The organism is Gimesia sp. (genome assembly GCF_048262075.1).
Classification (GTDB): domain Bacteria; phylum Planctomycetota; class Planctomycetia; order Planctomycetales; family Planctomycetaceae; genus Gimesia.
In genome coordinates this window covers 115,343-173,013 of record NZ_JBLXFK010000013.1, presented here as the reverse complement: position 1 = coordinate 173,013, position 57,671 = coordinate 115,343, and the positions used below count along the sequence as shown (strand labels likewise).

The 57,671-nt window shown below is 48.7% G+C and carries 48 protein-coding genes, 1 tRNA gene and 1 pseudogene (2 of these 50 running past the window's edge); 28 read left to right on the top strand and 22 right to left on the bottom strand.

Going from position 1 to position 57,671, the window contains the following annotated elements; genetic code table 11:
* Nucleotides 1–578, bottom strand: the 5' portion of a protein-coding gene (locus tag ACN0YH_RS22195) for a sulfatase (RefSeq protein ID WP_417381786.1). The gene continues 805 nt to the left of window position 1, outside the view; 578 of the gene's 1,383 nt are visible here — the first part of the coding sequence; its start codon is at nucleotides 576–578; its stop codon lies off the left edge, out of view.
* A 118-nt stretch (nucleotides 579–696) separates the two neighbouring features.
* Here ACN0YH_RS22195 and ACN0YH_RS22190 point away from each other — a divergent pair, with 118 nt between their 5' ends.
* The 8 genes and pseudogenes from ACN0YH_RS22190 to ACN0YH_RS22155 form a co-directional block, all read left to right on the top strand.
* On the top strand, nucleotides 697–834 hold the full coding sequence (locus tag ACN0YH_RS22190) for a hypothetical protein (protein WP_417381785.1): 138 nt from the start codon (nucleotides 697–699) through the stop codon (nucleotides 832–834).
* A 51-nt stretch (nucleotides 835–885) separates the two neighbouring features.
* Entirely contained in the window at nucleotides 886–1,425 is a 540-nt protein-coding gene (locus ACN0YH_RS22185; RefSeq protein WP_417381784.1) for a hypothetical protein, read from the top strand.
* A gap of 559 nt (nucleotides 1,426–1,984) precedes the next feature.
* Nucleotides 1,985–2,431, top strand: coding sequence for a hypothetical protein (locus tag ACN0YH_RS22180; protein WP_417381783.1), 447 nt, complete (start codon nucleotides 1,985–1,987; stop codon nucleotides 2,429–2,431).
* 142 nt (nucleotides 2,432–2,573) lie between these two features.
* Complete coding sequence (locus tag ACN0YH_RS22175) at nucleotides 2,574–2,741, top strand: hypothetical protein (protein WP_417381782.1); 168 nt, start codon at nucleotides 2,574–2,576, stop codon at nucleotides 2,739–2,741.
* Nucleotides 2,742–2,892: 151 nt separating this feature from the next.
* Nucleotides 2,893–4,023 (top strand): RHS repeat domain-containing protein, encoded by a 1,131-nt coding sequence (locus tag ACN0YH_RS22170; RefSeq protein ID WP_417381781.1) that lies wholly within the window; start codon nucleotides 2,893–2,895, stop codon nucleotides 4,021–4,023.
* A gap of 10 nt (nucleotides 4,024–4,033) precedes the next feature.
* Nucleotides 4,034–4,675: a HEAT repeat domain-containing protein gene (locus ACN0YH_RS22165; protein ID WP_417381780.1), complete on the top strand. Its 642-nt coding sequence runs from the start codon at nucleotides 4,034–4,036 to the stop codon at nucleotides 4,673–4,675.
* A gap of 241 nt (nucleotides 4,676–4,916) precedes the next feature.
* On the top strand, nucleotides 4,917–5,081 hold the full coding sequence (tnpA, locus tag ACN0YH_RS22160; protein WP_417381779.1) for an IS66 family insertion sequence element accessory protein TnpA: 165 nt from the start codon (nucleotides 4,917–4,919) through the stop codon (nucleotides 5,079–5,081).
* A gap of 15 nt (nucleotides 5,082–5,096) precedes the next feature.
* A pseudogene (locus ACN0YH_RS22155) lies at nucleotides 5,097–5,243 on the top strand (IS4 family transposase); the annotation flags it as partial.
* Nucleotides 5,244–5,507: 264 nt separating this feature from the next.
* On the opposite strand, the gene ACN0YH_RS22150 reads toward ACN0YH_RS22155, so the two are convergent.
* Nucleotides 5,508–5,592: transfer RNA gene (locus ACN0YH_RS22150), tRNA-Leu, on the bottom strand.
* A 274-nt stretch (nucleotides 5,593–5,866) separates the two neighbouring features.
* On the opposite strand from ACN0YH_RS22150, the gene ACN0YH_RS22145 reads away from it, so the two are divergent.
* Nucleotides 5,867–9,052 (top strand): YCF48-related protein, encoded by a 3,186-nt coding sequence (locus ACN0YH_RS22145; protein ID WP_417381778.1) that lies wholly within the window; start codon nucleotides 5,867–5,869, stop codon nucleotides 9,050–9,052.
* Nucleotides 9,053–9,202: 150 nt separating this feature from the next.
* Nucleotides 9,203–10,165 carry a hypothetical protein gene (locus ACN0YH_RS22140; RefSeq protein WP_417381777.1) on the top strand — a complete coding sequence of 321 codons (963 nt, stop codon included), beginning with the start codon at nucleotides 9,203–9,205 and terminating at the stop codon, nucleotides 10,163–10,165.
* A 9-nt stretch (nucleotides 10,166–10,174) separates the two neighbouring features.
* On the opposite strand, the gene ACN0YH_RS22135 is transcribed toward ACN0YH_RS22140, so the two are convergent.
* A complete protein-coding gene (locus ACN0YH_RS22135) occupies nucleotides 10,175–11,668 on the bottom strand; it encodes a sodium:solute symporter (protein WP_417381776.1) in 1,494 nt (497 codons plus the stop codon).
* Nucleotides 11,669–11,895: 227 nt separating this feature from the next.
* On the opposite strand from ACN0YH_RS22135, the gene murQ reads away from it, so the two are divergent.
* Together murQ and ACN0YH_RS22125 are read left to right on the top strand one after the other, a co-directional pair.
* Nucleotides 11,896–12,792 carry an N-acetylmuramic acid 6-phosphate etherase gene (gene murQ / locus ACN0YH_RS22130; RefSeq protein WP_417381775.1) on the top strand — a complete coding sequence of 299 codons (897 nt, stop codon included), beginning with the start codon at nucleotides 11,896–11,898 and terminating at the stop codon, nucleotides 12,790–12,792.
* A 1-nt stretch (nucleotide 12,793) separates the two neighbouring features.
* A complete protein-coding gene (locus ACN0YH_RS22125; RefSeq protein WP_417381774.1) occupies nucleotides 12,794–13,747 on the top strand; it encodes an N-acetylglucosamine kinase in 954 nt (317 codons plus the stop codon).
* An 11-nt stretch (nucleotides 13,748–13,758) separates the two neighbouring features.
* Here ACN0YH_RS22125 and ACN0YH_RS22120 read toward each other — a convergent pair whose 3' ends face one another.
* Genes ACN0YH_RS22120 through ACN0YH_RS22110 form a run of 3 tightly spaced genes read right to left on the bottom strand, consistent with a single transcriptional unit; the run spans nucleotide 13,759 to nucleotide 16,535 of the window.
* The gene (locus tag ACN0YH_RS22120) at nucleotides 13,759–14,577 is read right to left on the bottom strand and encodes an SDR family NAD(P)-dependent oxidoreductase (RefSeq protein ID WP_417381773.1); all 819 of its coding nucleotides are present in this window, start codon (nucleotides 14,575–14,577) and stop codon (nucleotides 13,759–13,761) included.
* 59 nt (nucleotides 14,578–14,636) lie between these two features.
* Nucleotides 14,637–15,545 carry a succinylglutamate desuccinylase/aspartoacylase family protein gene (locus ACN0YH_RS22115; RefSeq protein WP_417381772.1) on the bottom strand — a complete coding sequence of 303 codons (909 nt, stop codon included), beginning with the start codon at nucleotides 15,543–15,545 and terminating at the stop codon, nucleotides 14,637–14,639.
* Between the two features lie 36 nt (nucleotides 15,546–15,581).
* The gene (locus ACN0YH_RS22110) at nucleotides 15,582–16,535 is read right to left on the bottom strand and encodes a peptidylprolyl isomerase (protein ID WP_417381771.1); all 954 of its coding nucleotides are present in this window, start codon (nucleotides 16,533–16,535) and stop codon (nucleotides 15,582–15,584) included.
* Nucleotides 16,536–16,799: 264 nt separating this feature from the next.
* Here ACN0YH_RS22110 and ACN0YH_RS22105 point away from each other — a divergent pair, with 264 nt between their 5' ends.
* The 5 genes from ACN0YH_RS22105 (at nucleotide 16,800) to ACN0YH_RS22085 (ending at nucleotide 23,921) form a co-directional block, all read left to right on the top strand.
* Nucleotides 16,800–17,696, top strand: a complete 897-nt coding sequence (locus ACN0YH_RS22105; protein WP_417381770.1) for a mechanosensitive ion channel family protein — start codon at nucleotides 16,800–16,802, stop codon at nucleotides 17,694–17,696.
* Nucleotides 17,697–18,540: 844 nt separating this feature from the next.
* Nucleotides 18,541–19,704, top strand: coding sequence for an ROK family transcriptional regulator (locus tag ACN0YH_RS22100; protein WP_417381769.1), 1,164 nt, complete (start codon nucleotides 18,541–18,543; stop codon nucleotides 19,702–19,704).
* A 51-nt stretch (nucleotides 19,705–19,755) separates the two neighbouring features.
* Entirely contained in the window at nucleotides 19,756–20,280 is a 525-nt protein-coding gene (locus ACN0YH_RS22095; protein ID WP_417381768.1) for a DUF1572 family protein, read from the top strand.
* Between the two features lie 278 nt (nucleotides 20,281–20,558).
* Nucleotides 20,559–22,346 (top strand): hypothetical protein, encoded by a 1,788-nt coding sequence (locus ACN0YH_RS22090; protein ID WP_417381767.1) that lies wholly within the window; start codon nucleotides 20,559–20,561, stop codon nucleotides 22,344–22,346.
* 180 nt (nucleotides 22,347–22,526) lie between these two features.
* Nucleotides 22,527–23,921 carry an SGNH/GDSL hydrolase family protein gene (locus ACN0YH_RS22085; RefSeq protein WP_417381766.1) on the top strand — a complete coding sequence of 465 codons (1,395 nt, stop codon included), beginning with the start codon at nucleotides 22,527–22,529 and terminating at the stop codon, nucleotides 23,919–23,921.
* A 100-nt stretch (nucleotides 23,922–24,021) separates the two neighbouring features.
* Here the strand turns inward: ACN0YH_RS22085 and ACN0YH_RS22080 are convergent, their stop codons facing one another.
* The 4 genes from ACN0YH_RS22080 to ACN0YH_RS22065 form a co-directional block, all read right to left on the bottom strand.
* On the bottom strand, nucleotides 24,022–25,458 hold the full coding sequence (locus ACN0YH_RS22080) for a sodium:proton antiporter (RefSeq protein ID WP_417381765.1): 1,437 nt from the start codon (nucleotides 25,456–25,458) through the stop codon (nucleotides 24,022–24,024).
* 180 nt (nucleotides 25,459–25,638) lie between these two features.
* A complete protein-coding gene (locus ACN0YH_RS22075; protein WP_417381764.1) occupies nucleotides 25,639–27,612 on the bottom strand; it encodes an HDOD domain-containing protein in 1,974 nt (657 codons plus the stop codon).
* Between the two features lie 138 nt (nucleotides 27,613–27,750).
* Nucleotides 27,751–28,116 carry a response regulator gene (locus ACN0YH_RS22070; RefSeq protein WP_417381763.1) on the bottom strand — a complete coding sequence of 122 codons (366 nt, stop codon included), beginning with the start codon at nucleotides 28,114–28,116 and terminating at the stop codon, nucleotides 27,751–27,753.
* A gap of 68 nt (nucleotides 28,117–28,184) precedes the next feature.
* Nucleotides 28,185–28,676, bottom strand: a complete 492-nt coding sequence (locus ACN0YH_RS22065; protein WP_417381762.1) for a chemotaxis protein CheX — start codon at nucleotides 28,674–28,676, stop codon at nucleotides 28,185–28,187.
* A gap of 1,104 nt (nucleotides 28,677–29,780) precedes the next feature.
* Between ACN0YH_RS22065 and ACN0YH_RS22060 the strand changes: the two genes are divergently transcribed.
* Nucleotides 29,781–30,446 carry a LuxR C-terminal-related transcriptional regulator gene (locus ACN0YH_RS22060; RefSeq protein ID WP_417381761.1) on the top strand — a complete coding sequence of 222 codons (666 nt, stop codon included), beginning with the start codon at nucleotides 29,781–29,783 and terminating at the stop codon, nucleotides 30,444–30,446.
* Nucleotides 30,447–30,468: 22 nt separating this feature from the next.
* Here ACN0YH_RS22060 and ACN0YH_RS22055 read toward each other — a convergent pair whose 3' ends face one another.
* The gene (locus tag ACN0YH_RS22055) at nucleotides 30,469–31,422 is read right to left on the bottom strand and encodes an aldo/keto reductase (RefSeq protein ID WP_417381760.1); all 954 of its coding nucleotides are present in this window, start codon (nucleotides 31,420–31,422) and stop codon (nucleotides 30,469–30,471) included.
* 153 nt (nucleotides 31,423–31,575) lie between these two features.
* Between ACN0YH_RS22055 and ACN0YH_RS22050 the strand changes: the two genes are divergently transcribed.
* Nucleotides 31,576–32,262: an SOS response-associated peptidase gene (locus ACN0YH_RS22050; RefSeq protein WP_417381759.1), complete on the top strand. Its 687-nt coding sequence runs from the start codon at nucleotides 31,576–31,578 to the stop codon at nucleotides 32,260–32,262.
* 28 nt (nucleotides 32,263–32,290) lie between these two features.
* Here the strand turns inward: ACN0YH_RS22050 and ACN0YH_RS22045 are convergent, their stop codons facing one another.
* Entirely contained in the window at nucleotides 32,291–32,986 is a 696-nt protein-coding gene (locus ACN0YH_RS22045) for an HAD family hydrolase (RefSeq protein ID WP_417381758.1), read from the bottom strand.
* Nucleotides 32,987–33,036: 50 nt separating this feature from the next.
* On the bottom strand, nucleotides 33,037–33,873 hold the full coding sequence (locus ACN0YH_RS22040; RefSeq protein WP_417381757.1) for an ExeA family protein: 837 nt from the start codon (nucleotides 33,871–33,873) through the stop codon (nucleotides 33,037–33,039).
* A 283-nt stretch (nucleotides 33,874–34,156) separates the two neighbouring features.
* Here ACN0YH_RS22040 and ACN0YH_RS22035 point away from each other — a divergent pair, with 283 nt between their 5' ends.
* Entirely contained in the window at nucleotides 34,157–34,885 is a 729-nt protein-coding gene (locus tag ACN0YH_RS22035) for an RsmE family RNA methyltransferase (protein ID WP_417381756.1), read from the top strand.
* 27 nt (nucleotides 34,886–34,912) lie between these two features.
* Here the strand turns inward: ACN0YH_RS22035 and ACN0YH_RS22030 are convergent, their stop codons facing one another.
* Both ACN0YH_RS22030 and ACN0YH_RS22025 read right to left on the bottom strand, forming a co-directional pair.
* Nucleotides 34,913–35,293, bottom strand: coding sequence for a DUF5658 family protein (locus tag ACN0YH_RS22030; protein ID WP_417381755.1), 381 nt, complete (start codon nucleotides 35,291–35,293; stop codon nucleotides 34,913–34,915).
* Nucleotides 35,294–35,339: 46 nt separating this feature from the next.
* On the bottom strand, nucleotides 35,340–36,305 hold the full coding sequence (locus tag ACN0YH_RS22025; RefSeq protein WP_417381754.1) for a TIM barrel protein: 966 nt from the start codon (nucleotides 36,303–36,305) through the stop codon (nucleotides 35,340–35,342).
* Nucleotides 36,306–36,606: 301 nt separating this feature from the next.
* Between ACN0YH_RS22025 and leuS the strand changes: the two genes are divergently transcribed.
* Nucleotides 36,607–39,531 carry a leucine--tRNA ligase gene (gene leuS / locus ACN0YH_RS22020; protein WP_417381753.1) on the top strand — a complete coding sequence of 975 codons (2,925 nt, stop codon included), beginning with the start codon at nucleotides 36,607–36,609 and terminating at the stop codon, nucleotides 39,529–39,531.
* Between the two features lie 60 nt (nucleotides 39,532–39,591).
* Here the strand turns inward: leuS and ACN0YH_RS22015 are convergent, their stop codons facing one another.
* Nucleotides 39,592–42,045: an ATP-binding protein gene (locus ACN0YH_RS22015; protein WP_417381752.1), complete on the bottom strand. Its 2,454-nt coding sequence runs from the start codon at nucleotides 42,043–42,045 to the stop codon at nucleotides 39,592–39,594.
* Between the two features lie 224 nt (nucleotides 42,046–42,269).
* Complete coding sequence (locus tag ACN0YH_RS22010; protein WP_417381751.1) at nucleotides 42,270–42,701, bottom strand: acyl-CoA thioesterase; 432 nt, start codon at nucleotides 42,699–42,701, stop codon at nucleotides 42,270–42,272.
* Nucleotides 42,702–42,834: 133 nt separating this feature from the next.
* Here ACN0YH_RS22010 and ACN0YH_RS22005 point away from each other — a divergent pair, with 133 nt between their 5' ends.
* Complete coding sequence (locus tag ACN0YH_RS22005; protein ID WP_417381750.1) at nucleotides 42,835–43,752, top strand: carbohydrate kinase family protein; 918 nt, start codon at nucleotides 42,835–42,837, stop codon at nucleotides 43,750–43,752.
* Nucleotides 43,753–43,806: 54 nt separating this feature from the next.
* Entirely contained in the window at nucleotides 43,807–44,604 is a 798-nt protein-coding gene (locus ACN0YH_RS22000) for a peptidylprolyl isomerase (protein ID WP_417381749.1), read from the top strand.
* Between the two features lie 9 nt (nucleotides 44,605–44,613).
* Here the strand turns inward: ACN0YH_RS22000 and ACN0YH_RS21995 are convergent, their stop codons facing one another.
* From ACN0YH_RS21995 to serA, 3 genes are all read right to left on the bottom strand, one after another.
* Nucleotides 44,614–45,927 carry a homoserine dehydrogenase gene (locus ACN0YH_RS21995; protein WP_417381748.1) on the bottom strand — a complete coding sequence of 438 codons (1,314 nt, stop codon included), beginning with the start codon at nucleotides 45,925–45,927 and terminating at the stop codon, nucleotides 44,614–44,616.
* 224 nt (nucleotides 45,928–46,151) lie between these two features.
* Nucleotides 46,152–46,802: an HNH endonuclease gene (locus ACN0YH_RS21990; protein WP_417381747.1), complete on the bottom strand. Its 651-nt coding sequence runs from the start codon at nucleotides 46,800–46,802 to the stop codon at nucleotides 46,152–46,154.
* 310 nt (nucleotides 46,803–47,112) lie between these two features.
* Nucleotides 47,113–48,738: a phosphoglycerate dehydrogenase gene (gene serA, locus ACN0YH_RS21985; RefSeq protein ID WP_417381746.1), complete on the bottom strand. Its 1,626-nt coding sequence runs from the start codon at nucleotides 48,736–48,738 to the stop codon at nucleotides 47,113–47,115.
* A 309-nt stretch (nucleotides 48,739–49,047) separates the two neighbouring features.
* Between serA and ACN0YH_RS21980 the strand changes: the two genes are divergently transcribed.
* Nucleotides 49,048–50,442, top strand: coding sequence for a TAXI family TRAP transporter solute-binding subunit (locus tag ACN0YH_RS21980; RefSeq protein ID WP_417381745.1), 1,395 nt, complete (start codon nucleotides 49,048–49,050; stop codon nucleotides 50,440–50,442).
* Nucleotides 50,443–50,489: 47 nt separating this feature from the next.
* The gene (locus tag ACN0YH_RS21975; RefSeq protein ID WP_417381744.1) at nucleotides 50,490–51,164 is read left to right on the top strand and encodes a hypothetical protein; all 675 of its coding nucleotides are present in this window, start codon (nucleotides 50,490–50,492) and stop codon (nucleotides 51,162–51,164) included.
* Between the two features lie 3 nt (nucleotides 51,165–51,167).
* Here ACN0YH_RS21975 and trmB read toward each other — a convergent pair whose 3' ends face one another.
* Nucleotides 51,168–51,809: a tRNA (guanosine(46)-N7)-methyltransferase TrmB gene (trmB, locus tag ACN0YH_RS21970; protein WP_417381743.1), complete on the bottom strand. Its 642-nt coding sequence runs from the start codon at nucleotides 51,807–51,809 to the stop codon at nucleotides 51,168–51,170.
* A gap of 122 nt (nucleotides 51,810–51,931) precedes the next feature.
* On the opposite strand from trmB, the gene ACN0YH_RS21965 reads away from it, so the two are divergent.
* On the top strand, nucleotides 51,932–52,504 hold the full coding sequence (locus ACN0YH_RS21965) for a CinA family protein (protein WP_417381742.1): 573 nt from the start codon (nucleotides 51,932–51,934) through the stop codon (nucleotides 52,502–52,504).
* A gap of 459 nt (nucleotides 52,505–52,963) precedes the next feature.
* Nucleotides 52,964–55,255 carry a HEAT repeat domain-containing protein gene (locus ACN0YH_RS21960; protein WP_417381741.1) on the top strand — a complete coding sequence of 764 codons (2,292 nt, stop codon included), beginning with the start codon at nucleotides 52,964–52,966 and terminating at the stop codon, nucleotides 55,253–55,255.
* An 84-nt stretch (nucleotides 55,256–55,339) separates the two neighbouring features.
* Here ACN0YH_RS21960 and ACN0YH_RS21955 read toward each other — a convergent pair whose 3' ends face one another.
* Nucleotides 55,340–55,729: a hypothetical protein gene (locus ACN0YH_RS21955; protein ID WP_417381740.1), complete on the bottom strand. Its 390-nt coding sequence runs from the start codon at nucleotides 55,727–55,729 to the stop codon at nucleotides 55,340–55,342.
* 270 nt (nucleotides 55,730–55,999) lie between these two features.
* On the opposite strand from ACN0YH_RS21955, the gene ACN0YH_RS21950 reads away from it, so the two are divergent.
* Nucleotides 56,000–57,671, top strand: partial view of an NAD+ synthase gene (locus ACN0YH_RS21950; protein WP_417381739.1) — the 5' portion only. The gene runs 5 nt beyond the window's last position; the window shows 1,672 of its 1,677 coding nt (coding positions 1–1,672); the start codon lies at nucleotides 56,000–56,002; its stop codon lies beyond the right edge, outside the window.

Genomic DNA, 57,671 nt, shown 5'->3' with positions numbered 1-57,671 from the left:
AAGTAGGGGGGTAGCTTCAACTGGCTGGCATCGTAGCGGCTTGGATCTCCCTGATCCCAGGGCGTGTGTGGTTCCCGGGAGCAGAAGAAGATGCAGAACGGATCTTCGCTGTCCTGGCATTCACTAAAAAAATGATCGGCTGCAGCCACCAGTCCCGCGCCTTCAGGCTTTTCAAAGGGGAAGACGGCTTTCGGACCGACATGACTTTTACCGCTAAGTGCCACGCGATAACCGAGCGGTTTCAGGTAGTGCACGATACTTTTCGTACCACGATTGGCCTGCGTGTGATTGGGGTAGGCCCCGGTCTTAACGGGATACTGGCCGGTGTAAATATTGTGCCGCGTAGGCGAGCACATGGGCGCCGCCTGAAAGCAACGCGTGAATCGCATGCCTTCGGTCGCCAGCCGATCGATGTTTGGTGTCTGTGCCTGACCGCCGTAACAGCCGATATCGCGAAACGTACAATCGTCGGCGATGATGAAGACAAAGTTGGGCTGCTTCGCTTCCGCCTGTTCGGTTACTGTCAAGCAGAGCATGGTCACAAACGCAAAGAATGGAATCCAGTGTCGAACAGGCATGATATCATTTTCCCGATGAGCGCCTCAGAGAACAGAATCGTTGATATCATGCTACCTTGCGAAGTTGTCTCTGCACAAGCAATTTCACGTAATTCACTTAGCGAGGTCGTAGTAAACGATGTGGCCAGGAACTCAAATCAGGCGAAAAGATCTGGCTCACCTGGAGGTCGCTGACTATGATGGCTACATGATCGACTATAAGAGTCTGGACGGTATTATCAATCAGCTTCAGCAGATCAAAGTTCCGGACCGATAAAAAGCATGGGACAAGGCAATCGAACCGGACAAGCTATCAAAGGAGAGATCGATGTTACACCAGATTGCATTTGTTGCTGTCATCGCGATTGCCAGTTGTACTTACGCAGCTGATGCGCTGCCTCCTTATGGAAAAATGACCGTTACCGAAGAGCTGATTCGACGAGAAATCGTTCGACTTGGCGGAGACTGGGAGTCAGGAGAGAAACCTAAGCTTGTCTCTTTTATCGGCGACAAATTCGAAAGCAGACATTTCGAAATGTTAACTCACGTTCCGACTCTCGAGTGGTTTTATGTGGATACATGTGCCATTGATGAATTTGCCCTGTCATGTCTTTCTCAAGTTCATCAGCTTGAGCGGCTGGACTTCGTAGAGTGTAAGCTGGAGTCTAAGGGCTTTTCGCTGCTCCGAAGCAATCGTGAACTCAAGGAAATCATTTTTGTTTCCGTTTTCATCTCAGATCAATTAATGACCGAGCTTGCAACATTTCAGAATCTCAAAAGCATTTCATTTGAAGAGTGTAAAGGGATAACTAAAGAGCGATTTTCGACCTTAAAAGCGGCATTACCCAACGTGATGATTGGTTATTAAAATCGTGGAAAAGAGACCTGGTCCATTTAATATTTCTAGAATCATAATAATGAGAAAGTTATGTCTACTCACAAAATTTTGTGGGGTTTTTTTCTTATTACCCCCTCGCTCATATTAATTATATTTATTTGTAGACTTCAGTTTTCTAAACGGAGTTCACATTATCAGTATCTTATATTTCCCTTTTTGTGCGGGATGTCAAACGTCTGTTATGGGTTTTATGTAAATGTGTTTTCTTACTATGGGAACGAAGTGTTATTGATATCTCTTCTTTTATTCTTCATACCGTTTATCGTGTTTTTACCAGTTTCAATGATATTCTTCTTGAAGAACAAACCACCATGGCTTGTATCAGTAGTTTTTATTACTTTAGTTTGGACCATAGTCTTGACGTTACCCAGAGTATCTTGAGCTCAGATGTGTCTAATTTTTCCAAGAGACAATCTCATGGTATGGCGCCACCAAATAATCCAAGTCATCCAGACCGACAAATGCCTATCGCTGGAGAAGGTGCAGCTGTTCCATTACTTTGCATAGGGTAAATCGAGAGGCTATTGATATGAACATAAGAAATTATCGAAGACTTAAGAAACTTTCAGGTACCTTATCAATCTTTATCATAATTGGATTCAGCATAACTGCAGTGGGGCTGTGGTGGTATACTTGGCCCTCTCGAACTTGGGAATCTTTTCTGATTGCGTTATCAAAGGATGATGCTCAAACAGCAAACAGTTATTGTGATACGGATACAATTAGAGTGAAGATTTTAAATGACTCAATCCATTTTTATATTCGACCGAATAAGCAAGGAGACTTTTTAGATTATCCGATGGATCATCTTTATGAATATAATTTCTCCCTCTTTCGTACTAAAAATGGACCTAGAGCATCAAATTTTTGGCAAATTATGACTGCAAATGTTCCCTTAACAGGTCCCAAAGAAATATGGTATGGGCATTTAAACTTCAAACGTGGTAAAATTCACTTTTCTACAGATTCCAGTTAGCTTTGGTGGTAAAAAACAGCAAGAAAACTTTGCGCTTGTGACCTTGCCTCCAACTCTGTACCTGTCATTCCAGGGTGGCATTGCCTACGGCATTCCTTCATCAGTAATCTCGCATCGCATTCGATCGACCAAAGGCTGATCGATGAAAACGATCATTGCCAACTTAAAATCAGACTCAACGACAATCAGCAGCTTCCAGTATAGTTATGATAATGCCGGCAATCGGACGCGAGTGATTGATGAGTCCGCGACGCCGACGACCTGGAGCTATGACGCGACGAACCACTTACACCTTCGATGCGAATGGTAATCAACAGGTAGTTGAAGCTCCTTCTGGAGGAAAAACTACTACGACCTGGGATTATGAAAATCAGCCGACATTAGTTCAAAAACCTGATAATAGCCGAGTCACTGCTGTGTATAATACAGATAACAGACGTATCAGAAAGGGAACATAACCGATGACAGTCACAAATTACCTTTGGGACCAAGACAGCTACTTGGAAGAATATGATGATGTTGGTACCACAACTGCGGCTTACTCCAACGAACCGACAATTTTTGGGATGGTAGTCAGTCAGCAAAGAAGCACTTCGACAAGCTTTTACCATTACGATGCGCAAGGCTCTACCCATCAATTAACCGACCAAAATGAAAATGTGACCGATACATTTTTGTATGATGCGTGGGGAAATGATATTGCTCGTACCGGAACGACAATAGCACCATTTCGTTTTATCGGTAATTTGGGGTATTATTTTGACGAGGAAGTTCTAAGTTATTATGTACGAGCACGAGTTTATCAGCCGATGATTGGAAGGTGGCTTTCAGTAGATCCGCTTGGATTCGTTGACTCAATTAATCGTTATTGTTACGTAGCCAATAGACCACGGTTCCTCTACGATCCTAGTGGAACGCAACAATGTTCATATTGTGGTCCAGAAATATTACAACGTCTTGTTGCAACTTTGAAAGAAGTCCAAAAAGTAGCTGCTTCTAACTTTAGCAAAAGTGGCGCAAAATCCGGAGTGTCAATTAATGATATGAATTGGCGGTGTGGTACAGGACAGACTCAATGGGATATATTGGATCTATATATTTCAGCAAGACTCGAAGTCGAAAATTGCCCACTACACTCGGAGTGTTGTAAACGCTGTGTTACTGTTGGTGGATTCAAGCAAGACCGATATGAAGTGAACTATGTGCTCTGGGGGCTTTTGTCACGACTTTGTAACGGTTATCTATGGACTGCAAAAGCATCTGCTAGAGCCTGGAAGTTGGGTAAAGGGAGTACCGGCAGAGAGTGTGAAGAAGGTTATACTGAATATGTAGAGAAGTGGGTAGAGGCCGGATGGAAATTCGCGAGTATACGTGCCGTTGTTGATTTTGCAGATACTTCAGGTACATGGATGAAGCTTGAGAACATTAAGTCTGAGCCAATCTCAATGAACATGCCAACTAAAGATAAACCTATTTTTAATGATTGTAAATATTGTGATGAGAAAGCCAAGGGGACTGGTTCATTTGAATTTTCTCTATGGGAGGGTATGGGGAATAATCTAGGTGGGACTATAGGAAGACCCTATGAGTAGGAAAGTAACCATGGGTATACTGCAAGATGATTCAATTCATCATTCTTTTCGTTTCCCTTTGGCGTTTACCTGTAATCGTTCTTTTATTGGGTGTTTAGCATTCTTAATTTGTATTACGATTATAATTGTGTTGGTTTGGATGCTTGCTCCTAATGAAGTGGTTCTTCGCTATGATTTAGAATCAAACCAACTCCGAAGGTCTACGACTAGAGTTCGGAAAATGGGACCATCAGCAGTGCCAATTATATCGGAGTATATGTCACACAATAATGCAATTACGAGACTTAATACCGTTATCACCTCTATGGAATTAATTAATTCGCACCCTGAAGAAAGTGACGTTTTAGTTCCTGGGCTTTGTAAACGTGCACTACATGATCCTAACAAAACTGTTAGGATCTATGCACTTCTTGCTCTTCGAAGCGTAAAGTTTGAATCTAAGGAAATTGATAATACTGCATTACAACTGATTGCCAATGCTGAAGATGATATACGGCTTGCAGCAGAAGAATTGTTGTTATCACGTATTAATGTTTCAAGTAATTTGTGCAACGTCAAAGATCAACTAAAGTCCCAACTCAGAGAATCAGAAACTAACTCTGACGAAGCAAGAGTCCTTAAAGCAATTTTAAAAAAATGTGAGAGCCCTTAAAGGTAACCGTTTCAGCAAATACACGGTCTATCAACGACTGAACTGAATCACTGCCGGTTCAGCGTCGGCGGGCTTCCGGGTGGTGCTTGAGCCATTGGTCCGGCAGCAGTTCTTCTATGCGATCAGTGGCGTGATCGGTGATCCGTGTCCTTCCGGTGAGCGTAACCGGCCCACGAAATACACCTTGACGGCTATTGTATTCTGAATGTGTTTCAACCCAACATATTCAGGAGTGAACGCGATGCCCATATCCCAGCCAACACAACGTGCCGACCAGCGGCGGAACCCGGACAGGGAAGCGTACTGGCGAACAACTATTTCCGACCGGCTGCAGTCAGGACTTTCGATCCGTGCCTTCTGTGAGCGTGAGGGACTGAGCGAACCAGCTTACCATTACTGGCTGTAAGCAACGGTTAGCAATTACATCACAGAAGTTGCCAAGTTGGGAGGTTATCTGGCGCGCGGGAAAGACCCACCCCCGGGTAACATGGTGCTCTGGCGCGGCTTATCACGACTCACTGATATCCAAATAGGATTCGAACTAAGAAAAGGGGTTGTGGGTAATTGAAAGTTTGCTGAAACGGTTACGACTACTATGCGTTGAAGAAGCGGATTTTCCTGGCGGAAGGGCAGCTAGCGGAGAACGGCTCGGCATTTGTCGAATTACCGTCCGTCCCTGCCCCGGTTCCCGCATGCGTGATCGAGTGGGAGGACCATGTCTTCAAATGTAATTCCAATCTCATTGAAATTCTGTCCGCGATTTGTCCGCGGTAATTCCATTGATAAAAAAAGGACTCAGAGCGATATTGCCCTAAGTCCTTATGTTTCAAAGTGCCCAAGAGAGGACTCGAACCTCCACGGGGATTACCCCCACTAGCCCCTCAAGCTAGCGCGTCTGCCAATTCCGCCACTTGGGCTCATTTGTGACTCAAATCAGATGACCTGTACGGATGACTGAAAATGGTCTCAATGAAGAGGATTTCCCAGTATAACAATCCGGGGAGGGCCATCAAGGGAAGTGGATGGCAATCTGGGGATGAAATGACCGGGATTTCAGGAAAATGCTCCTGCAATGCGTTTAAACTTCCTCTCCCTTAAAATCTGTATTTTTTGTAAACTGTACAGCCCCGATTTCAAGAGCAACGGAGGCCTGCTGCTCTGTGACGCGTTTTATTCGAACAAGGATGTCCGATGCTGTTTCAAACCCGAAAGAACGAAAAACTCCCCGTGCACTGTCTGCTGTGGGGATTGCTCTTCCTGTTGGGCTGCTGTTTGAATCTGCCGTCCCTGTCTGCTGACACACGATCCCCGTCTGCAGGTTCGCCTCTGCTGGACGATGCCAACCTGCATGCCGTCCAGTTTCTGGGTAAAAATACCGGCTGGGCCGTGGGTGACCGGGGGGTGATTCGCAAAACCGAGGATGGTGGCCGCACCTGGCAATTCGTCGCCAGTCCCGTGGATTGTCCATTGAAGAGCATCTGTTTTCTGACGAATCAGATTGGCTGGATTGCGGGTGGAGGCACCGCGGCTTACGGGCATCTGAATCAGGGCGTGCTGCTGTTCACAAAAGATGGCGGGCAGACGTGGCAGGAACTGGTGCAGCAACGATTGCCTCGACTGCATTACGTACGATTTTTCGGGATGGATGAAGGTGTGGTGATCGGCGACAGTTCGGTGCAGCATGCGACGGGCGTTTTTAAAACCACAGATGGCGGACAGACCTGGCAGGATGTGACCGGGTACGAATCCGCCGGCTATCGGAGTGCCTCATTTTTTGATGTTAATACGGGGCTTGTTGCCGGTTCCCAGGGACGAATGACGCTCGTCGGTGGCGGAACCGTTTTGCCTCCACGATTTCCTCCACAGGGATTACGCGGTCTGCAGGATGTCCAGGTTCCTATGACGGGGGCTGGCTGGATGGTCGGCGATGGAGCGCTGTTGAGAAAAACAGAGAACCGAGGGATCGTGTGGGAGATGCCGGAAACGGCGCTGCCCGATCAACTGAAAGATTTTACGGATTTCAAAACGGTCGAAGTTCGCGGCGAGCGGATCTGGGTCGCCGGTGATCCGGGTTCGGTGATCTGGCATTCGGACGATCGAGGCAGAACATGGCGGCAGCAGTGGACCGGTCAGAGTGCGCCGCTGGCGTCGATTGATTTTGCGGACGATCAGCATGGTTATGCCGTCGGTGCGCTGGGAACGATTCTATCGACCGATGATGGCGGACGGACTTGGCGCTCGAATCATGCGGCTCCCCGCCGCGTGGCGTTCATGTGCGTGCACGCTCAGCCGCAACAGGTTTCATTTGATCTGCTGAGTAAATATGCCGGGGACCAGGGATATCGCAGCCTGGTGGTGTTGCCGATTCGCCGTGATCTGGGTTCGGAGGGGCAAAAGAATGCAGACTTGGATTTGCGATTGAATGAAGCGGTGACCAGTGTGGGGGGCGCTGTGGGGAGTATGGACTGGCGTTTTCCAGTGCAGATTCCCGAATTGGAACAGAATGCGGATCGCCTGATTGAGGAATGGAACCGACATACGGAGGGGCGGCTGGCGTCTGTCACGTTAAGTCGTTTTGTCGCTCAGTTGCGAACATGGCGACCGGAAGTATTGATTCTGGATCAGCCGGTGGGAAAGGATGCGGCTTCGACATTGATGAAAGATGCGATGCTGCAGGCCGTGCGATACGCGGCTGATTCCACGCGCTATATTGAACATCGCGAACAGGCGGGGTTGGCTCCCTGGAAGGTCAAGAAAGTCTATTTGCGGCTGCCTGAGGGGAGTTCAGGGAACGTATCAGTGGACGCGGACGAATATCTGCCTCGACTGGGAACGACGGCTTCGACAGTGTCGGCGACCGGGAAACAGATCCTCGGAAAAGCACTGAGTTCCGATGCGTCCCGCAGCGTGTATCGCCTGATTGAGGTTGAGCAGGGCAAGCAGGCAGCGATTAGTGGGGGAAGCCTGTTTGCCGGTATTGGTCTGGCTCCGGGTTCGGATGCCCGCCGGATGCTGAATGAAATCAAGGCTGCCGATGAAGAACGCAATCGCAAGCTGGCAGAGCGTCAACGGAATATCAGAGCGATGGCAGCGAAGCTGATTAATGACCCGCTGTTTTCTGCACAATTGATGTCACATTTGAAAACGATCACCCGCGGGCTCTCCCGCAGACAGGCGGCCTTGCAACTGGAACAACTGGCGCAGCAGTATGTGGCCAGCTATGACCTGGTGAAAGCAGAAGCGACCTACCAGGAACTGGTAGAACAGTTCCCGCACGAGCCGGAGGCGGTGCGGGGGATGCTGTGGCTGTTTCAACTCTGGTCGAGTGAAGAAATCGCGTGGCAGCGCAATCGAGGTGTGCCTGTGGAACGGACGCGGTCGACGAGTAATCCCGGTCAAGCAGGAAGTCCGGTACGGAATGCATTTCAGTTTTCCGAGCAGTTGCCTTCCCCTTCTCTGCAAACGGTGAGACAGGTGGGCCAGATCAATACCGGGGCTCCCGAGAACTGGAGTGCACAGAATGCGGAGAGCTGGAAGAAGCAGGCGTTGTCCGCAGTTCGCTGGTTCCAGAAGTATGCACCGGCATTTTTTGAAACACCCGAAGTACAGATTCCACTGGCCTCGTTGTATCGGCTGATCGGTTCACACGGTAAAGCGGATGACATCTTTCATAACTTTCACAAGCCCGAGGCGAATGAATCGTGGAGGAACATTGCCAAAGCGGAGAACTGGTTACTGCATCCGGCTGATACGCCGCCTCGCCCCGTGTATCTGTGTCGCTTTACCAAAACGCGACCGGTACTGGATGGTCTGCTGTCAGACGAATGCTGGCAGGCCGCTGAGGAATTAACGCTGTTAGAGAAACCTGCTGTTGGTAGGGAGAATCAAGCGGATGCAGGTGTTAATCCCTTGGACCGCGCGTTTGTGCTGTTGTCTTATGACAATGAAAACCTTTACATCGCGGCCAGTATTCCGATCAAGGCGGGTCTGGATTATCCGGCGGCGCCGGATACCGGGCGCAGGTATGATGCGGATCTGAAACTACAGGATCGACTGTCGCTGGCATTTGACATTGACCGGGATTACACCACATTTTATCAGATGGAAATCGATCATCGGGGCTGGACCAGTGATCGCTGCTGGATTGATCGCAGTTGGAACCCGCAGTGGTATGTGGCCCGGGAAAAGGATCAGCAGAGCTGGCGGACGGAGATCGCAATTCCCCTGTCCGAGCTGGCGCCTTCGACCCGCTTGAAACGCAGTACGTGGGGACTTTCAGTCGTACGGATTCTGCCTGCGATGGGTTTGGAGGGCTGGAATCATCCGCTGACGGTGGAGCCGCGACCCGATACGTTTGGTCTGATTCGTTTTGAATAGTCGTGCGGCACTCGAGAATTGAAGACGATTTCGTTTTTGCAGGTGGGCAACATTTCGTTAGCGGAATGAATGACCTATCATGGCTCGAAGATGATTTTCAGCGGAGACGAGTACTCTGCGACGCATTCCTCGAGCAGACTGTGGTTGAAAATGGGATTTATCGTTGGTATGGATGAAGCGGGTTATGGTCCTAACCTGGGGCCACTGGTCATCACTGCCAGCTTGTGGAAAGTGCCCGATGATCCGCGGCAGTTTGATTTCTGGCCGGTTTTAGAGTCGATCGTTTCGCAAAAGAAGCCGCGCAAGAACTCTAAACATCTGCATGTGGCCGACTCCAAACAGGTACACTCCGCGAGCGCGGGGCTGGCGCCGCTGGAACGTTCGACGCTGCCGTTTCTGCAACTGCATAGTCAGACAGAGCAACTGGCTTCGCTGGGAGAACTATGGCGGTTGCTGATTGGGAGTCCCAATCATCTGGATGAAATTCATAGAGAACCCTGGAGCGGGGAACGGCGGTTTGAACTGCCTTCAGTCGTTGACGTTGAGTCGATTGAGGAGTCTCGACAGCGTCTACAGCAGGCTCTGGAGTCTGCCGGCATTGAGCTGAGGGGGATCTGCTCGGAGATTGTATTACCCGCACGGTTCAATACTTTGTGCCGGGAATATGGCAGTAAAGGGGTGCTGCTGACTCGACTGTGCATGAATCTGCTGACGCGAGTCTGGGACCGGGAGTGTTCTGAGCCGACGCTGATTATTGGCGATAAGCATGGCGGGCGGAATCGCTACGATGAATTTCTGGATGAAATTCTGGACGGGGAGATGATCTTTCGCGTGGAAGAATCGACCCAGAAGAGCGTCTACAGGATCGGCAATACAGAAGTCCGTTTTCAGACGAGGGCAGAGGAACATTTCCCGGTGGCCGTGTCTTCAATGGTCTGCAAGTACACGCGCGAAGTGATGATGGAGCAGTTTAATCAGTATTGGTGTCAGCACGTATCAGACCTGAAGCCGACGAAAGGTTATCCCGTCGATGCCCGCCGTTTCAAAAATGAGATTGCAGTAGCACAGGAGCGATTGGAAATATCGGATCAGGTTCTGTGGCGCGGACAGTGATGCGAGAAGTTATTCATCTGACAGTGGTTGAGTTTGCGGCAGAAAATAGCTGCTGAGAATGCCGACGACAAAGACAGTTGTGGCGCCGATTAAAGTATACCACGGCCAGGCGACTTCCTGTTTCATGGCGAAGGCCACGTAGAGTACAACTGCGAGTCCGATGATAAAGCCGAGCAGGGCGGACGCTTGTGATGCCTGTCTGCTGAAGGTCGCCAGAAAGAAGATGCCCAGAATCAGCCCGGTAGAAATTCCGGCAATCGCCAGGACGCTACCGACCACACTGCTGGAAATAGATTGACTGGCAATGCCCACCGCGATTTGCGCACAGCCAAACAAGGCGGTAAAAACGCGGCTGAGACTGACGAGTTCGGACTGCTGTTTATGGATTGAAGTGAGCGGCAGATAAAAGTCATTCACGAGGGCACTGGTGGTGGAACTGAGTGAACTGGAGAGTGTCGACATGGCGGCGGCGAAGACGGCGGCCAGGGTCAGTCCTTTCACTCCCACGGGCAGGTGGTCGATAATAAAGGACGCGAAGACTTCGTCTGGTTTCTCGAAGGGAGTTATGGGAGGAAACGCTGAGTAGAAAGCGGCGAGTGCGACGCCCAGCAGCAGGAATAATGCGAATTGTGCGAAAACAAGAAAACCGCTGAAGCCCAGTGCTCTGGCGGCTTCCTTCTGGTTTTTCGCACCCAGGTAACGTTGGATCATGAGCTGGTCGGCTCCGTGTGTCGCCATCGAGAGGAACAGGCCTCCTACCAGGCCGGCCCAGAAGGTGTAGCTCTTTGCGAGGTTCCAGTCGAAATCAAACATGGTGAATTTGTGATGGGTGGCAGCGAACTCCTGGTAACTGTTCCAGCCTTCGGGCAGGTCATTGATGATCACAGCGAACGCAAACACGGCACCGGCGATATAGATGACAAACTGCAGGCAGTCGTTCCAGACAACCGACTTCATCCCCCCCAGGCAGGTGTAGATAATGGTGCCAATTCCAATGACCACGACACAGAGGGGGAGTGGAATGCCGACGACTTTTTCCAGAACGAGCGCGGTCAAGTAGAGCCTGAGACCATCGGCGAGTGTCCGCATAATAATAAAGGTCAGGGAGGAGACCCGCTCGGTTGTGCCCCCAAATCGCTTTTTGAAGACTTCGTAAGCCGAATAGATTTCACCTCGAAAATACAAGGGGAGTAGAAACAGAATGACGAGAAAGCGGCCCACAATATAGCCGAGGGGGAGTTGCAGAAACTGCAGGTTGCCGCCCGGTGCAAACGCGATCCCCGGCACACTGAGGAAAGTGACGGTACTGGTTTCGGTGGCGACGATCGAACCCAGGATGGCCCACCAGGGAAGCGATTTGCCGCCAAGCAGGTAATCGGACAGATTTTTCTGACGCCCACCAATCCAGGAACCGAACAGGACCACGCCCAGCAGATACAGGACCAGGATGATCATATCTGTTGTTCCGATGGCGATATTCACTGCGACGAGACCTGGATTCATGGAAAGTCAATCGGGTTGTGGGAGACGGGCGAAATGTGAGACAGACACGAACCTGATCAGAAGCGAGTGATACTGATTCAGAAACAGGAGTTCTATCCTTTCAGGATTCGAGAACCCGGTTATCATAGTAACTGGCCGATTTTGTTTTTGACAGTCCGAGATGATTTCAAAGTATTGAACGCATCTGGATTATTTCCATTCCCTCCAGGCAGATTCCGACAAAAAACATGTTAGAGCATTTGACGACCGAGCAGCGTAATCCTGCATCAGACCAGATTGATTCGATGAGCAGCCAGGAAATTGTGCAGCTGATGAATGCAGAAGATGCCAAGATCGCGGCGGCTGTGGAGAAAGAAGCCGCGACGATCGCTGCTGCCATCGATCTGATTACCGCAGCATTTCTGCAGGGAGGTCGGTTGATCTATATGGGAGCGGGGACATCCGGTCGACTGGGTGTGCTGGATGCCAGTGAGTGTCCTCCCACGTTTAACAGTCCGCCTGAGCTGGTGGTGGGCTTGATCGCCGGGGGTGAAGCGGCACTGACGAATGCGATTGAAGGGGCAGAGGATCAAACAGAGTCAGCCGTCACCGATTTACAGAAGCTGGATTTCGGGAAAGATGACATATTGGTGGGAATCGCGACCAGTGGACGGACGCCTTATGTGATCGCTGGTTTGAAGTATGCGGGAGAGCAGGGGGGACAGACGATTGCCTTGACGTGCAATCAGGAGAACCAGTTATCGGAAGTGGCGGCATTGACAATCTGTCCGGTGGTAGGGCCGGAAGTCGTAACCGGTTCTACGCGTTTAAAAGCGGGGACTGCTACGAAAATGGTCTTGAATATGTTAACGACGGGGGCAATGGTTCGCATTGGGAAAACTTATGGTAATCTGATGGTGGATTTGCGGGCGACGAATCAGAAACTGGTCGACCGTTCGATTCGGATTCTGATGGCATTTACCGATTTGTCCCGTGAAGCAGCGGCTACAGTACTCGGTGAATGTGATGGGAAATTAAAAACGGCGATTGTGCATGTTAAACGGAATGTTTCTCCTGAATCGGCTGATGAACTGCTGACTCAGGCAGAAGGGCATCTGCGACGGGTTCTGGAAGAGCGACCGTAATATGAATTTGAAGTCAAAACAGTTGGTACTGGGAATCGACGGAGGGGGTTCCACAACGCGGGCTGCGCTGGCGGTGGTTTCGGAAACATATGATTTTCATGTTGTCGGTCGTGGAACTGCAGGGGCTTCGAACTTCAATTCCTGTGGCTGGGAGTCTGCGACGCGCCAGGTTGTGCTGGCGATCCAAAGTGCATTTGAGTCGGCGGGAACAGAGCCGCATCGTGTCTTAGCGATTTGCCTGGGGATGTCGGGAGCGGGGCGAACTGCAGAGCAGCAGGCATGGATTGGCTGGGCGGCAGAAAGCGGAATTGCAGCGCAGGTGAGTGTTGTGACGGATGCGGAAACGATCCTGGCAGCCGGATCTCCGGAAGGAACGGGAGTGGCTCTGATTGCGGGAACGGGATCATTGGCGTTTGGCAAAAACGCAACAGGTCAGATCGCCCGTGCGGGAGGCTGGGGGTATCTGCTGGGTGATGAAGGCAGCGGGTATCAGATTGCGCTGGCGGCCCTGAAGGGGATTGCCCGCGCCGTCGATGGGCGTGGGCCGGACACACGTTTGCAACCTGCGTTTCTTGAAACGCTGGGTTTGAATGATCCGCGGGCATTAATTGGTTTTCTGTATCAAGCCGAACGAGAGCGAAGTGAAATTGCAGGTTTGTCACATCTGGTATTCGAGGTGGCAGGCCAGGGAGATGCAGTGGCGCGTGATATTTTGCGACGGGCGATTTTGGAACTGACAGAGTTGGTACAGTCGGTGGTCACTCAGTTGCATTTTAATAGTGGCGACTATGCGTTAGCTTTAACGGGAGGCCTCCTGCTGCATCAGCGGGAGTTTCGTGTTTCTTTGCTGGAGCGTTTACGGGAGCAGAAATGGGAACCTGCGGTGATCGAGTGTGTGGATGATGCCAGTCTGGGGGCGGTTCGACTGGCGATCAAGGGTTTGCTGCCCGAATGACTTTGGATCAATTATTCTTCCGGAAATTCGGTGGGTAGTTGGAGGTGTTTGATCGGGTAGGGGCTGCATTGCTGTTTCCAGCCGCCATCAACGGTGATGGAGGTTCCGGTGAGGTAGCTGGCGTCATCGCTGGCCAGCATGACAATGACGCGTGCAATTTCCTCGGGTTGTGCCCAGCGTCTGAGCGGGATCATATCTTCGGAAGCCTGTCGGATTTTCTGGCCTGTTGTCTGTTGCTGGTCTGTGGCGATATCTTTGCCCATGGCGGTGTCGATGGCTCCGGGATTGACGCTGACAGCACGAATGCCGGAGGGACCATATAAAGTTGCCAGTTCGTAGGTAAGCGAGTCCAGCGCTCCTTTGGCGGCGACATAGGCCGGGCTGATGCCAGCTGCCATTTGTGACTGAATACTGGAGACATTGATAATCACGCCGCGCTGTTGGGCTTCCATATGTTCGGCACACCAGCGAGAAAGAAAGGCGGGTGCCGTCAGGCAGACACGTAGAGTTTTTTCCCAACTGGCCAGTTCAATTTTTCGCATAGTCGTAATTTCACGCCACGCCGCATTATTGACGAGGACATCTATACGACCCCAGTTTGAGATACATTGTTCAACGGCGGACTGTGCATACTCCAGATCGGAAAGATCGCCGAGACAAGTCAGGAACTGACCTCCCGCCTGTTCAATGCGGCTGGTGACAGGCTGTAAATCTTCACCGGGGAGTGCCAGCAGTACGCAGTCATAACCCTGTTTGGAAAAGCGAACCGCGGTTTCGCCGCCGATACCTCCTGCGGCGCCGGTGATGATGGCAACAGGTCGCTGATTCATGATCTGATCCTTCGATTTTCAATGCTGTTACTGGGGTGTGTCGCGAGAACTGACTAATACTAATGGTGTTCTGTTTCCAGGATGACCGCCAGCCATTCGTTTTGTTCGACATAGGGTAATGTGCGGAGTCCGAGGATGACCCCGGTCTGTTTGGCTGAGACGGTTGTGACTTGATCGCCGGTGACTGAGGTGATGGTTCCCAGTGAATCGCCGGCTTGAACATGATCCATCAGTTTTACAGCAGGTTCAAAGAAACCAGTGACTGGCGCGTTGTTTTGGAGTTGCAGATGGCCGCTCTCGTTACGGTCATCTTCGATATGGTACAGAGGTGATTTCCGTTCGATGGATATTTCCAGCATCTCCAGTTCCTCCATCACGGAGAGGCAGCCTGACGTGTAACCTGCGACGGCTTCGGGATTGCAGCCACTGCCGCCCCCCCATTCGGCATAGATGGCGGGGACACCCAGGTCACGGGCAGCGGAGAGTGAGCGACCATCCAGATGGGCCGAGGTTCCCCAGGCCACAGGCAGGTTGAGCGCGAGTGCCATCCTGCGCTGCCTATCCAGGATTTCAGGATTGGGATGCAGGGTGTAACCGGAGAAAGGGGCCAGATTGGAGATCACGCCTCCGGTATGCAGGTCGATCAGGTAGTCGGCTGACTGAATGAGTTGCGTCGCCTGGCTGGCGATCTGCTGGGTAATGGTTCCTTCGGGCGAGCCGGGAAAGGTGCGGGCCAGGTCCAGATTGTCTGGTCCAGTGCGGCTGGTTCGTTCGTAAGCAGGCTCGTTCACGACGGGAACGAGCGTGACTTTGCCGGATAATTTTGTGTTGTCGATGCTGGTGATCAGTTTGCGGACAGCGGCCATCGGTTCATATTCATCGCCGTGGATGCCTCCAAAAATCAGCAGGTGAGGACCGGGCTGAGTGCCTTCAATGATTACCGTTTGAAACAGACTCTGTTCAGGCATGGAATGATTCCAGACAGGAGGGAGGCAAATGCGGGATCAGCTGGGGCGATCAGTTTTCCATTCGATTTTAGCAGTGCTGCGTAATGACTGAATGGTTTTGTCCCAGAGGGATCGCGAGAGGCTGCGATAAATTTCGCCGCGGACATCTTCCAGGCTGAACTGTCCGGGGTGTTTCTTGTTGAGTTGGGCGATGTGAATTCCAAACGGGGTTTGAAATGGTTCGCTGATGGCACCTTCTTCGAGCGGAAAGATCTTCTGCGTTAAAACGAGGGGCATTTTGCCACGATAGGCGGAGGGTACGAGTTTGCCTCCGTCCTGTTTGCTGGGAGCAGCTGAATATTGTGCTGCTGCTTCTGCAAAAGTGAGCTTGCCTTCCAGAATCTGCTTGCGAATGTCTGCCAGTTGTGTTTTGGCTTTGTCGACGGATTCCTGATTCGATGGATCTTCCAGTTTTAATAAGATATGGCTGGCTTCGATTCGAGTGCCATCTAATTTTTCATGATGCTCTGTAAAGTAGTTCTGGATTTTGTCAGGTGTAATCTGGTTGCTGGCATAGATGCTCCATGCAAGTGGCAGTTCGATGGTTGCACGTAGTTTTTCCGGAGTGAAGCCCAGCTTAGACAGGACCTGATCCGGATCATTGCCAGTTTTCTGGATGAGTGCTCGGACACGGGACACACTTTGATCGAGGATTTCAGCGGGGACTGTGATTTTCTTGTCAGCCAGAAATTCCTGAATCAGCCGCTGATTGATCAGGCTTTCCAGCATTTGTGCAGGGGCCGGTTTCTGATCACCGGCCATTCTGCGAGTGAGTGTTGCGAAATCCAGTTCTGCCTGGGTGATCGGGCGACCGTTTACAGTGACCAGAACTTTTGTCGAGTCTTTAGCTCCTGAAACCTGGTCGGCGGCTGAAAGTGAGCCGGGTGCAGGAGAGAAGATCAGGAGAGCCAGCGAGCTGACGATAAGAACGGAGCGGAGAGAGATAAACATTCCAGATTGCTTCCTGCGATAAATCAATTCGAAATCAAAACCGGCTACGCTGGGCATGATGGCCGATTGTAGTGTGTCGGAGCTGACTTGTCAGTCTGAATTCGGTTTGCAAAATAATGAAATTCAAAGTTGGACTGAAACTGCAAACATCCTAGAATCATGCCTGTCAGTGATGTGCGTTTTCTCTGGTATCTGAAAAGATCCAGCGTACGCAGGTTTCTGGAGCCTATCCGTTTTCATTTCGATTCAGAGGGGGACCAGTCTATGTGGTCTATTATTTTCGCAAAGGAGAAGCCTGCTACAACAGCTGATCCGCTACATACAGTCACTGGGATCTGGGATACGGTCAAAGAATATCTGGCAACGCAGGGGACCCAGTTAGGCATAAATATTGTGCTGGCTTTACTGATATTCCTGGTTGGTAAGTGGATAACCAACATTCTGAGCCGATTCTGTAACCGGTTGATGAAACAGGCGAAGGTCGATGATACGCTGGCTCGTTTCCTGTCCAACATCATTTATTCTATCTTGATGGTGATGGTGATTCTGGCCGCGATTTCAAAACTGGGAATCAACACGAACTCCCTGGCTGCGGTATTGGCGGCAGCTGGTTTTGCGATTGGAATGGCGTTCCAGGGGACACTGGGAAATTTTGCTTCAGGAGTGATGCTGATTTTATTCAAGCCATTTCGTGTGGGGGACTATATTGAAGCAGGTGGGACAGCGGGGATTGTTGAAGAAATCCAGATCTTCTCCACCTATTTGCGGACTGGCGACAACATTGCCATCGTTGTTCCCAATGGCCATATCTCCGGAGGAACGATCAGGAATTATTCAAAGAAGCCAACTCGGCGAATCGACCTGGTGATTGGTTGTGGATATGACGATGATCTGAGGGCCGTTAAATCGTTTCTGGAAGAAGTTGTGCAGGGAGATGAGCGGGTACTTTCTGATCCTGCTCCCGTTGTCGCTGTCAATGAACTGGGTGACAGCAGCGTGAACTTCGTAGTGCGTCCCTGGGTCAACAATGCAGATTACTGGACAACCCGCTGGGATCTGACGGAGCGGATCAAACTGGGCTTTGATGAGCGAGGCTTTAATATTCCCTATCCAACCCGCGATTTACATGTTTATAACGAGTCTCCCGTCACTGGTGACTGACAGCTATTTTTATTCCCGTTCCATCCAAATCACAAAGTCTTGCGACAGAATTCTGTTGCGAGACTTTTTTCTTAGATACCAGAAGTACCTCAGGAATGCGGGTGGATCGATTTCAGGCGAAAGATTCAATCCTGCAGAGTGTTTTTTTCGAAATCCGGTCCCACTTACTTCCCCTTGAATTCGTATGAAAGAGAGAGACGATTTTCGGTTGCTTCTTCCCTATCAAGTCCGTCTTGGAGTGTGGTAATTATCCAACAGGTTACCTGTGTGAATAGACACTATTCGGAATAATCGGAACGCCAGTAATTTAAATCGACCTGTTTACTCAATATGCAGGGTGTTACCTCCACGTATTCAATTCAATTGTAGTTTATACTTTCTCTAGAAGTCATCGGGAAAGAGGAAGGTCTCGACTGATTTTAATCTATAAATATAGTCTATATCGCAAATAATCGCTGAATAAGTTACCCGGTTGATCAAACCTGGTAGATGCCAACTCAAGCAGGCCCGAGTTGACTTCTGTTTGGTCAATCGGGTCTTTTTACGTACTGATCTGAATGAAATGATTTAGGCGGTTTCATATCTGAAACTGAAGTGGCAAAATAGCTAAGATGAAAAAATGAATACCATTATTTTGCGGGGCGTTTGTAATTATGTGAAGATTCCGTATTATATTAAGTCACAGCGACAGGACGTTTCACTTTTCTGCAGCTTTTGCTCGCCAAGTTGCACCAGTCTAATGAGGGTCTGTTCTCGCTTTTTAATGATGTTCAAGTGATTTGTTGAATTTATCTGGCAACCTGTCGTTGTTAACTTCATTTCTTTCTATATACGTAGAGTGACTATGCAATCCCCACACCGACCGAGCTTACTACGAAAAATGAACGTTCGTAAGGTTTTGGAAGTTATCCAGAGCCAGGGAACATTAACCCGTGCTGATGTCATGCGTTGCTCAGGAATCAGTGCTCCCACAGTATCGAAAGCCGTCAGTGCTCTACTGGAAGCCGGGCTGCTCGAAGAACGGGAGACGGCTGAGTTTTCTGTAGGGCGTCCGGGCAAATTGTTACAGCTTCCCCGTTTCAGTGCACAGGTGATCGGCGTAGTTCTGGAATGGGATTATTGCTCCGTCGTGGCATCTGGTCTGGACGGTCATTTGCATGAAGACAAACTGGATCGCTTTAAAACCCCGCAGACATATTCAGAGCTGATTGAAATTATCTCGGGTAAGATCCTGAATCTGGTAGAGAAGGAAGAGATTCCTGCGCTAGGTGTCGGGATTACGGTGCCCGGTCTGGTTAACAGTAACGATGGTCGCATTTTTCTCGCTTCGAACCTGCATATCGTCGATGGACAGGCTCCCGCAATCGACATTGCCAGCCGAACCGGTCTGGAATGTGTGCTCGTACAGAAATCGACTTCGTTATGTCTGTCAGAGAAGACCTATGGCGCAGGTCAGTCCGTAGAAGATTTTATTAACCTGGATGTCACCTCGGGATTTGGGATGGGGGTCTTCACGGGAGGCCAGTTGCTAGATGGCCAACATGGTCTAGCGGGTGAGATTGCACATATCACAGTGGAACCCCAAGGGGGCCGCATGTGTGGTTGTGGTAATCTGGGATGCCTGGAAACCGTTGCCACCGATTTAGCATTAACGCATTATGTTTCGAAGCGACTTGGTAAGGACCTCGAATTCGAAGCGATTGCAGAGCTCGTGAAGCAGGGGGAGCTGGATATTACTCCCGAGTTAGACCATACGATTGAATTCCTGGCCATTGGTGTTGCTGCGGCGATCAATATTTTCAATCCGGCGAACATCTTTATTACTGCCCGATTATTCGATCTGCGTGATGATGTATTCGATAAGATGTGCTCGATTGCAAAGAGTCGCGCATTGCAGCCATCCTCAAGTTCCTGTGAAATTGAACGTTCAAAAGGAAATAAATATCTGGGGGCTGTCGCCGGTATTATCAACCACCTGGCGAATTCATTAGGACCACGTTTGACTTAGACCTGCAACAGGGAGATCCAGGGGTCTACAGCGTAGGAAGATGACTAGAAGATGGCATCTGCTGCCGATCAGATTACCAGCGAAACTATTTCAGAATCAATTCATTTACTGGAGCAGTCTGTTCGCAAAATCGAGCACTGTCTGAAGCAGCTTGATTCCGATCAAATCTGGTGGCGACCTGCACCGGAACTCAACAGCATTGGGAATCTGATCCTGCATATTTGCGGCAACTTGAACCAGTGGGCCGTCAATGGAATCCCTGATCTGCCGGATGAGCGACAGCGTGACCTGGAATTCAGAGCTGATATCAGTCTCTCCGTAGATGAGTTAACTGGATTGATGAATCAGACCGTCGCGCAGGCAGCCGCCGTCATTCATTCACTTTCGCCAGAAAATTTACTGGAAACACGTCAGATCCAGGGGTTCACGGTGACTGTCTTGGGAGCCATCTCTCATACGGTTCCCCATTTTGTCGGTCACGCACATCAGATTATTTATCTGACACGTCTGCAACTGGACAACGCATACCAGTTTGACTGGTTCCCTGGTTCGCAACAGAAACGTGTACCGATTTAGCCAAACGCTTTTTGTCTTATAGTGTTTTCAAATTCACATCGTCTGCGATCTTTAGACTGTGACCAGTTTTACTGTAGCGTCTCCAGTTCCATTTCGACTGAGTCTGTTAGATTGACAGATGCTATGGTTAAATGTGATGCGATCCAGTCAGGAAAAACTCTGTCGAGAATCTCATTTTTGAGAGGTCGAAGTTTATTTTTTAGAGACCGTATCCGCGTTACAATATTAACCCAGAGTCTCTGTCTCTTCTTGATGAGGTCCGTAAAGGCGTTAGTGTTATGTCCCGTAAAGGAAAAAAGTCTTCCAGTAAGACTGAGAAACGGGTTTCCAGAAAAACGATTGAGGCAGCGTCACCAGCTGCTGATATTTCAGTGAAAGTGGAACAACAGTCTTCCCTGTTTCCACATGTGAGCCGTCTGCCTGTAGAGCTGTTATTTTTATCGCTCTTGCTGATCTGGACGTTTCTGGTTGCCTGTTTTCCGTTACGGAATATGGATATCTGGTGGCATCTGCGGACAGGACAATTGATTCTCGAACGTGGTACGGTTCCGTATTTCGACTGGTTCACTTTTATCGACTATGATCGACCCTGGATTGATCTGCACTGGGGGTTTCAGATCCTGGTGACCTGGCTTCATCGTTGGGGCGGTGTGGACTTACTGATACTGGCCAAGTCATTCTGCCTGGCTCTGACAATTGGTGTGGCCTGGTATGCTTCGGGCAGATCATTGCCTGCCTGCTGGAAAGTTTTGTGCTGGGTCTTACCGGTGATTTGTCTTTCCGGTCGCTCTGTTGTTCGTCCCGAAATGTTATCACTGCTGTATCTTGCTATCTGGATGTACGTCATCAGTCGTCTGCCCTCGCATCCCAGGCTGATCTATCTGATTCCCCTGATCACGTTACTGTGGGTCAACAGCCACGCATTATTCGTGCTGGGACTGGTCGTCAGTGGACTGTTCGTAGTGGATTATCTGATTCGAGTCTGGGCACAGGGGCGATTTGGTATCGACGCGCCCCCCGATTCGCTGTCTGTCGTCATGCTCGTCAGAGCAGGCGTGTTGACAGTGATTGCCTGTTTTCTGAATCCCTACTTTGAGCAGGGTGTTTTATTCCCGCTGACACTGTATGAAAAGTTTTCCGTGGATCAGGCATTTTATTCCGTGAGAGTCGGTGAATTTCAACGTCCGCTTGATTTTATCAGGCAGCATGGTCTGGGAAATCTGTTTTTGTTATCACAGGTTCTGCTGGCGCTGCTGACATTTTGCAGTTTCATTCCTCTATTGATTTCCAGACGTGTGAACCCGTTTCGAATTCTTCTGTATATTGCCTTTACGCATCTGGCATTGAAGGCTTCGCGAAACACGGCAATCTTCGCCCTGATTTCGGGAATGATCCTTTCTGATAATTTATCGGATTGGGTGCAGATCGCTGCGTCACGGACCTTACCGGCTCACAAGGGAGCTGGCATCCGCGGACCTCTCCGATTTTTTGATGAATCTTTATTCAAAAATGGGAGCAGTGCGGTCATCTTGCTGTTTCTAATGATCAGTGTCTTTACCGGTTACTGGCATCGGTGGGGGGGCGAAGGGAAAGTTCTGGGGCTGGGAGAGCAGGAAGCATGGTATGCGCATGCAGCCTCGAAATTCGCAGGACAGCCGGGAATGCCGGATCGCGCCTTTGTTTCGAATAACGGGCAGGCGGCTGTTTATATATTTCATAATGGACCCGAACAAAAAGTTTTTTTCGATGGCCGACTGGAAGTCAATTCCAAAGAGACTTTTCAATTATATGAACAGTTTCAACAGCAGATGTCGTTTAATATGTCTGGCTGGGCCTATCTGCTGGAAGATGAAAACGGGCAGCTTCCCGCAATTATTCTGGATAGTCGTTTTTCGCGAAACGAGATTAATGGCCTGTTAAATAACCCGCAATGGCGACTGGTATTTGCGGATCAGGTAGCCGCCGTATTTCTCGATCAAAAGACGACAGATCGACTGAAGCTACCACTTGCAGACCCGGCTCCACTTCTCTATCCGCCAGGGATGAAGGTTCTCGAAAGAAAATGATCTATTGAATCGCTGGCTGTAAGCAAATCAATTGAATTTCAACTGACACAGAGACGTGGCGCTTGCAAATCGGATAAATTCACAGGACATTAACTGGTAGATGACGTTCATTCAATGTCAACCGGCTTACATGGATTAGCATGCAGGCCATCTTTTAATATTTGAACCAGGGGAAACAGCATGAGGATTTCAGTGATCAGAACAAAACTGATTTATACTATTACGCTAGGCATGTTCTTAATGACTGCCGGTCTGATGCAGGCTCAGGAAGCGGAGCAGCAGACATATAAGGTACCGATGTCGAAGCTGGAACTGGAGTCGGGAGATTCCATTGTATTCCTGGGGGACAGCATTACTCACCAGTGTCTGTATACACAATACGTGGAAGACTTCTTTTACACACGTTATCCCAAGATACGATTGAAATTCCACAATGCAGGTGTCGGTGGAGCCAAAGCCTGGGATGCCCTGGCACGTTTCGATCGGGATGTGGCAGCTTATAAACCCAAGTATGTCACAATTCTGCTGGGGATGAATGATGGTCAGTATCAGCCATTCAATCAAGAGATTTTTCAGACCTATTACAATGACATGAAAGAGCTGATCACAAAAATTGAAGCGATCAATGCCAAACCTATTTTAATGACCCCTACGATGTTTGACGCACGGGCTGCAAGAATGGGTACGCGGAAGCGTGATCCCAGTGCTGTCGAATTATACAACTCGGTACTGGCTTATTATGGAACCTGGTTGCGTGAGGTGGCAGCGGAATCCGGCTTTGGATTTGTGGACATGTATGGCCCCTTGAACAACATCACCATTGCCGCTCGTCAGAAAGATCCCAACTTTACCATTATCCGTGATGCTATTCACCCTAATGCCCCAGGGCAGGTTGTGATGGCATTCGCATTGCTCTCTGATATGAATGTGAAACGGCAGGTTTCGCGCATCACGATCAGTGAAAAAGCCAATGGTGAGCCAGCGGCAGTTGCACGAGGTGGAAAACTGACTGATCTGGTTTATGGTGAAGACGGAGTTTCCTTCACCTGGCTGGCAGACAGTCTGCCCTGGGTTGTGCCTCAAGAAGCTCAGTTGGGGGCTGAACTGACAAAGCTGGGACATCGTATGAGCCAGGAAGCGTTATCGATTCACGGTCTGCCTGCTGGTCGCTATGAACTGACGATTGATGATGCAGTGGTTGGACAGTATTCGAATACCACTTTAGCACAGCATATTGAATTACAGGGGAACTCAAAAACTCCCCAGTACCAGCAGGCGATGAAAGTGGCGCTGCTCAACAAAGAACGCAATGACGGTCCTGTGAAAGATAAACGGAACAGCTGGCGGGCATTTCAACAGTTCGCCCGCATCAAACGTAAGCTGGATGCAGAGGAAGGTGAAAAGAACACCCAGAAACTGGAGGGCCTGCAGAAGCAACTGGCCGGCCAGGAAAAAACGATTCAGGAGAGTGAAGCGGCTGCCCTGGCTTTGGAAGATAAGATTTACGAAGTGAATCAGCCTGTGGCGCGGAAATATGTATTGAAGAAAGTAGCCGCTGGTAAGAAGCAGAAATAAAACTGCAGTGAGCAGATGAATGTATTGAAAACAGGCAGCCCGTGGATCACTCTGCGGGCTGCCTGTTTTATTGAGAATTCAATGTATTACTATCCGTGGATTACAGGAACACAATCGTGATCAGCAGCGACAGAGGTAGTAATACAATACAGCTGTAAACCATGTAGCCAAAGAAGCTGGGCATGCGGATGTTATTCTTTTCGGCGATGGCTTTGACCATGAAGTTCGGACCATTTCCGATATAAGTCATGGCGCCCATGAAGACGGACCCCAGACTGATGCCGATGAGTGCGAGTTCATTTACCTTGGCAATTTCTGGTCCAGCAGTAGGAGCAGCTTTGGCCGTTTCAAAGAATACCACGTAGGTAGGTGCATTATCTAAAAAGCTGGAGAGCGTGCCTGTTGCCCAGTAGAACTTCCAGGGGGCATCAATCCCCAGTGAACCGCCATAAACGTTCAGGATTTGAACGGGTGCCTGCATACAGATAAAGATCCCGACAAACAATGCTGCCACTTCCAGAATGGCTTCGTAATTAAAGGAATTCTGTAGCCGGATGCTTTTAGAAGTGGTTAGCAAGGAGATGCCTGCGAGACCAAACATGCAGACTTCTCTGAAAAAGTGGGGAGCATGCCAGCCATCTGTGTAAGGAACCGGTTTGGATGGATCAAGCAAGGCGACGCAGAAGATCACCAGTAGTAACCAGAGAAAGTTTATCCCGCCTCTGAGTGCGAAGGGTTCGATGGTTTCCGGCGGTGCTTCGACCTTTTCCCGGTTTTCCTTTTTATAGCGAATGCTGTCGTAGATGAAATAAATCGCCAGCAGGCACAGGTTCATTGCCAGCCACATCGGCCACAGATTGAGTGTCCAGGTGAACGGGACGCCTCTCAGGAAACCCAGAAAGAGTGGAGGGTCGCCAATCGGCAGCAGACATCCGCCGGTATTACAGACAACAAATATGAAAAAGATTACGGTATGGGCCACATAATCACGTTTTGCGTTTGCTTTCAGCAGTGGACGAATCAGTAACATGGCTGCGCCGGTGGTTCCAATGAAACTGGAGATCGCAGCACCGATGGCAATGATGGCTGTATTCAGACCGGGACGGCCGACCAGATTTCCATTGAAGGCGATTCCCCCACTGATGACATACAGGCTGAAGAGCAGGGCAATAAACGGAATGTATTCCACCAGTAACGCATTTTTAAGAACCACGATGGCAGCGGGGAACCCGGGAGCAGACATCTCGTGAGTTCCGTGATCGATTACACCATGTCCATAGATGAATGTGTAATAGAGCAGCGTGACCAGCCCAAGGCTGACCGCAACCAGCAGGCGGTTTTTGTTATGTTCCCACCATTCTTCCGTTTTATGAATCAGGGGAAGAAAGGCGATGCACAGCAACAGTAAGGCAAACGGAATGACACTGTAGAAGGCAGGTGGCTCAGCGTGAGCGTGCTGGTCTGAGTGTGGCTGTTCTGTTGTGGATACCAGGTGTGTTGCATCCAGTTGCGTAGACGTATCAGCGATTAAGTTCATCTCAATCGCCCTCCGTAGTTTGGGGATTATTGTAAGTGGGTTAAATCAGAAAAATCCATTTTCGTTCTGTATTGGTAAACAAGAAGACTGCTTGTTCACTGGCGAAATGTAAAAACTTTGGATTATGGCATGATCCGCAATTGTGTACAATGTCCATATCGGCCTGAATTCAAATTGAATTTACGAATTTGCTAACTGATTCTGATGCTCATCGGCTGTTATTGAACAAGGCTTCATTTCAGACAGGTATTGCTTGATTAATTCAGCAGTTTGAGTGCTTTCCAGCAATTCCAGTGAAATTAGAGTTTTCCCGAGTACAATCGGTGGCTCGACCTGTAAGGCCAGCAGATAGGCTGTCTGTTCCTGTGTCAGGTAATTTTGCTGAATTGCGATTTCTCCAAATCGCAGGCCTTTGAGCTGCTGCAATTCCAGAATTTTGGAAACACAATCCTCCGAGAGCATTTTTTCGGCGATGGCGAGTTCACCGATTCGACTCCGGGTTTGCTGTTTTTGACATTTGAGCAATGCTTTGGAGATCGTGGGAATATCAAAAACGGCTTTTGTCACCAGCCAGCGACTGAAGCGGCAACGTTTGATTAATTTGTGCAGTTCCTGATCATCTTTCGTGATAATCGAACGGACATGCACCTGATTTCGTCCATTCTCTTTGGACTCATACATAGCTTCATCAGCTTCGGCAACCAGCCGTTCTGCAAATCCGGTTATATCCCGGGGAGGGATTCCTACTACCGCTCCCAGGCTGGCTGTTACCGGGACCCGGGTTCCCTCGAATTCGATGACTTCGTTCTCGATCAGCTTTCGGAGTCGTTCTGCCAGGTCACGTATTCCGTTATCAGAAGGATTATTGACCATGATGACGAACTCTTCACCGCCATAACGACAGAAGACATCAGAGCGTCGTGTCGAATCGCTGGCGACTTTGGCGACACGCTGTAAAACCAGGTCACCGAACTGATGCCCGTAAGTGTCATTTAGATTTTTGAAGCGGTCAATATCTGAAAAGATGATGCCAATCGGTTGTGCAGCACGAGAGCAGGAGTAGAGTTCCTTCTCAAAATGTTCATTGAAGTAGCTGCGATTATAGGTTTTGGTTAATGGGTCATGAATGGCTTTGCTCTGGAGCTGTTTATTTTCTGATTCCAGTTTGTTTTTTTGTTCTTCAATCACAGCCTGCCGGGCAAACGCCTGTGTTGTATCGACCTGGGCTTTCATGGTCATCTGAACCAGTTGCTCGTTTGCTTTGGCCATGATTTCAAACGGAGATTCGATATCATCCATATTGACTGCGAATATTTGAGCAGCTTCTTCAAAGCGAGTCTGTACCTGCTCCAGAAATCCATGCAGGTCATCGTGTGGCATGTTGTAAAACTCAGATGTTAAATCCTGAAGTTTCTGTAATGCCAGGCCACTGTTCGAGGAGCAGAAGTAGTCACCAATGGCTGCAGACGTAGCGATAATGATAATCAGGTTGAAGTCAGGATGTGATTCAAGTGTTTTCAGTTGTGCTACTGAGTCATGATGATGTTGGATTGCAGTCTGGAACTGTTCTGACAATTGCCAGCGTTCCATCATTTTCACACCCACCTCTGTATGATTGATTCCCAGTTCTGCTGATTCCACTTCAACGGCCTCTCGTTGCTCCTTATCTGCCTGTTCCAGGACAGATAATAAATCTGTCGGAATAGATCTGAGCATGGCAAGGTGGCCAATATCCTGCAGCAGTCCGATCAGGAAACTGTCATACTTTAAATCAAAGCCGGCTTTGGTAGCCAGCAGTTCTGCAGCAGCCGACTGGATGATGGACTGTTTCCAGTAGGAGTCAAACCGAGATTTGAGTGGGCCCTGTGTAATTGCCGATTCAGACAGTGAGAAACTCAATGCCAGTGAGGTCACGACCATCGTCCCCAGCAGTGGGACAGCCCGTTCAATTCCTTTGCATTCTGACCTTAAACCAAAAAATGAAGAATTGCTCGCTTTCAATATTTTTGCTGTAATTGCCGGGTCTGCTTTGATCGTTTCAATAACTTCTTTGATATCTGTATCAGGGTTCTTGGAAAGATCCAACAACTTTACAGCAACAGCCGGCAAAGTTGGTAATTGATCAGAAGACCAGATTTTTTCAAGAGAAATCATTATCAGTGACCTTTGTGGGAATACAAATCAATATTTGAATAGCAGTAATTTAAGAGATTGTTCTTCATTAGCTGGCTGCGGTTGGTGCATGCCGATGAAATTCCAGATGAGACAGCCTCATTGATCTGATGTCTTGATTCAAGCGTTGGATGTGACCCAGCGTTCCAGTTTGCTTTTCAAACTGTCGGGGGTAAATGGCTTGACCAGATAGTCAGAAACACCGGCCTGGATCGCTGTGACAACTCGGGCACGCTCTGCCTCTGTCGTAATCATGATGACGGGAATATCTTTATTACGCTGACGAATTTCTTTCAGCAACTGCAGACCATCCATGTTTGGCATATTCCAGTCGCTTAACACAATGTCAAAAGTCGAGGCAATAAAGATTTCTAATGCCTGAACACCGTCTTCTGCTTCTGTCACATCTTCGATCCCCAGCTTCGATAAACATCGTTTCTGGATTGTTCTCATTGTGCCTGAATCATCTACAAGTAAAATTTTCATGGGATTAGCCTTTATCTATTTTCATTCGATTGGTCGTTAATAAATTACGTTTTGGTCAAACAGGTCGTTTAGCGATCAGAAAATCCTGCTTCAATAGAAAAGGTCCCGATCTCTGAGTCAAAAGCGATACAAATGGGGGAGACATTGGATGGATAATGAACCGTGTGTCCCTTACCTGTAATAATGTTGGGAATACTGATGGATGCTTCGAGGTGTTCCAGCTGTGCCTTTGCTGATCCCGCAATCATGTTTGCTAATTCGCAGACAGCATCACAGACTTCGTCGTTGATTTCATCTGTGGAGATACCAACCAGACGGTCCAGAACGCCTATGCCGACACTTTTCGAAAGGCTTAATACGAGCGTCCCGGCTACTTTGCCAGAAATCCCAATGACAGCACTCAATTCATGCTGGGGAATGAGATCCTGTTTGAGGCTCAAGCCGGTTCGTTTTGGCGTGCAACTCAGCATCATTTCAAATACAGAGATGGTTGCACTAATGATAGGATTTACAAATTCTGCGGTGAGTTCAGACTTACCGACTGTACTGGTTGACGTCATTATCTAATTCCTGTTTCCTGAGAATCATTCAACTTCAGTGATTCAGTTATTCTGAGTGTATTGTTGAAGTCACGTTGCCGATGGCATTTCACGACTGTTGCTCGAAATGCATAACAGCAGTCGGACAACGAATAATGCTTTAAAAGTAAATGTGCACTTAGAGCATAGATCACGAAAAAATGCATGTCCTCAAATATCAACACGATATTCCAGATATTATTTCTTCAACCTGCTTGAGCTTGCTGAGTATTCCGGCTGTAAGATCTGTAGTGGAGGCGATCCCCGCCAATTTAAGGAATATCCCTCCTTAAGAAAACAGGTAGTATTTGGATCGAGAAATCAGTTCCTACCTCAAACCATGGAAATCCCTCCTGCTTATCGCCACGAGATCTAGATGGTTTATATATAAGAGTTTATGGGTATTTGTACTGATAGTGGATATGGATATCGCGTATACTGTTGTAGGAATCAGTCACAATCGAGAGTGGAAATGACGATCAAAGTAATAGGGGAGATACTTTAAAATCTGACAGATTAGAGTTGAGGAATCGATTCGATTTTGCTTACCATATAAAGTTCTGGTAAGAAATACAAAGTGAGTGCTGCTACCTGAGATTATTTCATTTCTAAAACCAACATCAGGTTGAAAACTTGCTAAACGTAAATTTTCATATCTCTGAACCAAGTCTAATAATATCGATTCAGTCTCACATTGTTGTATGCTGATATATTTAAATAGTTGCCCGTAAAAAAAGGCACAGCTTGTCAATGGGACAGATATCACATCAAGAAAGTTTTGACTTTGCTCAAGACGTTCGTACAACGTGTCACCGATTAAATAACTTTCTAACAATTTTACAGTGTCAACATGACTATCTTCACGGATTGTCATCCAGCGAAATAGAATCGGAACTAGCAGGTGTCCTCCGGGATTTAGTTCCGCCGATTGAATCCGCTACCAGCGATGTGCTTACTCTTTCAAAGAAATGTCGAGATATTCTGGAGAGGTAGAAGTACGAGTCGTAGCTGCAGAATTAAGATTGAACCATAAGTTAATTGATATCTTTAAAATCTCATAGTCATTTTATACGAGGGCCAGCAAGCATGCTTACTTCAACAGATTTGATTCGAGTTGTTTTTGTCGATGATCACATGGTTCTGGTAGACTCAATCGTCTCCAGGTTTCAGCGAGACCCTGATATCGAAGTCGTCGGTACAGCCACAAATGCCGATGACGGGCTGGCATTGATTCTGGAGACTGAACCCGATGTTGTGATACTGGATGTTGAATTACCCGGGCGTGGGTCATTTGATATTGCCGAAGAGATTTCCTCTCGTCTGAAAAATACAAAGATGATTTTTCTGACAGGCTATCTATCGGACATCTTCATTGAGCTGGCTTTGAGAGTAAATGCAAAAGGTTACTTACTTAAAGGGGAGCCGATTGAATCATTGATTCATGCCATTAAAAAGGCCTCTCGCGGAGAATACTGTTTTTCACAGTCGGTCCAGGAGCGACTGGTCTTTGACCACAAAAAAGATCGGTATTCGATTCAGTCAAAAAGCATGCTGACCTCTCTGACTTCCCGACAGATTGAAGTGCTCAGACATCTGGCCAGAGGGATGAGTGTGAAAGAAGTCGCCCGCTCCATGCATCTCTCGGAGAAATCGATCGACAGTCACAAGTATCGGATCATGCACAAGCTGGGGATTCATGATCGTGTCGAACTGGCACGGTATTCGATCCGTGAAGGTTTGACTCTGCCTTAAGTGGCAGTCCTGATGACATATCTCAAGAGAGAATCGGGCCACGCTGATCAATGGCCCGGTTGATGGATTCAAGCTGAGAAGCCGAGAGCTCAAAATTCAACGCTTCTGCATTTTCCCGGATCTGTTCCGGGCGTTTAGCCCCACAGAGGGCGCAAGTGATTCCAGGCTGTTGAATCGTCCAGCGAACCACAATTTGAGCCACTGTTCGATTCATTTCGTTTGCCAGTGTTCGCAGGACCTCAAGAAAGTCCTGATTCTTCTCCCATTCTTCTCCCTGGAACATGGGGTACTTCTGCCGCCCATCTTCCAGCGCAAACTGATGATCTCGTGCTAGCTTGCCTGCAAGTAACCCTTTCATTAAAGGCCAGTAAGCCATCACGGAGACATTATTTTTGATACACCAGGGAAGGCGGTCTTTTTCGATATCGCGCTGCAGCATATTGTAGCGGGGCTGATACGCAGATATGGGGCAGACGTTGTTAAATTCCTGAAGCTGTTCCAGAGTGAAATTGGAAACGCCGACGGACAGAATTTTTCCGGCGGCTAATAACTCCTGGAATGCCCCCGCCGATTCACTGACCGGGATTTCAGGGTCAGGACCATGCAGATAATAAAGCTCAACACGATCAGTATTGAGCCTCTGCAAACTTTCATCGCACTCCTGCCTGATCCGGGACGGTGATGCATCTCGCACCTGTTTAGTACCCTCCCAGTGAATGCCCCCCTTGGTTGCAATCACAATCTGGTCTCGTTGGCCTCCTAGCGCCTCTGCAATCAGTTGTTCACTTTCTCCCGCATAGCCATAGCAATAAGCAGTGTCAAAGAAATTGATCCCGGATTCAAATGCTGCGTTCAGTGTGGCCAGGCTGGCCTGTTCCGTGACGTCCACACTGGTGACACCCGAAATCGGCCAGCAACCCATTGCGATAGGGGTGATTTGAATCTCCGTGTTTCCGATTTTTCGTAACGGGCTCATATGCTCACTTTCTTTCTGCATTGATCAACTGGGGAACTGATGTCACAGGTAGATAGTATTTCGATTTCAGTTCATTTAAAATAAGGATCGTCTTGAGCTCTCCGCAACAGTATCATATTGTTCTTTCAAAGCAAATGAAGGTTCATTGAGATTATGTGTGCCCGGTTTTTCCTGTTTTCACCAGATGAAGAAATTATGCGGCTGTTTCAACTGGTGACATTTCCGCGGATCGCCCCACGTTATAATATTGCTCCATCACAGCCCGTCATGGCCATCGTTCAAAATCAACAGGAGCACCAGGTCCGGCATTTTCAATGGGGATTCATTCCTGGCTGGTTTAAAGCCCCAGCTTCCGGGCAGGCGATGATCAATGCACGCTCTGAGACAGCATCCTCGAAGCCAGCGTTTAAAAATGCGTTTCGCTACCGGCGTTGTCTGATACCCGCCAATGGTTTCTATGAATGGAGGAGTACCGGAAACCGTTCTCGACAGGCAATGTGTGTGCGTCTGCGGGAAGAACCCCTGTTCGCGATGGCAGGATTGTGGGAGCAATGGCAGAGCCCTGATGGCACAGAGCTCGACACGTGCACTGTCTTAACTACTGCCGCCAATCCATTGCTGGAACCGATTCATCCCCGGATGCCAGTCATCTTGCATCCCGAGCAGTATGCACGCTGGTTGAGTTCGGAAACAATACCGATTCCTCAACTGGAAAAATTACTGCAAACTGACCCATCTAAGTCCATGCAGGTTTACCCCGTGAGTTCACAGGTCAATAAAGTGTCTCATGATTCGCCGGACTGTCTCACTCCGGTTCAGGAGCAGAAGACGTTATTTTGAATCGCTATTATTTCTGGCGTATACTGTTTCAGGTCAGAGATTCAGGTGGGGCAAAGAGAGTCAAAACGGGCTGCACGTCTTCGAAATGTTCAAACAGGTAATCTGGTTCACACTCTCGAAGTTCTTCCAGAGAGTAAACACCGGTGGAAACCGCAATCACGTTGGCGCCAATTGCGCGGGCACAGGTGATGTCATTGGGTGTGTCGCCCAAAACCCAGACGGAAGTCTGTTCCAGTAGCTCAGCCGCATGCCGTTCTCGAATCTGTCTTAACGCTTCATGCGCGACATCGTCCCGATCAGCATGATGATCTCCATAGGCGCCAAAATCGAAAAAATGGTTCAACTCGTAGTGTGCCAGTTTTTGTTTCGCGCCCTGCTCAAAATTTCCAGTCAGCAGTCCAAGATCGACATTCGCCTGTCGGGAAAGAGATTCCAGGATCTCTCTGACACCAGGCAGGACCCGACCTTTATGCTCTTTCAGTTTGTCCGCAAGTAGATTGAGATAACCCTGTTCAAAACGCTGTCGGTTTTCACTGGTATTTGCAATCTTGAAGTATTCAAACAGGTCCACCATGATCGAATGATCGGTACGGCCTGCAGTGGGAATGCCTTCCACAGGTGCACTAACCTGAAATTCCTCTTCCAGCATATGCAGAATAGATCGCTGGCCGGCACCTCCGGAATCGATCAGGGTGCCATCAATATCAAACAGGCAAACATGCATTTGAGTCAACATTATACGAGGGTATGGAACGAGTGAAACATCGCTGTATTCTATACACGCTCAATGACTTCGGAAATGCGGTTTCTTGAAACGGGAGTCCCTTTTATTTCGTGGCAGGCACGTTTGATGACATCTGCATCAATCGTCGGCAGGTTCTGTTCAAAACCTGCCAGTAATGCCAGATCACAGATCTGGTTGATTTTTTCGGGAATCCCCTGACTTGCTACTTGTATCTCCTGATATGCTGCGGGAGTAAAAAGATCGGCCTGGCAACCCGACCAGCTTAAGCGTGATGTGATATAACTCTCTGTTGTTTCCCGCTCAAAGCAATCCAGTTCGATAGACAGATCGGAAAGGCGGGAGACAGTATCTACGTGTGTTGTATTCTGGTGATCCAGAGTCAGGACCAATGATAAAGCAGGGAACTGCTGGTTACCGACATGCAGCAGCCGTTCAATTGCAGAAATACATTCGGTACGAGCCTGATCAACATGATCTAACAGCAGTATCTGGCGTCCTTGAATCAGCTGTAAGCCAATCAGATAGTCAGACAGTTGTCGCCAGAGTTGCGGTAATTTTGTATCGAGAGCCGGCCCCAGACGTAAGCTGGCACATACCTGCCAGAGCAATTCCTCTTCTCCCAGACCAATCAGATCGATGAATTCGCATTGATGCGGGGTTCTTTTTAACAGCTGTTGAAAGACCTTGAGCGTAAGTGTCTTTCCTGTTCCTGCTGGTCCACTGAGGACTCCGCATTTTTTCTGTTCCTCTGCGATAAACAATAAGCGTGCTAACGCCTCTTCGTGTATTTCACTCTCGAAGAAGTATCCCTGATCCAGCCGTTGATTGAAGGGAGCCTGTGTCAAATTCCAGAAATCGCAATACATGATTCTCTTTTGACCTGTTTGAATTTAGAGTTCGAACTTGCGTGTTCCGAATCTCTACTCCTTGCAGAATGTGCCAGAAGAGAGATACCATCCATAATTGAGAGTACGATAATTCAGAAGCAGCAAGAGACGCTTCTGGTCTGAAAAACTCTCCTTATTGATAAAATCGGTCATTCGATGCTATCGGCATGACCGAACCCCGCCTGAGTTGTCTGATTTTTCTCAACTTACGTATTTTAAAGAGCTTAAAGTATTTTCGAGCTGGTCTATACCGAGAATAAAGATGCCACATCGTTTTTTTTATGACGGGTCGTTTGACGCTGATCAGCTTCTGCTGGATGGCAGCGAGGCTCATCATCTGCTGCATGTCCTTCGTATGCGAACTGGTGATAGCGTGCTGGTGTTCAATGGGAGGGGAGCAGAAGCAGAAGGGGTCATCAGTAAAACCTCCCGTAAAACAGTCGAAATACAAGTGACCACAAGACATGCAGCTCAAGCCAGTTCGCAGGTTCCCGTAATTCTGGCGACTGCCGTTCCCAAGGGTGACCGCTTTCGCTGGCTTGTTGAGAAAGCAGCAGAGCTCGGGGTAACAAAACTGGTCCCCCTCCTGACCGAACGCAGTAGTGTGGATCCCGGTGATAATCGATTGAAAAAACTACAACAGACAATCGTATCTGCAGCCAAGCAGTCCGGGCAGATTCAGCTTATGGAGCTGGCTGAGGTGCAGAAATGGGATTCATTTCTGTCAGAGGTCAGCCAGACAGAGTGCCGCCTGTTGATTGCTGATCCGGCGGGCCGTGGAATGGACCTGTTTAGATCGAATGATCATTCCGAGGCACCGGTAGTCATTCTGATCGGTCCTGAAGGGGGATTCACACCTGAGGAACTCCAGTCTGCCTTGGAGAAGGGGGCGGAATCGGTCAAGCTGAGTGAGGGAATCTTACGTATCGAGACAGCGGCAATTTTATGCGCAGGGCTGATTCGTCTGATGGAACCCAGTGGGGAAGCTTGACAGCCTGGCAGCTGGTTTTACCCGCCATTATTTAAACAGATCGCCCGAACGCATGAAAAGGGCAAAACTGTAAATGACCACTCCTGCGACAATCAGCGAACCAAAATTCAGCAGATTGCGGCCCGTTGACATTTTTTTTCGCGCTACAACCTGGGCAATCACAGTCACGACAGCGACCAGGGCAAATTTAAAATACACCATGCCTTTGATGCCCCAACCCGCGATAAAATAATTCGCCAGCTGGTTGGATTCCCGGAAATTGCCGGTTACCAGCAGCAGGTATGTCATGAAGACATCCAGTGCATTGACCAGAATAAAGATGCAGGTTTCACGTTCCAGAGGTAATTGATGGTTCCAGAACGAGCGTCCTTGTTCCTTCTCCTGAGGTTCAGTATCAGTTTCATCCATGAGAGTATCTCGTATGGTCAATGGCGGGACAGTAAAGGGCTCAATCTCAAATCAGTTTTCGCAGTTGCTTTATATACCCGGGAATCGCTTCCTTCGGTTCTTCTTTGGCTTCATATTCCAGAACAACGAAGTTTTTGTAGTGAGCATCTTTGAGGATTTTCACGATGCGTGGAATGTCCGCGGGAACCTCTTTTCCACGGACTCCCATTTCTACCTTGATCTGGGCATTGATTGCCAGCGGCGCAATTTTTTCCAGATCTTCATAGGGGTGCTCTGTACGGAAGTTACCGCTGTCGAAATTGATTCCGAAATTGGGGGCTTTATCGATTCCGTCAATGATCCGCATCATCTGCTCGGGCGTCGATGTGATTCCCCCATGGTTTTCCAGCGCGAGGCTGACTCCTTTTTTCTCAGCATATTTGAGTGATTCATTAATCCCTGCCTGGCACATGCGAATCGCTTCCGCTTCATTTCCGCCTTTGGGAACCCTGCCTGCAAAAATTCGAATCACGGGAGCACCCAGGATTGCAGAATAATCAATCCATTTGCGGGTCATTTCCAGCTGTGCATCTCGGGCGGTTCCTTTGGGCAGGCAGAAATCGTTGCCGATGGCTGTTCCTGATACAGCTAGTCCCAGTGAGCCTGCCAGGTCGCGTGTTTCTTTCAGGTAATCTTCACTGACTGGATTAGGGAAATAGTAGCTGGTCAGTTCGCAGCCATCCAGTTTCAGTTCACCACAGTAGCGGACGAAGTCCTGAATGGTCATGGTGGCCGGTGTTTTTCTCTCACGGGTTTTTGGCCAGCTCTGTTGCATGTAACGGTTGAAAGAATAGGCGGCCAGACTCAGTTTGAGGTGCTCAGAAGCCTCTTTTTTCTGAACTCCTGCGGCAAATGCAGTGTCTGAAATCAGAGTACCTGCTGTCAGGGCAGCCAATCCCCAGGCAGAAGAGGTCTTCAGAAAATCACGTCTGCTGGTTTCACCGTTGAAGGGGGAATCGGAACGGACTGCCATTATGTTTACTCCAGAGTTGAGTACTGTTAAATCAGGTATGAGTTCGAAATTGCTGTTCCAGGGAACAGGGCTTGTGTATTTTGACAAATCGATGGTCGTAAAGAAACCCTCGATATCAAAAACAGGCAGAATTGCAAAGTTTCTGCGGATGGCTAAACTAACTCTATTGCTATAGATATCACTGACAGGATTACTGTCTGTTTGTTACGATGTCGGGGCGTGCCATGCTGGCCCACTTGGACAGAAAAACCATTTTTAGCCGGGCCAACGTGCCCTTGAACGATTAGGAAGACTGGACACAATGCCTCGTTACGACGCCAAGCGGATAGAAACCAAATGGCAGACCTATTGGGATCAGCAGGAAACCTTCAAAGTTGGTGAGTTTGTTGAAGGGAAAGACAAGCTATACGTTCTTGATATGTTTCCTTATCCGTCAGGCGAAGGTTTGCATGTCGGGCATCCCGAAGGGTATACGGCAACTGACATTGTCTGTCGTCACGCCCGCATGCAGGGGAAACAGGTGTTGCATCCGATGGGCTGGGACGCGTTTGGCTTACCTGCCGAACAGCATGCCATCAAAACGGGAACCCCTCCCCGCATCACGACTCAGAAAAATATTGATACCTTTCGTCGTCAGTTGAAGATGTTAGGTTTCAGTTATGACTGGAGCCGCGAATTTTCCACGACAGACCCGGATTACTTTCGCTGGACACAATGGATCTTCCTGCAGTTATTCGATTCCTGGTTTGATTCGGAATTCGAATGGACGGGACCAGATGGAAAGCAGCGTGTTGGTCGCGCCCGTCCCATCAGCGAATTGCCGATCCCCGAAAAAGTAAAAGCGGAGGGAGAAGAAGCCACCCGTCATTATCAAAATCGCCATCGATTGGCATATCAGCATGAAGCGCCTGTCAACTGGTGTCCTGAACTGGGAACTGTTTTGGCCAATGAAGAGATCATTGATGGAAAAAGCGAGCGGGGCGGACATCCAGTGGAACGTATTCCGTTGCGGCAGTGGATGCTGCGGATTACGAAGTACGGTGATCGGTTGATTGACGGTTTGGAAGGTTTGGACTGGTCTGATTCCATCAAGTCATTACAGAAAAACTGGATTGGCCGCAGTGAAGGCGCAGAAGTAGATTTCTATGTGGGCTCGGGAGAATCAGAGACCGATTTAAGGCAAGGGTTCTCAACCTGGAAGTCATCGCGTAGTGAGACAGGATTTCCGGAAGATCCGGAAGCAGATGTATTACGGGTCTATACCACCCGCCCCGATACCTTGTATGGGGCGACCTATATGGTACTCGCTCCTGAGCACCCGTTTGTAGATCGTCTGACAACAATTGAGCAGAAGCAGGACGTTGAAACGTATCGCAAACAGGCCGCGCTCAAGAGCGATTTGGATCGAACCGACCTTGCTAAAGAGAAAACGGGAGTGTTTACCGGCAGTTTCGCTATTAATCCTGCCAACGGCGAGCAGATCCCGGTCTGGATTGCCGATTACGTTTTAATCAGTTATGGAACAGGTGCCATCATGGCGGTTCCCGCTCACGATTTACGCGACTGGGAATTTGCCATCGAGTTTGATTTACTCATCATCCCCGTTGTCGAACCACCAGAGAATTATGAGCCTTCGAAAGAGGAACAGGCTTTGGAGGCGGAGATCGATGGCGAAAAACGGACTCCTTTTTCAGGAATGGGAACGGCCATTCATTCCGGGGAATTTGATGGTATGAAAACGGCTGATTTCAAAAAAGAGATCTCGGCTCGTCTGGTCGCGCAGGGCGTTGGTAAAAACGCTGTGAATTATCGCCTTCGCGACTGGTTGTTCAGTCGACAGCATTTCTGGGGTGAACCGTTTCCCATCTGGCACGAGTTGGATGAGAATGGCAATATTACGGGCTTGATGCGACCCGATCCGGAAGAGAGTTTGCCGGTCGAACTTCCCGAATTAAAAGAGTTCAAGTCTGCTGGAACTCCCGAACCACCTTTGTCTTCTGCGCCTGACGAATGGTTGTACAAAACAGATACTGACGGCAAGCGGTTGTTGCGCGAAGTGAACAGCATGCCTCAGTGGGCAGGTTCCTGCTGGTATTATTTGAGATTCGCCGACCCCAAAAACAGTGAGCGATTTATCGATCCGGAAAGCGAGAAGAACTGGTTACCCGTCGATCTTTATATTGGCGGTGGTGAGCATGCGGTTTTGCATTTGCTTTATGCCCGTTTCTGGCATCAGGTATTATTTGACCGCGGGCATCTCACCTGTGCGGAACCGTTCCAGAAACTCGTCAATCAGGGCATGATTTTAGGTGATGTCGAATTGACTGGCTTCCAGCAGGCAGACGGCACCTGGGTATCGGCAAAGGATGTTGCCGAATCGGAGGAATCAGAAACCAAATGGATTGAAAAATCATCCGGAACACCCGTTAATATCGTTAGCCTAGAATCGGACCAGGTGCAGAAGCAGGGTGAGAATTTCGTACTTGTTGATCATCCTGATATTTCCGTCAACAGCCGTGCTTATAAGATGTCAAAGTCACGGGGAAATGTCATCAATCCCGATGTCGTTGTGGAACAGTATGGCGCTGATGCATTGCGGATGTATGAGATGTTTATGGGACCCCTGGAAGCGACCAAGCCCTGGAGTATGAGTGGCGTGGATGGCGTCGGTCGATTTTTGGGGCGCGTCTGGCGCTTGATCATCGATGAGCGACAGGAAGAGGTTACCTTAAGCGAAGCAGTCACCGATGAGATGCCCGATGAAGATCAGTTGCGCATTTTGCACAAAACCATCAAAGCCGTATCGGAGGATATCGAAAAGTTATCATTCAATACAGCCATCAGTCGAATGATGGAATTTACGAATGCGATGGGCCCGCTGAAAACCAGATCTAAATCGGTTCTGTCTGATTTCGTGTTACTGCTGTCCCCGTTTGCGCCTCATATTGCCGAGGAACTCTGGAGTGTACTGGGGCACACAGAATCTCTGGCCTATCAGCCGTGGCCGAAATTTGATGAAGCGTTGTTGCAGGAATCGGTCGTGGAAATCCCGGTACAGGTGAATGGGAAACTGCGGTCGAAAGTGTCAGTCGCAGCAGACGCCGACCAGGCCACGATGCAGCAGACTGCAGAACAGGATGAGACGATCGCCCAGTATCTGGAAGGAAAAACCATCGTGAAGGCGATTGTGATTCCCGGGCGACTGATCAACTTTGTGGTCAAATAACAGAGCAGGCAGGGGAAGGGCAGTCTTGCTTTTACCCTGCCTTGTTATTCCTTGGTTGGATTATTCTTCTTCCAGTCGATAGAGTGGCTGGCTGATCCCGGTTGTGTCGACTGACCAGGGAAGCCAGGCAAATGCAACTTCATTCACCATAAGATCGGACTTCCGCGGACGGACAGGGTAGGCATCTATTTCCAGATCTTCTGGTCGAATCGGCTCTTCCAACTCATCAATCTCCTGCTGAAACTCTTCTTCCAGTTCAGCATATTTTTGATGTTGGATTTCCAGAGCCTCTTTCGCCCGTCCAATATCACCATGTTCTTTGGCTGCTCGGCCGACACTGCGCGCTGCCGTTGATGCTTTTCTGACGTTGGTGGCACTGGCTACTTTTCTGCCCATAATGGCACCGAATATGGTTGTGCCGATTGAGATGAACGTACTCAGCTTTTTTTCACTGTATTGTGATTCTTCCCGCGCCACGCGCTCTTCGGCGGTGCGGATTCTGTTTTTAATCGTTTCAAATTTGGACGAATACTTAGACCGCAGTTTTTCAAGTTGTAGATCACGTTCTTCGCGCATCAGTTGTTTGAGACGTGCACGAAAAGCAGATTCATTTTCACCGGGATCGGAATACAGTTTAGGGTCCGCGCTAAACCACAGATTCAGCGGATGTTCCTGGTACAGGTAAGTTTTCAATTCCTTTTCCCAGGATTGGTACTGTTTCGGTTTTATAAGCAGGCTGTCGACGTCAGCAAAGACTGCCTGGGAATCAGGTTCTGAATCATAGTCCAGATTACCTGGAGGGATGAACGTGGCTGCTTCCCAGACCGACTCCGGTACCGATCCGGTGATTGTTAATAACAAGGCGACATCCTGCCAGAGATCGATCTTTGATTTGGCATCGGCGTAACGCAGTTTCGCGAGACCAATCAGACCAGGGCGGTACACGAGCCGGCTTGTGGTCGGGGCGATCGTCGCAGCGGTGAAGATTCGCTGTTTAATTTCAACGGGAATCAACGGTGGTTGTGAGAGGTCTGGTTCTGCAGTCGTGTCGATGACTGTTTCAGCGGGAGCTGGAATTGATTCGGCAATCGACTGCTTCCGCGAGTCCATCAGCGTTTTAATCTGGTTACGCGTCAATGGTCCTCGCAGGTAGGAGAGTGCCCACCTTGTCTGGAATACGACGGGGGCATCTTCATGTACGTTATGTAACAGGAAAACGCGGCTTCCCAGATCAGACAAAATGGCTTCCATCTCCTGTCGGTGGAACTGGCTGCCGGCTGTTCCCGATGCGCTTTCCAGTCCATCCAGGACGCGCGCTTTATCCCGTTCTGTCTGCAGGCGTCCAATGAACCAGGTACCTGTATTTGAGAGCCCTTTATAATCCAGGTCAACCGGGTTCTGTGTCGAAAGGACGACCCCCAGACCATATGCTCGTGCCTGTTTTAATAAAGTGAGCATCGGTGTTTTAGACGGGGGATTCGCTGTCGGAGGGAAGTATCCGTAGACCTCATCCATATACAGGATGGCCCGCAGACTCGAGGTCCCTGACTGACTGCGAACCCAGGCCAGGACTTCATTGAGCAGGACGGTGACAAAAAACATGCGTTCTGATTCAGACAGGTGGGCGATCGATAGAATAGAGATGCGGGGCTTGCCCTGTTTCGTCATTAAGAGTCGCTCGATATTTAACGCATCCCCCTGCATCCAGGATTCAAATCCTGGAGATGCCAGCAGATTGTTGAGTTGCAGGGAAAGCTGCATACGGTCTTTCGCTGGGTAAAACATATCCAGGCTGAGAAAACCGATCTTGTCAAATGGAGGGGCCTGAATTTCCTGAATCAGGCTGGCGATGGACAGATTGCGTTTTGCTTTCCAGGCATTGCTGAGTATGTTAGAAAGCAGGATGTGTTCCCGGCTGTTGATTGGATCGGCGTTGATTTTCAGCAATGCCAATAGTCCAGAGACCGCGGACATGATGCGATCCCGCAGAGCATCGCTGTTGTTTAAAATCGCTTCACTCGGGGCATCGAATGATTTCAGAACCGAAATCGGCAGGCCGGCATTACTGCCTGGTGTGTAAATCGCCATGTCGACGGCATCGCGCAGTTTCGCAATACGAGCGCCATCCTGCTGCCAGTCGGCCAATCCCTTCTTCCAGAGGTTGGCCGTCCATGCTGCGAATTCGTCAGGTGTCTTGCCTTTGCGAACTGCTTCGCTTTCCTCAACCCAAGGCCGAAAATCAGCTGGTTTTAAATCCGGAAAATTCAGCAGCAGGTTTCCCAGATCTCCCTTAGGATCAATCGCGATCACAGGAATATCGTCAATGGCGGCTTCTTCCAGGAGAGACAGGCAGAGCCCGGTTTTTCCACTTCCGGTCATTCCGACACACACTGCATGTGTTGTCAGGTCTTTACTATCGTATAATACCAGGTCTTCTTTCAACTGATCTTGAGGCAGATCATATTCGCGTCCCAGGTAGAATGCCCCCAGCTTTTCATAAACTTGATCTGTCATAGTTCACCGTGAATGGAGAGAAGAGATGCGTTTGTTTTCAGAATCATATCTGTGAGCAAGGCCATGGAGGCGAGTTTCAAAATAAGACTCTTTGGTTGAATGTGATGTGCTCTAGAGCAGCTTACAATCTGAATTGTAAATAGCGTAACATGCTGTCTGTATGAATTCACGTTTTGAGTCAGATTCTTCGTTAAAAAAACAGGATGCGAATTCATATTGGATCCTCACTGCTCGGGTTCTTCCGCTTCAGGAACAATGGCGAAGCAGGAAGAGACTTCAGGCGGGATCCGGCGGGGAGTGAGGTTTTCATAATTCACAAACGCCCAGTTTGTCTCCGCACGTACCAGCAGCTCGGAATCTGAGGGGCGGATAATCTTATATTTCCGGAGAGATTTGACTTTCTGCAGTGTTGAGATCCAGGTTTGTACAACGATTTTCTGATCTACAAATGCGGGTTGCAGATATTCAATAAAATGACTGCGCGCGACCCAGCCGATTTTCAATTCGCGATATCGACGTCCTGACCAGCCATTCGCTGTCGAGTGGGCGACTGCGGCATCCTGTAGCCATTTGAGATAGACCACATTATTGACATGTCCTAATCCGTCGATTTCGTCTTCAGTCACTAAATGATGGTATTCATAAATGCGATGCATGGAATTTATATCCCCGATTATGGTATGGTATCAGCTGTGAGACATCGTGTTTCTCATGGCAGTGGTGCTGTGTTTCTGAGCTGTGATCTTGGAACAGTGTAATTGAATCAAATCATAATTGAATCTGAGTTTCATGAATAACATAAAGTCGCTTCCACTGGTAATAGGTTTAGGTGAATTACTGTGGGATTGTTTTGAGGATCAGAGACGACCCGGTGGTGCACCGGCGAATGTTGCATTTCAGGCGAATCAGCTGGGATGTCAGGGGACTGTCGTCACCCGTGTCGGGCAAGATGAACTTGGTAATGAACTGCTGGGATTTCTGAAGCAGCAGGGACTTTCTGTGGACCATGTGCAAATTGATGAATCCTTTCCGACGGGGACTGTGACCGTACAATATTCCGATGCCAACGATCCGCAATATACTATTCATGAACATGTTGCCTGGGATCATCTGGAATATAATGACGATCTGTCTGTATTGATGCAGCAGTCACAGGCAGTCTGCTTTGGAACGCTGGCGCAGCGAGAAACCGATTCGCGTGAAACCATTCATCAATGCCTGGCAGCAACTGGTGAAAATTGTCTGGTTGTTTATGATGTGAATCTCCGCCAGCATTATTATGAGCGAAGCTGGATTGAACGTTCTCTGGCGGCTGCAAAGATGATTAAATTGAATCAGGATGAAGTGGAAAAACTGAGTGACATCCTGGAGCTATCGACGGGTAGTCTAAAACAGTTTGCGAATCAGATTCAGAAAGATTTCGAACTGGAAGCGGTCTGCATCACGCGTGGGGCTGAAGGATGTCTGATTTACGCAGAGGGGCAGGAATATAATATTCCCGGTTCTCCGGTGAAAGTCGCTGATGCCGTCGGTGCCGGTGATGCGTTTACCGCGGCTTTAATCTCCAGACGACTTCTGGGTTGGGGGTGGGAGCAGGCGGCAAGATTTGCGAACCGTGTAGGTGGTCTGGTTGCCAGTCAGGCAGGAGCGATGCCTGCGCTCAAGCAGGAATTTGAACAGATCAGTCAGGAAATACAGAATTCTTAGAAATCAGTGAAGTCAATTACTTTTAATACTTTGAATAATATAAGGATGAAAGAGATGCTACGTCTTAGTCTGCTGGCGTTGAGCCTGATCGTATTGTGTTGTGTTGGCTGCTCTGGTGAAGTTCCCACTGCTACTGACCCCGAAGTACCTGAAGCCGCTACGGCAGGTGGAAAAGAGACACCGACCGGTGCCGATGATTATCAGGTACTGCTGGAGACCACCAAAGGAAATATTAAACTGGAAGTCCATCCGGACTGGTCACCACGCGGTGCGGAACGATTCAAAGAACTGGTTAAAATGGGCTATTACAATGATACTGCTTTCTTCCGTGTGATCGATGGATTCATGGCTCAGATCGGTATCAATGGTGATCCGGAACTGCATGCCAAGTGGCGTGATAACAATATCATGGATGATCCTGTGGTAGAATCTAATAAACGCGGCTATGTTTCCTTCGCCAAAACAGGAATGCCAAACTCACGTTCCACACAGTTTTTCATTAACTTCGGCGATAACTCCAATCTGGATGGAATGGGCTTTTCCCCGTTCGCAAAAGTGATCGAAGGCATGGATGTTGTTGATTCACTTTATAAGGGATATGGAGAAGGTGCCCCTCAAGGGCGTGGTCCGTACCAGGGTAAGATTGTGGATGAGGGAAATGTTTACTTGAAAAAAGAGTTTCCCATGCTGGACTACATCAAAAAGGCAACAATCGTTGGTGAAGAACCGGCTGAAACGAAAGAGAAGCCAGAATCTGAAAAGTCAGAGTCAGAAAAACCAGCACCCAAAGAGGAAAAGAAAGATGATGCGGCTGTGAAATCTGAAACAGAAAAACCGGCTACGAAAGAGTAGTCGGCCAGATCAGTCGTTGACCGGCATGCGCACAAAGGGAGACCGGATGCAGTCCAGCTCATCCAGCTCCCTGCTGGCGGCCTGAAAACGTCCTTCTGTCGTACGATGGGTCATGATCACCAGTGGGACGATTGAAAATTCTTCGGAAGGATCAACTTCAGGGGCTTCGTGCTGAACCAGGCTGGCGATACTGATTTCGTGGTCGCCTAACACGTTGGTTATGTCGGCTAAGACATGTGGGCGATCTTCCACGTTTAAACGCAGGAAGTAGCGTCGGGAGATATCTTCACGTGGCATGATCTTGATTCCTTCACGAGGGTTCCAGAGATCAAGGCGGGGAAATGTCAAGGCGGCCCTGCCGACGGCAACATCAACCACGTTCGCGACGACAGCAGAAGCCGTCGCCATCTGACCTGCTCCCATACCAGACAGCCAGACTTTGCCGACAGCGTCACCCTCCAGGGCGATTTTATTGTAGGCATCTTCTACATGGGCGAGTGGGTTATCATTGCGGATCAGAGTCGGTTGGGCATGCATTTCCAGCTGACCATCCAGCAGCTTAGCCACTGCCAGCAGTTTAACGGTATAACCCAGCTCTGACGCATACTGTAAATCTGCCAGGGACAGACAGTCGATTCCCTGACGCAGGAACTGATCGAGGCCGACTTTGATTCCCAAGGCTAATTGAACCAGGATTCCCAGTTTCTGAGCTGCGTCTGTACCATCCACGTCCATGGCTGGATCTGCTTCAGCGTAGCCGATTTCCTGTGCGCTTTTTACAGCATCATCGTAACTTACATTGTGAGAAAACATTTCTGTGAGTATGTAATTGCTGGTTCCGTTGAGGATGGCTTCGATGGAAGTGATCTGGTTGGCTGTCATGGCCTGTGTGACGGTCTCAATGAGAGGCACCCCACCAGCGACGGCCGCTTCGAAGCAGATGCAGCGTCCCAACTCCCGGGCACGTTGAAACAGACTTTCTCCCTTTTCACAAAGGAGTGCTTTATTCGCGGTTACTACGTCTTTGCCGCTTTCGAGAGCTCGTAACATGATGTCATACGCCGGGTCGATCCCACCAATCAGCTGAATGACGACATCAATGGATTCATCGTTAAGGACAGCGTCAATACTGTCAGTCAAAACTTCGGCTGGCAGATCAACGTTTCTCGGACGGGACAGATCCCGTACCACAGCCTTTTTGAGATGAATGGGTCGTCCGGCACGCGTCGTCACTTGTTCGGAACGGTCCAGCAGTATTTTAGCAACACCACTGCCTACGGTTCCCATACCGATAATGGCTACGTTTAGCGGAGAAGACGACATTCCAGATTCCTGAGTGTTTAGTATTAGAGATTGCTGCAAGAGGCCCTGTTTCAGGGTCGTAATATAAACGGTTCACCAGGAGAGTGGAACCATGGCCTTAAAAATCAACTGATTTCATCGATATATTACCGGGGGATTTAGCGATTTTGAGGGGCATTTCCTGCCAGAGAGATTGTGGTGGAGATCAAAAAGAGGGGGCACGAAGCGAGGGGATGATGAAGTGATCAGTCACAGGTAAGAAGTTCTTTTGAGCCGACAAAGTTTTTCCAGCACTCATATTTTGCATGTTTTACCTGTTGGAGTAAAACCGGGTTACGGCTGGGCTTGGCCGGTTTCTGGAACAGTTTCATGCCAGCCTGCGAAGGAGTGCGTCCTCCCTTTTTGGTATTACATCGTCTGCAGGCACTGACGATATTTTCCCAGCTCATGCCACCGCCATGTGAGCGGGGGACCACATGATCCAGGCTAAGTTGTTTGACGCTGAATTTTTTCTGGCAGTACTGGCAGCGATAACTGTCTCGAATAAAAATATTGCGTCGGTTAAACTTAATGGTGTTTTTGGGGATCCGGTCGTAGCGAAGCAGGCGGACAACACGAGGTACCTGAATTTCAAAATTGACAGAGAGAATCCAGTCTTCCAGTTCGTTCCGCTCGTTAAATTCAGCTCTCAACTCGCTGATTTCAATCCAGGAGCTGAAATCGTAATTCATGAAACTCCCGTCTTCCACGCTAATTACTTCTGCAATATCTTTACTCAGCAGGCAGAACGCCCTTTTTGCAGAGATCACGTGAACCGGCGAGTAAGTCTTGTTCAGTGCCAATACACTCGCCTGCATGGCACTGGACTGTGCTTTCCCGGTCGTTGCTGAAATCATATGCCGCCCACCCTCCAGAACTCTTAGCAAGGTTATGGCAATATCAGGTACGTCAAATATCAAAGCGACTTAAAGAAGAAACAAAGTATAGGAATTGCCGGGAATGATACCTTAACTGTACCACCAGTCAATTCAAATTTTCAGATTCCGCACATTATTCAGGCGCGTACCTTCTGCGCAGATATTTTACTCTGATGGGATCTCCCCAGGCAACTGTTTCAGGGGAACGGTTGAAATGTATACTGAAAAAAAGAGCCGCTTCTTCTGATACCACAAATCAGAATGAAGCGGCTGTGAAACTCAATTCAGTCTACTGCAACCAGGACAGCGGTGCAGTCGCCGGGGGCATTTTAATCAGCTTGACGCAGGAAACGTCTTTGTGGCTGGAAACTTCTGCAATGGCTGCCTCGGGAACTTCACCGTCAACATTCAAGACTGCAATCGCCTCGCCGCCAGGTTGATTCTGCAGACGCCCTAATGCCATATGGGCAATATTGACATTGTGATTGCCCAGTACAGTGCCGATGTAACCGATCAGGCCAGGGACATCGTGATGTCGATAAATCAACAGATTTCCGTCCAGGTAACCATCCAGATAGAACTCGTCCAGTCTGGTCAGACGCAGGAAGTCCTGACCGAAGATGGTACCTGCGGCAGAGCATTTCCCATCTTCCGTTTCAACGGTAGCCGTAATCAAGGTGGAAAGTGTCCCGGCTTCGGTAGATTTTGATTCAGAAATCTCAATGCCCCGTTCTTTTGCAAATACTGTTGCGTTAACGATATTGATTTCCGCTTCAAAGGCATTGGATAGCAGTCCGGCTGCAAAGCTGGAAGTAATCAGCTTGGTCTGTTTATCAGCCACCTCGCCTCGATACTGGATCTGGACACTTTTCAGACTGCCTTTGGTTTGTTGCGATAAAAACAGTCCCAGGCGATGCCCCAGTTCGATATGTGGTTTCAGGTCAGCCATCTCGGCACCTGAAACAGGAATCATGTTAATGGCATGTCGGATTTCATTCTTGGTCAGGAAATCAGTAATAATCTCTGCGGCTTCAAGAGCCACCATTTCCTGAGCTTCATCAGTCGAAGCACCCAGGTGTGGTGTGGCGAGCATGTTGGGAGCGTTGATCAAACGTCGGTTTTCCGGAGGTTCTTGAGTGAATACATCACAGGCGGCGCCGGCGACTTTTCCGGATTCCAGGGCATCTGCCAGATCGTCTTCATTGACGATGCCTCCACGGGCACAGTTGATGATCCGCACACCGGGACGCATCGTGGCGATCCGTTCGGCATTAATCAGGTCGCGAGTTTCATCGGTCAGTGGAGTATGAACAGTCAGGAAGTCACAATGCTTAACCAGTTCATCAACTTCTTTATAAAGTTCAATGCCATACTCGGCTGCACGTTCTGATGACATGAATGGGTCGTAACCGATGACTTTCATTTCCAGTCCCTGGGCACGTTGTGCAACGGAGAGACCGATCCGTCCCAGTCCGATAATCGCCAGGGTTTTGCCTGCGACCTGGGTTCCCGTCAGCTTCTTACGTTCCCACTTACCTTCTTTCATGGTGGCATAAGCGGGGCCGATGTTACGGGCCAGTGCCATCATGAGGGCGATTGTCTGCTCGGCCGTACTGGTGGTATTCCCGGCCGGTGTGTTCATGACGACAATCCCTTCCCGCGTGGCGGCGGCACGATCGATATTGTCGACCCCCACACCCGCTCGAACAATCGCTTTGAGCCGGGGCTGGTCTTTCAGGAGTTCTTCGGTGAGTTTTGTCGCGCTGCGGATGATAATACCATCTGCCGACTTGAGTGCTTCCCGTACTTCTTCTGGTGATAAGCCGGAACGAATATCCACTTCGATTTCCGGGTTATCCTCGAGAATTTTAAGACCGGCTGGCGAAAGATTGTCCGTGATCAGGACTCGGTACATGGAACTCACTCACTTATCAAAATAAGGGAAACGGGTCAGGGAAATCACAACGATGTCCTGATGATACAGAGGTATCGTCCCTTAGCATAGTTCGCCAAAAAATCGCGCCAAGGCAAACGGCACCGCAAAGTAGGGAATTCCCGAAACAGAGCCTGGCTCAAAGGAGCTTCTCTCAAATTCGGATATAGATCCCTCTATTTATGTCTTGCATGGGGAAAACTTTATTTAAAAAGTGTATGATATTCTGTGCACATTCTCCCGAGTTCAATCGAGATTACTATTTTTGAGAATTCATCGAAGAAGGTAGATATGAAGCGGTCTGTGATCAAAATTCTGCTGGTCATTCTATTGATCTCATTCCCCGTGATAATTCATCAGACTTATCGCTGGCTGACAGCTTTACCAGATCAGATCACAATTGCGGCCGGTCATCCGGAAGGTCGTTACTACAGTATGGCAGTACAACTGAAAGGCCTTCTGGAAGAGCAACTTGGAACAAAAGTGAATATTCAACAGACGAAGGGTTCGATTGAAAATCTGGAGTTATTGAGAAGTGGAAAGGCTGATCTGGGCTTCTATCAACCAGGGGCAGAGTATGTGCTGGAGGGGTTCCAGGTAGAGCCAGAAAAAGCCAGAGCTCCAAGGCAGCCGGAGACGGACCGAATTTGTTTTATTGCAAATTTGTACTCACAGGTTGTGCATGTGATTGTGCCCGTTGATTCCGAGATCAAGAAACTGGCTGATCTGAAGGGGTACCGGATTGCTCTTGGGGAACAGGGGTCGGGAGACCTCGCCGCCAGTCTGCCTCTGTTGCGACATGCTCAAATCAGTCTGGATGATATTACACCCACTTACCTGTCTTATGAAGAAATAGAAGAACAATTCAATCAAAATCGACTGGATGCGGCAATCATGACCGTTGGAATTGAGGCACCGGTTTTGCATGAATTGCTCGACACCGGAAAATATCGCATTCTGGAAATTCCGTTTATCGATGCATTGACCCGCAAAGAAACGTATTTTTACAAGTATGAAATTCCTGCAGGTATGTTTCGTCGAGTCGAACCTGTTGTGCCTGTTCAGGATCACAGGACTGTTGCCTGTGGTGCGCATCTTTTATCCAGAGAATCTGTTCCGGAAGATCTGATCTCTGGAGTCACAACGATCATTTTACACCAGGATTTTTTAAGACAGATGCAGTTGAACGAGTTGTTTGCACAGGGACATTCTTTTGCGCGTGACAACCAGGGGTTTCCGGTTCATGCAGGCGCAGATCATGTCTATAACCCGGAATTAAAACCATTTCTTAATTCAGAATTTGTGGAAGCGACGGAAGGGATGCGATCGTTCATTGTATCCATGTTGATTGCAAGTTACCTTTTATTTCGTTGGATTCAGAAACGTCGCGAGAAAGCAAAAGAGCATAAACTGGACCGCTATATCAGGCAATTAATGTCCATTGAAAACAAGCAGATGAAACTGGATGGAAATAACGAAAGTGATGGTCTGTCATTACAGTCATTACTGGATGAAGTCACAGCATTACGCCAGGATACCTTGGGGCAGTTCTCGGCACACGAGTTGAATGAAGACCGTGCCACCGATGTTTTTCTGGAAATGTGTCATGCGTTGAGTGACAAAATTAATGCCAAGCTGCTGGGCTGGAAAATTGACCGGCTGGGTGAGAAAATAAACAAGCCCTGAGTCTGACATTACAAGAACGTTTACTCACTTTCATCCGGAATCGGAATATGCTGGCTAATGCCAACCTGATCAATGGTTTGTTACTTTTACTGGGAATGATACTCTGTTATCTGTTCGTATTAATTCCTTTTCTGATCTACTATGCCATCCAGCATATGAGGTCACCCCAGTTGATTTTATTGCCCGAATCCGACGGGGATGATTATGTGTCAGCAAAGTGCAAATCGGAAGCAGACTGGGCTCAATCACATCAATTTGAGGCAGCCGGCGTTTATCGTTGGCAGCAGAATTATATCATCGTCTGGGAAAATGAATCACAGGCGACTTTTTTTCAGACGACTCTCTCGCCGTACGGCCGATTTCACAGTTTTACTACGATTTTCGAAGAAGATTACACGCTGATTACTGCCAATGATCGCGAGGCGTTAATTTTTCCGGCACCACCCGGGCGGTTCGTCCAGTCATTTGGAGTTGAGCAGACTGGCGTTTTGAATGAAAAACATCAGTCGGCTCTCGCAGACCTGATGAGAGTCAAGCATCTGGAACTGGCCTGTGATTTCCCGGAATTTGAAGAGTCCTATCTGGCCAGTTTACGCCAGCAACACGAGTTCGTGCGATCTGTATTTTTCTACCCGATCAGAGGCATCTGGTGGTATCACGTGGGACGCCGCATTAAATTCAATCGGCCGATCGATTTACAACAGGTGATTCTGGAGAATTGAGACTCAGGACTCAGAAGGTTTCTGCAGTTCCCAGAGTCCGCGATGAATTTGCCAACCTTCCCTGCGTTTTTTTCGTTCGAAGCTGGTCTGGAAATCCATATCGTGCTCTGGTAGTTTTTCTTCAGGCGGCTCGCGGCGGATAAACTGGCTGGCATGATCCATGAGGTTTGTAACGCGATCAAAGTACTCTTCCACATCGGTCCAGAAGTGAAGTTCGCCTTCATGCTTTAAAGCTTTGGTGATGCGGCTGACAAACACATCTGTAAAGATCCTCCGTTTGTGATGTCGCTTTTTCCACCAGGGGTCGGGAAAGTAAACATGAACCTCAGAGATTGACGAATCTGGAATGAATTTGTCAAAGGCGATTCTGGCATCGCCGCCCAGCATCCGGGCATTGGGGCGCTCAGCTTTCAGTAATCGGGTTGCTGCCCGCCTTCCTTCCTTAAAATCAATTTCCATACCGAGGAAATTTTTTTCAGGGTGTTCTTCACTGGCATTAAACAGGAACAGCCCACGACCCGCTCCGACATCCAAGACGACTGGGAGATCATTCCCAAAGAAAATTTCCCATTGGAAAGGGCCTTCCAGATCTTCAAGTGTTTGAAAATAGGGGCGAAGGTCACGGGTTGGTTTAGAACTCGACATAATTTAAAGAGTGTTGCTTTCAGATGTTTAACGTTCAGAATATCAATGGACACACTGTAGAATAGATGATCTGCAGTGTAAATTATTACGAGAGCCTTGAACTTTGTTTTTTGGAGATCCGGATGTTACCTGAATATTTGATGCAGGCAGCAATGCAGGTCAAGTCAGCCCTGGAGCAACACGACCAGAAACTGGTACTTGCAGAAAGCTGTACTGGCGGTCTGATCGCCACGCTTATGACCAGCATGCCCGGTATTTCAGAATATTTTTGTGGTTCTGCTGTGGTATACCGCTGGGATACAAAAAAGAAATGGCTGGGAGTGCAGCAGGAGACGCTTGATAAATATACGGACGTGAGTATTGAAACTGCCCGTGAAATGGCTGTCGGTGTGCTGAAGCAGACTCCAGAGGCAACTTTGTCCGCCTCGATTACCGGTCATCTCGGGCCTGACGCACCAGCTCACCAGGATGGGGTAATCTGTATTGGTCTCGCACGAATCAGTCGAGAAATGGCTCGAACAGAGTCAGAATTGATACTGGCTGAAAACTATCAATGCGACGAATTGATCACCAGGCTGGATCTGGGCGCAAATATCGATCAACAATGGACTCTCAGGCAGCAACGTCAGATCGCCGCCGCTCAGCAACTCCTCAATCTAATTTCGGCGAACGCAAAACCGAAAATCCAGTGTTGATCTGTGTCTCGGATTGACTGAGATTCGCTTCTCTGATTCCAGGGGGCGCAGTCGGAATAATCGTTAAATCTTAGCTATCCGGAATGGTCTTTTTGGCTTTGCCACGTGTTGCAACCGGTTCGTCCGGCACGATCTTTGTTATGAGCACGATATTCTGTACTTCCCTTTGCATCGGCACAACGTGAATAACCGAATTATTCACTAAGCCGTGAGTGGTCGTTCAATGCATTTCATCTGTTACGATCGATCCAGCCAGAACCGCATCTGGTGATAGATCCTTTTCAAACAGTTGAAGAGAGCCTCTCTCAAAGTTCTCCCGTCATTGAATTCACAAATCGGCATTAGCAAACTTATCGCTCTCGACTCTACTCTTTAGAGGATATCAAAATGAAGCGCTGCAGTATTTGGGCCGCAGTTCTTTCAGCGTCTGTCGCTGTTCCATTTGCTGGCTGTTCACACATGCCCACAGCCATGCTCCCTTCCTCCGCCAGGGAAAAAGTTCTGGACAGCAAAATGGCCGTTGCTCAGGATCTGGAAAACAAAAAAGAATTGGAAAAGGCCAAAAAAGCCTATGAATCCATTCATAAGGCTGATCCGGATCGGGCACTTGCCTGTCACCGACTGGCCATTGTGAGCTACCGACTGGGTGAGCGCGATGAATCTCTGGAGTATTTCAAAAAGGCAAAAGAGCTCACACCCGAAAATGCAAATTTGTTGAGTGATTACGGGTATGCACTTTACAAAATGAAAAAATATCCTGAAGCCGAAGAGGTTTTGAGAAAATCAGTTGCTTTGAGTCCCAAGAGTGAGCGAGCCACGACACGCCTGGCGACAGTGCTGGGTAGCCAGGGAAAAATGCAGGAGAGTTACGCTCAACTCTGCAAAATCAGTTCGCCTGCAGAATCGCATGAAATTATCGCTCACCTGCATGCAGAGCGTGGCGAGAAGCAACTGGCTTTGACACATTATCAAAAATCTCTGGCGATGAGTAAAAGAGATGCCAGCGGACTGGGATCGATCAAAAAAGGTTCCAAAGAATTTGATACGAATCTGAAGTTATTAAAGCGTGTTGAGCAGAACATTGCGCAACTTTCTACCGATCCTGCTTTGAAAGCTTCGATGTCTGATACGAGGATGGTGAGTCATTCACAGACCAAACCTGAGATGAAGACAGCTGGTCTGGAAAGAGATTCGTTTCGGAAAGTGAATGATTCTGCTGTAAACAAGCCGGAAATAAAAACTCAAGAGTCGCAGGTAAAAACGGAAGTTGCCGCTGCAAAAGAATCTCCATTCCGGACGATCCGAGATCGATTCCTGAAGGATAATAAAGACAACGGTGGTGAAAATCCATTCCTGGCGGATCCGATGTTGGCAAAATCTGCCTTCGATAAACCTCAGGTTGAAGCCTCAACAAAAGAACCAGAACAAACACCGGTGGTCGAAGTTGAAAAACTGATGGCTGAGGTGAAAAATCAGCCCAAAGTTCAGGAGAATGTCAGTTTCAGAAAGTTGACGGATGATGATGTGCAACGACTGGAAGACACTTCTTCTAGAGAGAAAAAGACCGTTGCTGTCGCCGCTGCTGAAACGCAGGTTGTTAACGTAGCCGTCCCATCAGAACAGACCAAACCCAAAAAGAAACGTTCCGCATTTGAATTGATGCGTGAACTGCAGAACGAACTGATTTCTGACTTTACTCCGCCTCAGCAGGAATCTTCTGCACCCCAGCCGGAATATCGTCTGGTGCAGCAGACAGAACCTCAATTTGACAAGCGAAATCCGTTTGAGAATGCCAATCATGTGGCAACTGTCAACTCACCATTTGAAGGGTCTGCAGTAACACGGATCGGTAAATGGAATCCTCTAGATCCCGATACGGTCAAAAGTGCTGGTGCTGGGAAAATCAATACTGTATCACAACAGGTTGAAATTCAGCCTGTTACACAAAGCCCAAAATTGGTTGTCCAGACGGCAAGCGTAAGTCAACCCCAGCAGGAGCTGATTCAACCGAACACGGCTGAAGCTTTATGCCCGGATGCCCGGGGGGAAGTCTTAAGCCTGGTGAGAGAGCTGAATTCGAATCAGGTAGCCGAACTGAAACAAGCCATCCAGAGACTGGGGGCAATGGAAGCCGAGGCTGCCGCTGCAGTGCCTGCTCTGCGATCTTTATCTTTGCATGACAACATGGGCGTACGAATTCAGTGTGCGTTCTCATTGTGGAAGATCGAAGGTAATACTGATGACTCGGTACCAACTTTGATTGATGCGATGAACTCGTCAGTCGAAAGTGACCGGTCATTTGCTGCAGCAGTTCTGGCTCAAATCGGATTTCATTCACAGGAACTGACTCCAATTCTGGTACGGTCTCTGTCAGATAGCAATGAATATGTTCGTCTGCATACGGCAGAATTACTGGCCCGCGATTCAGACTGGAAGTATCAGGCGAACAAAACCCTTGCCGATTGCCTGCTGTCGAAGGATGTGAATATCCGCTGGCTGGCCAGTTACAGTCTGGCAGATCTCAAGCCGGAAGACGATCATGTGATTGCTGCTCTGAGCATTGCTTTACAGGATAAAGCCAGCCAGGTTCGTGCAGGTGCCGCGTATGCTCTGGGGGAGATTGGACCATACGCTCATAAATCGATTCCTGAACTGCAGAAAGCTCGCTTCGATACCAATTCCGAAGTGCGAACTGCAGCCAAGAATGCCTTGAGCCGTGTTCGTCGTGTGACGCCACCATCGGCAAACTGAAAATCAAGCAGGCTCGTTTCTCTGCGGCTTCAAACTTGTGAATGCAGGTTTGAAGCCGTTTTTTTGGTCGGGGCGGATACTGATTCAATAGCGGTTCTGGAAAATGCCCGCACTGGTATTCACTGTCTGATATTGACTGCTCTGATTGGCGCCATTGAGTGCCACCCGCTGGGGAGAATTAGTTTGTGAGTCTGTTGAAAGGTGGCGTTCCAGTCGACCTTCCAGAGCCTCCTCTTTCTGTTCCATTTCCTGCTTTCGCAACCTTCGTTCACGTGTCGCAGCCAGTGCGCCCAGGCCAAAATAAGAAATCAGGCCAAAAACCCCCATCATCAGATAAGTGCTGTCTGCCGGAAGACTGGAGGTTGTTCCCGTGGCCATACCGAGGACAAAGATGCTGATAATCAGGATCGAAGTATGGCTCAGTAAAGGGCGTGTGCCTGTTTCTGCGAATGATCTTTTTCTAGAATGCGTCATAAGAGAAGTCAGTCCCGGCATGGTTCGAATTGGGGAATCAATACAATTTGGGCTTTCACGACTGGCCCGGTTCCCTTGAGCGATCTGGATCTGCTCATTTAAACTTAGTTCGATTCTTTGAGTGGGTCGAAAAAAAAAGGCCATTTCACTTCTTTTTGGGGGAAATGTGGTTGATCGTCAACTGATTTTCGGCGAGTTTTGATAGCACAATCATTCTGGTCGTTAAAATTGCTACTAAAATAATATCTGTTTCAGGAGAAGAGAGCGTCTGTGAAAATTGCTTTGGCACAATTAAATCCGACTGTCGGTGATCTATCCGGCAATTGTCAGAAAATTCTGGAAACAGTGAAACGCGCAGAACAAACCGGCGTCAATCTGGTTCTTTTTCCGGAACTGATTCTCTGTGGCTACCCTCCCAAGGACATTCTACTCAGGGAAGGTTTCATCGAAGCCTGTGATCGTGCAGTAGACCGTTTGGCAGAGCAGTTAAATCCTGAGATTGGTGTTATCATTGGTCACCCCACAGGACGCGATCTCCCCGATGGACGAATTGCCAATGCGGCCAGCCTGTTGTTCCAGGGAAAAGTCGATTCTCAGATTCATAAATTACTGCTGCCTAATTATGATGTCTTCGACGAGCAACGCTATTTTCGTCATGCAGATTTGAAACAGATCAAGCCAGTTACTTTTCAGGGGTTGAAGCTGGGTTTGCATATTTGTGAAGATGCCTGGTGGGCACAACCGGATACCTTCTATCACAATCAGCCATTCGAACTCCCGGATCCCGTCAAAATACTCGCAGAAGCCGGCTCAGATTTACTGATTAATATTTCTGCCAGTCCCTTCGAAATTGATAAACGAAAGCGTCGACAGCAGATTGTGGGTGCGCATCGGGATCGATACTCGATTCCTTACCTGTTTGTGAATCAGGTTGGGGGAAATGACGATCTTGTGTTTGATGGTCATAGTTTTGTAATGGATGCTACCGGTGGCCTGATCCTGCAGATGCCAGGCTTTAAAGAAGACCTCCAGTACTATGAGACAGACCAGACAGCCGCTGGGAAACTGGAGGAGATTCCTGCTTTATCCCGGGAAGAACAGCTTTTTGAAGCTCTGGTTCTGGGTCTGCGGGACTATATGCAAAAGTGTGGATTTACAGACTGTGTTCTGGGGCTGTCTGGTGGAATCGACAGTGCACTGGCCTGCGCGATTGCTGCAGAAGCAATCGGACCCGAGCAGGTGCATGCGCTGCTGCTACCCAGTCGATACAGCAGCGATCACAGTGTTGCTGACTCACTGGAGCTGGCAGAAAACCTGGGACTCGATTACGAGACCATTCCCATTGATTCGGTACATCTTGCTTTTGAAAATCTACCTGTGATCGGAGCGGATTTAAAACTTGAGCCGGCCGGTCTGGCGGACCAGAATTTACAGGCACGTATCAGAGGTGCAAGCGTGATGGTCCGCAGCAATCAGCATGGCTGGATGGCATTGGCGACAGGAAATAAGAGTGAGCTGGCCATGGGGTATTGTACGCTGTATGGAGATATGGCGGGTGGTTTTGCAGTGTTGTGTGATGTTTTCAAATGCGACGTCTATCGAGTCTCAAGGTATGTAAATCAAAGAGCGGGAAGAGCGGTGATACCTGAAAACATACTCGAAAAAGCACCGAGTGCAGAATTGGCTCCGAACCAGGTCGACCAGGATTCACTGCCGCCTTACGATTTACTGGATGGAATTCTGAAAGGACTGATTGAGGACGAGCGATCTGTAAAGAGCCTGGCGAAAGAGTATCCTCTGGAAACCGTATGCTGGGTGGCTGGTCGTCTGGATCGGAATGAATTCAAACGGCGACAGATGCCTCCCGGAATTAAGCTCTCTGCACGCGCATTTGGGTCTGGACGCCGCATGCCGATGGCTGCCCGATTTCAATGGGATGAAG

What these genes read in the sequence shown, in the direction of transcription:
- ACN0YH_RS22030 (WP_417381755.1), bottom strand. Translation starts at nt 35,293, where the DNA reads ATGGATGAAACTGATACTGAACCTCAGGAGAAGGAACAAGGACGCTCG.
- ACN0YH_RS21955 (WP_417381740.1), bottom strand. Translation starts at nt 55,729, where the DNA reads ATGACGCATTCTAGAAAAAGATCATTCGCAGAAACAGGCACACGCCCT.
- ACN0YH_RS22140 (WP_417381777.1), top strand. Translation starts at nt 9,203, where the DNA reads ATGGGATTTATCGTTGGTATGGATGAAGCGGGTTATGGTCCTAACCTG.
- ACN0YH_RS22055 (WP_417381760.1), bottom strand. Translation starts at nt 31,422, where the DNA reads ATGAGCCCGTTACGAAAAATCGGAAACACGGAGATTCAAATCACCCCT.
- ACN0YH_RS22035 (WP_417381756.1), top strand. Translation starts at nt 34,157, where the DNA reads ATGCCACATCGTTTTTTTTATGACGGGTCGTTTGACGCTGATCAGCTT.
- ACN0YH_RS22050 (WP_417381759.1), top strand. Translation starts at nt 31,576, where the DNA reads ATGTGTGCCCGGTTTTTCCTGTTTTCACCAGATGAAGAAATTATGCGG.
- ACN0YH_RS21960 (WP_417381741.1), top strand. Translation starts at nt 52,964, where the DNA reads ATGCCCACAGCCATGCTCCCTTCCTCCGCCAGGGAAAAAGTTCTGGAC.
- ACN0YH_RS22145 (WP_417381778.1), top strand. Translation starts at nt 5,867, where the DNA reads ATGCTGTTTCAAACCCGAAAGAACGAAAAACTCCCCGTGCACTGTCTG.
- ACN0YH_RS22110 (WP_417381771.1), bottom strand. Translation starts at nt 16,535, where the DNA reads ATGTTTATCTCTCTCCGCTCCGTTCTTATCGTCAGCTCGCTGGCTCTC.
- ACN0YH_RS22170 (WP_417381781.1), top strand. Translation starts at nt 2,893, where the DNA reads ATGACAGTCACAAATTACCTTTGGGACCAAGACAGCTACTTGGAAGAA.
- ACN0YH_RS22175 (WP_417381782.1), top strand. Translation starts at nt 2,574, where the DNA reads ATGAAAACGATCATTGCCAACTTAAAATCAGACTCAACGACAATCAGC.
- ACN0YH_RS22005 (WP_417381750.1), top strand. Translation starts at nt 42,835, where the DNA reads ATGAATAACATAAAGTCGCTTCCACTGGTAATAGGTTTAGGTGAATTA.
- ACN0YH_RS22105 (WP_417381770.1), top strand. Translation starts at nt 16,800, where the DNA reads ATGTGGTCTATTATTTTCGCAAAGGAGAAGCCTGCTACAACAGCTGAT.
- ACN0YH_RS22040 (WP_417381757.1), bottom strand. Translation starts at nt 33,873, where the DNA reads ATGTATTGCGATTTCTGGAATTTGACACAGGCTCCCTTCAATCAACGG.
- ACN0YH_RS22065 (WP_417381762.1), bottom strand. Translation starts at nt 28,676, where the DNA reads ATGACGTCAACCAGTACAGTCGGTAAGTCTGAACTCACCGCAGAATTT.
- ACN0YH_RS22070 (WP_417381763.1), bottom strand. Translation starts at nt 28,116, where the DNA reads ATGAAAATTTTACTTGTAGATGATTCAGGCACAATGAGAACAATCCAG.
- ACN0YH_RS22125 (WP_417381774.1), top strand. Translation starts at nt 12,794, where the DNA reads ATGAATTTGAAGTCAAAACAGTTGGTACTGGGAATCGACGGAGGGGGT.
- ACN0YH_RS22180 (WP_417381783.1), top strand. Translation starts at nt 1,985, where the DNA reads ATGAACATAAGAAATTATCGAAGACTTAAGAAACTTTCAGGTACCTTA.
- ACN0YH_RS21965 (WP_417381742.1), top strand. Translation starts at nt 51,932, where the DNA reads ATGTTACCTGAATATTTGATGCAGGCAGCAATGCAGGTCAAGTCAGCC.
- ACN0YH_RS22165 (WP_417381780.1), top strand. Translation starts at nt 4,034, where the DNA reads ATGGGTATACTGCAAGATGATTCAATTCATCATTCTTTTCGTTTCCCT.
- ACN0YH_RS22075 (WP_417381764.1), bottom strand. Translation starts at nt 27,612, where the DNA reads ATGATTTCTCTTGAAAAAATCTGGTCTTCTGATCAATTACCAACTTTG.
- ACN0YH_RS22100 (WP_417381769.1), top strand. Translation starts at nt 18,541, where the DNA reads ATGCAATCCCCACACCGACCGAGCTTACTACGAAAAATGAACGTTCGT.
- serA (WP_417381746.1), bottom strand. Translation starts at nt 48,738, where the DNA reads ATGTACCGAGTCCTGATCACGGACAATCTTTCGCCAGCCGGTCTTAAA.
- ACN0YH_RS22010 (WP_417381751.1), bottom strand. Translation starts at nt 42,701, where the DNA reads ATGCATCGCATTTATGAATACCATCATTTAGTGACTGAAGACGAAATC.
- tnpA (WP_417381779.1), top strand. Translation starts at nt 4,917, where the DNA reads ATGCCCATATCCCAGCCAACACAACGTGCCGACCAGCGGCGGAACCCG.
- ACN0YH_RS22095 (WP_417381768.1), top strand. Translation starts at nt 19,756, where the DNA reads ATGGCATCTGCTGCCGATCAGATTACCAGCGAAACTATTTCAGAATCA.
- ACN0YH_RS22025 (WP_417381754.1), bottom strand. Translation starts at nt 36,305, where the DNA reads ATGGCAGTCCGTTCCGATTCCCCCTTCAACGGTGAAACCAGCAGACGT.
- ACN0YH_RS22185 (WP_417381784.1), top strand. Translation starts at nt 886, where the DNA reads ATGTTACACCAGATTGCATTTGTTGCTGTCATCGCGATTGCCAGTTGT.
- ACN0YH_RS22045 (WP_417381758.1), bottom strand. Translation starts at nt 32,986, where the DNA reads ATGCATGTTTGCCTGTTTGATATTGATGGCACCCTGATCGATTCCGGA.
- ACN0YH_RS21975 (WP_417381744.1), top strand. Translation starts at nt 50,490, where the DNA reads ATGCTGGCTAATGCCAACCTGATCAATGGTTTGTTACTTTTACTGGGA.
- ACN0YH_RS22115 (WP_417381772.1), bottom strand. Translation starts at nt 15,545, where the DNA reads ATGCCTGAACAGAGTCTGTTTCAAACGGTAATCATTGAAGGCACTCAG.
- ACN0YH_RS22000 (WP_417381749.1), top strand. Translation starts at nt 43,807, where the DNA reads ATGCTACGTCTTAGTCTGCTGGCGTTGAGCCTGATCGTATTGTGTTGT.
- ACN0YH_RS22060 (WP_417381761.1), top strand. Translation starts at nt 29,781, where the DNA reads ATGCTTACTTCAACAGATTTGATTCGAGTTGTTTTTGTCGATGATCAC.
- ACN0YH_RS22190 (WP_417381785.1), top strand. Translation starts at nt 697, where the DNA reads ATGTGGCCAGGAACTCAAATCAGGCGAAAAGATCTGGCTCACCTGGAG.
- ACN0YH_RS21995 (WP_417381748.1), bottom strand. Translation starts at nt 45,927, where the DNA reads ATGTCGTCTTCTCCGCTAAACGTAGCCATTATCGGTATGGGAACCGTA.
- ACN0YH_RS22085 (WP_417381766.1), top strand. Translation starts at nt 22,527, where the DNA reads ATGAGGATTTCAGTGATCAGAACAAAACTGATTTATACTATTACGCTA.
- ACN0YH_RS22015 (WP_417381752.1), bottom strand. Translation starts at nt 42,045, where the DNA reads ATGACAGATCAAGTTTATGAAAAGCTGGGGGCATTCTACCTGGGACGC.
- ACN0YH_RS21990 (WP_417381747.1), bottom strand. Translation starts at nt 46,802, where the DNA reads ATGATTTCAGCAACGACCGGGAAAGCACAGTCCAGTGCCATGCAGGCG.
- murQ (WP_417381775.1), top strand. Translation starts at nt 11,896, where the DNA reads ATGTTAGAGCATTTGACGACCGAGCAGCGTAATCCTGCATCAGACCAG.
- trmB (WP_417381743.1), bottom strand. Translation starts at nt 51,809, where the DNA reads ATGTCGAGTTCTAAACCAACCCGTGACCTTCGCCCCTATTTTCAAACA.
- ACN0YH_RS22080 (WP_417381765.1), bottom strand. Translation starts at nt 25,458, where the DNA reads ATGAACTTAATCGCTGATACGTCTACGCAACTGGATGCAACACACCTG.
- ACN0YH_RS22090 (WP_417381767.1), top strand. Translation starts at nt 20,559, where the DNA reads ATGTCCCGTAAAGGAAAAAAGTCTTCCAGTAAGACTGAGAAACGGGTT.
- ACN0YH_RS22135 (WP_417381776.1), bottom strand. Translation starts at nt 11,668, where the DNA reads ATGAATCCAGGTCTCGTCGCAGTGAATATCGCCATCGGAACAACAGAT.
- ACN0YH_RS22120 (WP_417381773.1), bottom strand. Translation starts at nt 14,577, where the DNA reads ATGAATCAGCGACCTGTTGCCATCATCACCGGCGCCGCAGGAGGTATC.
- ACN0YH_RS21980 (WP_417381745.1), top strand. Translation starts at nt 49,048, where the DNA reads ATGAAGCGGTCTGTGATCAAAATTCTGCTGGTCATTCTATTGATCTCA.
- leuS (WP_417381753.1), top strand. Translation starts at nt 36,607, where the DNA reads ATGCCTCGTTACGACGCCAAGCGGATAGAAACCAAATGGCAGACCTAT.